We start from the raw sequence: 55,632 nt of genomic DNA on the forward strand, positions 1-55,632 counted from the left end.
GATGCGGTCGTCCTGGCAGATATGGCGCTTGCCGGTCCTGAACAGCAGCGCGCCGTCGGGCGTTTCCACGGCCGCATCGTCCAGCGTGATCAGCACCTTGGCGTGGGTGCCGCGGTTCGCCAGTCGGATCGCGCCGGCCGAGCGTTCGCGATGCGCCTGCACCGCCGCGTCTTCCAGCCTCTCGGCTCGTTCCTTGAGCTGCTTGGTCTTCACCGTGAGCAGATCGCTGCCGGAATTGATGCCGAAGTTGTTGAGCTTGGCGGCCTGCTTGCGCAACTGCTGCGCCACCTTCATGTCGCGTTCGAACTTGCGCGCCGTCGAAGCGTCGATTTCATCGAGCGCCTGCCTGGCGCGCGAATAGGGCAGGGCGAAGACCGGCGATTCCTCCGGGCGCAGGAACAAGGTGCGGTTGGTGGTGGCGTCGAGGAAGGCGCGGTCATGGCTGGCGACGATCACCGGCACCTCGCGCGGCAGCGCGTTGAGCCAGCTCTCCAACTGGCCGATCTTGGCGAGGTCCAGATGATTGGTCGGCTCGTCGAGTAGGAGCACATCAGGATCGGTGACCCAGACGCGGGCGATCAGCGCCAGCCGCTGCCAGCCGCCGCTCAAGGCCCGCATCGGCCGGTCGCGCATGTCCTCGGGCACGTCGAGCGAGTCGAGGACCACGTCGACGCGCCAGAGCTCGCTGTCGCGCTGCTCGAGCGGCAAGGCATCGGCGACCACCTGATGGAAGCCGCGGTCGAGCAGCGCATCGGGGACCGACTGCTCGACATGGCCGACGCGCAGGCCGCGCGACCGGGTGATGTCGCCGGTGGTGGCGTCCAGCTCACCGGCCAGGCATTTGAGCAGTGTGGACTTGCCGCGGCCGTTGGCCGCGACGATGCCCAGTCGATCGCCGGCGCCGATGGTAAGGTCGAGGTTGGAGAAGAGCGGCGCACTCAAGGTGACGCCGAGGGATTTGAGGCTGATCAGGGCCATGTTCGAATTCTCTGGTCTTGCCGGGAACCGGCTCAATGCACTTTGACGGTGCGCCGGTCGGCCATCAGGCCAAGCTCAGCCGCACCACGAAGGGCAGACCAAAAAACGAAACGGGAAGAATCCGGATAGTCCTGATCAGCCCTGCAAGCAAGCTCGCAGGGCACAGACAGGGCCGCGCTGACGGTGGTGATCGATAGACACGCAGCCCTCCTTTCCAGACGTTCGAGTACGCGAAGCGATTACACCAAAGGCGAGGGCGAGGGCAAGTGGACTGCATTTCCCTTCTCCCCTTGTGGGAGAAGGTGGCCTCGCGAAGCGAGGTCGGATGAGGGGTGTTCCAGATGACACCAACGTCTCACTCCGCTGGAACACCCCTCATCCGTCTCGGCGCTGCGCGCCGATCCACCTTCTCCCACAAGGGGGAGAAGGGAAGCTCTCTACCGCCCCGGCCGTCCTGTCTTCCCCGGCCGGCGCTTTTGACGGCGCTCGTCGGCCGGGTCTTCGTAGGAGCCGATGCCTGAGCGTTGGCGGACAATGGGTTTGTCGTCGCGTTCCTTCGCGCCCCCCTCTGCCCTGCCGGGCATCTCCCCCACTTGGGGGGAGATTGGCTGGGGCTTGGCCGGCACTTTTCCTTCGACGGGCTTTTCCGTCCGACGCACCGTCATCTCGTCGAGCGAGTTCTTGCGGAACAGCGGCTTGGTGGCCTCGCCGGGGATGCCGAAATCCGAGCCATGCGCTTCCTGCGCCGACTGCTTCTTGAACAGCGAGCGCGACACCGCGCCGGCCGGTGTCGGCATGTCGGTGCCGGGGCCCATGTCGTCGATCGACGGCTTGGCGAACAGCGGCTTCTTCACCGGCACGGCGCCATCGGCGCCCATCTCGTCGAGGTGCGGCTTCCGGAAGAGGTTGGGCCGGGCAGCCTTGGCAGCCTCTTCGGCGGCACGCGCCTCGTCGAGCCTGCGGAAACGTTCCTGTTCCTCCGCGGTACGATGTTTCGCCACGCCCTTGTTGTGCTTGCCCTTTTCGCGGCCCGAGGCCGGGCTCTGGCTTTCGACCTCGCGTGCCAGCGGGTCGTCGGAGATGGCAAGCTCCATCTCGCGCAGCCGCTTGATCTCGTCGCGGATGCGGGCCGCCTTCTCGAAATCGAGATTGGCGGCGGCATCGCGCATCTGCTTGTCGAGCGCCTCGAGATGGGTTTTCAGGTTGTTGCCGATCATGGCGCCGGCATCGTTGGTGAATTGCGAGATATCGGCGCGCACGTGATCCTTCTCGTAGACCGAGTCGAGGATGTCGGCGATGCGCGACTTGACCGATTCCGGCGTGATGCCGTTGGCGGCGTTCCACTCCATCTGCTTCTCGCGGCGGCGATTGGTCTCGGCCATCGCCCGCTCCATCGAGCCGGTGACCTGGTCGGCATAGAGGATGACCTTGCCGTCGACGTTGCGGGCGGCGCGGCCGATGGTCTGGATCAGCGAGGTTTCCGAACGGAGGAACCCTTCCTTGTCGGCGTCGAGGATGGCGACGAAGCCGCATTCGGGGATGTCTAGGCCCTCGCGCAGAAGGTTGATGCCGACCAGCACGTCGAAGGCGCCGAGGCGCAGGTCGCGCAGGATCTCGATGCGCTCAAGCGTGTCGATGTCGGAGTGCATGTAGCGGACGCGGATGCCGTTTTCATGCAGATATTCGGTGAGGTCCTCGGCCATGCGCTTGGTCAACACCGTGACCAACGTGCGATAGCCGAGCCTGGTCGTCTCGCGGATCTCGCCGACGACATCGTCGACCTGGCTCTTGGCCGGGCGCACCTCGACCGGCGGGTCGATCAGGCCGGTCGGGCGGATGACCTGCTCGGCGAAGACGCCGCCGGACTGCTCCAGTTCCCAGCCTCCGGGCGTCGCCGAGACCGCCACCGAGAGCGGCCGCATGGCGTCCCATTCCTCGAAACGCAGCGGCCGGTTGTCCATGCAGGAGGGAAGACGGAAACCATATTCGGCCAGCGTCGCCTTGCGCCGGAAGTCGCCGCGATACATGCCGCCGATCTGCGGCACGGTGACGTGGCTTTCGTCGATGAAGATCAGCGCGTTGTCCGGCACATATTCGAACAGCGTCGGCGGCGGCTCGCCCGGCTGGCGGCCGGTGAGGTAGCGCGAATAGTTCTCGATGCCGGCGCAAGAGCCGGTCGCCTCCAGCATCTCCAGATCGAAGCGAGTGCGCTGCTCGAGACGCTGCGCTTCCAGAAGACGGCCAGCCTTTTCAAGCTCTTGCAGGCGGTGCTTGAGTTCTTCCTTGATCGACTTGATGGCCTGATTCAAGGTCGGGCGCGGCGTCACATAGTGCGAATTGGCGTAGATCTTGACGCTCTTCAACTCGCCGGTCTTCTGGCCCGTCAGCGGGTCGAACTCGGTGATCGCCTCGATCTCGTCGCCGAACATCGAGATACGCCAGGCGCGGTCCTCAAGGTGGGCGGGAAAGATCTCGATCGTGTCGCCGCGCACGCGGAACGAGCCGCGCACGAAGTTGACGTCCTGGCGCTTGTACTGCTGGGCGACGAGATCGGCGAGCAGGGCGCGCTGGTCGAGGCGGTCGCCGACCTGCATCTGGAAGGTCATCGCCGTGTAGGTCTCGACCGAGCCGATACCGTAGATGCAGGACACCGAGGCGACGATGATGACGTCGTCGCGCTCCAGCAGCGAACGCGTCGCCGAGTGGCGCATGCGGTCGATCTGCTCGTTGATCGAGGATTCCTTCTCGATATAGGTGTCGGTGCGCGGGACGTAGGCTTCCGGTTGGTAGTAGTCGTAATAGGAGACGAAATACTCGACCGCGTTTTCCGGGAAGAATTTCTTGAACTCGGCATAGAGCTGCGCGGCCAGCGTCTTGTTCGGCGCCAGGATCAGGGCAGGGCGCTGTGTCTCTTCGATCACCTTGGCCATGGTGAAGGTCTTGCCGGAGCCGGTGACGCCGAGCAGCACCTGGGTGCGGTCGCTCTGGTTGACGCCTTCGACGAGGTCCTTGATCGCGGTCGGCTGGTCGCCGGCCGGCTCGAAATCCGACACCATCTTGATGGCGATGCCGCCTTCCGACTTTTCCGGCCGCGCCGGGCGGTGCGGCGTCCAGAGCTGGCCGTCCTTGTGTAGCGGATTGCCGGATTCGATCAGCGCCGACAGCGCCGCGACCGTGGCGGTGACGCCGCTCGAGGAAACCGACTCGGCGTCCTCGAGGCTGATGTCGAGGCCGGCCACCGGGTTGAGGCCGGCTGCAGCGCGCTCCTTCGCCGACGCCGCGCCGCCCATCGAGGTGCCGCGCGCCGTGCGCCCGGGCGCGGAGGAGCGTTCGGGTATCTTCTTCGGCGTCTTTGCCTTCGGCTGGTTTTCGGCCTCGCGCTCGATCTGGCCGGCCCAATCGGAGATCGAGCCGGTCAGCGGCGCGCCGGAGAACTCGCTCTGTGGCGCCTCTGCAAAGCCGCCAGGCTTCAGCGGCTCGGCGGCGTCGAGGAATTCGGTCAGCGGGCTGCGCCGTTTCGGCGCGCCCTCTTGCGCCGGCGAGGGCGTTTTCTTGTCGGTGCGTTTGGCCATGGCCCGAATATGGGAGGACTCGGCCGAAATGGAAAGAGCGGAGTGACGAGGCAAGCGCCCGACGCCGATGCTGCTGACAGAGGGCTGTCAGGAGCGGTGTCGGGCCGCAAAGCGATCGTCAATTGAACCACAGCGCGAAGGTCAAGAATCCGGCGCCGCCGAACTCGCGCTGGATCTGGTCGAAGTCCTCGCTGGTCAGGATCTTGCCGGTTTCGAGATAGGGCGCGATCGCCGGGCCGGTGATCGACAGCACCAGGTCGAAGGGCTTCGGCTCGTCGAAGAAACGCTTCATGTTGATGCCCTTGCCGGCGATGCGGAAATGCGGCAGCAGCACGCGGCCTTCGAGCAGGTCCTCGGCCATATCGAGCGTGGCAAGCCAGGCCGTGACCTGTTCCTCGCCGACCGCGAGGCCGGTGAGCTGGTTCTGGCCCTCCTGCTGCGGGCCGGGCAGCCATTCGCGGTCGTTGTCGGTCTCGGCGCGGATCGCTTTCCAATCCTCGCGCGACAGCCGGATCATCTCCAGCAGATGGCGGCGCGCGGCTTGCCGGCGCTCCGGCTCCACCACCGGCCAGTTGACGAGATGCACCAGCGAGATGAAGTCGGCGAAGCGCCATTCCGAGGCGAAGATGCTGCCGCTCATGCCGCCGTCCGGCGGCACCAGCGTATCCTGCAAAGGCAGTTTGGCGCGTGGGAACAGCATGTGGAAGGAGCCGTCGAACATGGTCCTGAAATCATGCGCCAGCCAGAAGTCGGCCTGGGCCATCAGGAACTCGGCATAGCCCTGCAGCCAATAGCCGTCAGCGCGGTCGAAGCGGAAAGTCAGCTGCGGCGCGGCATCGCTCGTGTCGACGCTGCCGCGTGAGAGTGAGGCCATGATCGCGGCGATGCTTTCGTCCGGCGCGATGTTGCCGTCCTCGTTGAGATCAATGCCGGCATGGGTGAGGTCGACCACCATGCCGATATCGGCATCGCCCGGCACGGAGCCGAGCGTGGCGGCGGATTTCTGCAGCCGGTCGCGGAAGGCGACCAGGATAGCGCGGAATTCTTCATAGGTGAGTGGCTCGGGATTGGGATTGCCCGGCACGGGAAGCCGCATCAATGGCAGCATGAAGGATTGCGGGCTCTCGAAACCGTGGCGGTGGAGACCGCCGGCGAGGATTTCCAGGGCAGTGAAGAATTCGCCGGCGCCGGCCGCATAGGCCGATCCCGGATCGCCTGGTGCTGCCGCCTCGAGCGCGGACAAGGCGGTGTTCCGCTCCGAAACAGATTTGGCCTCGAACAGGGCTTTTGCGGCTGCCGGCATTTCCGCGGCGACCGACGAAATCGGCAGGCAAAGAAACAAGGCGGCAACCATCAGGCCGGCTATGCGCGTCATCGTCATCCTCCACTCACAGTGCGGCGACCATACACCTGTTTAGTCGACGGCGCCCGCCTGGCCGCGGTGGAGTTGCGGCTGGCGATCAACCGGCAGCCGCCGTGCGACCGGCTTCAACCGATCCGAGGAACGGTCTACACACAGGGCAAACGATTGGGCGTCGCGTGTCGAACTATCCGCTTTCCTACAAACTGTCGTGGCTGCCGCGTTTCCTGAAGCCGTCGTTCGGCGGCGACAGGAGTGGCTTTGCGGCGACGGCGGCGACGCTCATGGAGCCGCCGCCGGCGCGGACGGTGCGACTTGCCTTCATCGGCGACATTTCGGCGGTCGCCAATCGCACGGCGCCCGAGTGCGATCCGGCGATCGCGGCGCTGCTCGCTTCCGCCGATCTGGTGGTCGGCAATTGCGAAAGCCCGATCGTCGAACGGCCGAGCGCGGTCGTGGGCACGCGGCTCGGCTCGCATCATGCGATGACCGAACGCTTCCTGGCGGACGCGCTGGCGGCCGTCGGGGTTGCCCGCGACAAGCTGGTGCTGTCGCTTGCCAACAATCATGTGCTCGACCAAGGCGTTGCCGGCTTCGAGGAGACGGCCGCGGCGCTGAAGCGGCTCGGCATTCGCACCATCGGCACCGCGGCCGGCGGGCCGGTCCAGCGGCACGCTACCGGGCCGCTGACGATCGGCTTCGCCGCCTTCACGCTTTGGCGCAACGCTGGTGAAGCCGAATTCCGGGCACGGGTTTCCATGGGGAGCGATCCGGCTGAATGGTCGCGCGGCGCAGGCATCGATCTCTTGTGCGCCGTGCCGCATTGGGATTGGGAGTTCCGGCACTTTCCGCGACCGGCGACGCGGGCGCTCGCGAGACGGCTGGCGAGCCAGGGCGTCGGGCTGATCGCAGGCCACCATGCCCATGTCGTGCAGCCGGTCGAGCAGATCGGCGACACGCTCGTCGCTTATGGCTTGGGCGATTTCCTCGGCACAGCCTTTGCCAGGCAGCCATGGCCCGGGCGCATCGGCTCGATCCTCGTCGTCGACGTCAGCGCCGACCCCGCCACTCGCGGCACGATTGCCGGCTACCGGCTGCATTTCTTCACACGCCTCGCCAGAGGCGGCCACGAGCGTCTGGTGCCGGTGCAGTCACTGGGTGGAGCGATCGGACAGCGGGTTGCGACTCGCCTGGACGCGATTTTTCCGGACCAAGAGGGCTGACTGCCGATCATCGCGAGCGCTGGCGACTTCTGTGCAAAAGCCGCTATCATATGCGGCATCTGCCGGTGTCCGGGGGTGGCCATGGAAGCAGCGGATTTCATGCCGAGCGAAGCCGATATCGCCGGCATCAGGCACAATATCGAGGCCTACGAGGCGAGGCGGGCTTCGGCGCAGAAACAGGTCCGCTGGCGCGTGCCGCTGTTTGTCGGCCTGGTTATCGTCTTTGTCGGCCTCGTCGCCTGGCTGTTCAACAGCGCCGCCGACCCCAACGAGCAGTGGTTATCGACGCCGCATGTCTTTCTCTACCTTGGCGGCTTCATCGTCGCGGTGCTGCTCTATTTCCAGGCGCTCAGGCCGGCGACCCGGCTGCAGCAGTCCTTCCGCGACGCGCTCCTGCCGATCATCTTCGGCTTTGTGCGCGATGTGCGCTACCAGCACGGCGTGCGGCCGAACTCCTTCGACAGGATGCCGCGCGAAACCGTCGGCGCTTTCAGCCGGCAGAGTTTCGACGATATCATTTCCGGGCGCTACGAGGATTTTCCCTTCGAGCTTTACGAGGCGCGGCTCTGGGAAGGCTCCGGCAGGAGCGAGACCACCGCCTTCAAGGGCGTCATCGTCGCCTTCGAAACCATCGAGCCGTTCCCGGGCACGCTGGTTGCGGCGCGCAAGGCCGGCAAGGTGGTGCATTTCTTCCGCGGCATGTTCGCCGGCAAGATTCAGGAGCTGTCATCCGGTGTCGCCGAACTCGACGCCACCTATGAGTTCCGCACCGACAATGTCGAGGCAGCCCGGCCGCTGGTCACCGGGCGACTGGCGCAGGCGCTGATCTGGCTCGGCGAGACGTGGCCCTATGACCAGGCCCGGGTGGCGCTGACCGGCAGCGACGGCTTCCTGCTGATGCCGCGGTCGAAGAATTTCTTCGAGCTGCCGGATATCTCCGTGCCGATCGACTACAACACGCATGTCGCGCCGATGATCGCCGATCTCGGCGCGATGCTGGCGACGGCCGCGCTGGTGCGCAAGATCGGGGCGAAGGACGAAGCGGCCGAATAACGTCGCTTCGGCGTCAGCAGTCGAAGCCGAACTTGGTGCGAAGATAATCGGCCTCTTCCTTCGACATCTTCTTGAACATCACGCAGACGGTGAAGCTGCCGACCTGATGTCCGTCCCTGGTGTATCCCCAGTCGGAAATATCATCCCTGGTGAATTCTATGTTCTGGCCGAGCACGACATTGTGCACCTCGGCCGGCTGGTTCGACAGAATCCCGACAAATCCGGTTTCGGTGCGGCGGAAGGGTACGACCCAGAAATGTTCGGTGACGTTGCCATCCTTCACCTTGACCTTCAGTTTGAAGCGGGAGGCGCCAGGCGGGGGAGCATCGGCCAACTTCAGGAACTCGTCCAGGCTGGCAAGCGCCTGCTCCGTCGCCGCGGCCATTTCCGGATCGCCGGTGGCAAAGATGGTGACGCGGTCGTCATTTGGATTCGTGGCCTGCGCCCTGGCCGTCCCCGAGCACAAGACGAGAGCCAGGCACAGCATGGCGCGAACGGCCAATGTCATGGAAAGGCGTCCCCCAACGGCTCGAACGATGCTTGTCATCTTCCCGCATCGGGTCGGAATTATCAACCTAAGCGCGAGCGATGCGATGGTTGCTTGCCGTGACTCTGGCCGGAATTGTTTTCCTTGACCTTCTGCCGTGCCATCAAGGCGTTCGGCGAAACCGCGTGGAGAGGACAGGATATGCGAATGAGGCTTGCCGCCGCGACGCTCGCGATGATGATGCTTGGCGCGGCGTCGGCCCGCGCCGAAGATCTGAAGGCGTTCAAGCTGACGATCGACGGCGTGGCGGTCGACATCGATCCCGGCGAGGACGCGAACGTGACCTTGCCCGGCGGCAAGACGGCCAAGGTGAGGCTCGACCGCAACGACTTCGCCACCTTTTCAGGCGGCACTTTTTCCTTTGTCCACCCGAGCAGCATCTCCGTCACCAAGACCGATCTCGGCGACAGCATCACCCAGTACCTGGCGGCGTCGGCCCTCGGCACGATCGTCGTGGTGCAGGAATACGGCAAGATGAATCCGGTGTCGCTCAACCAGCTGATGCTGCAGGAGATGACGAAGGAATCGGTTCAGGCTGGAGGAAGGCTGACGCAGGAGCCGACGACCCGCAAGCTCGCCGACGGCACGCGACTTACCGGCATCAAAGCCACTGTGAAGACAAGAACCGACAGCGCTGATTTCGAGATCGTCGGCTTCGGCCTCGCCGATCAGGGGCTGCTGTTCATCACGCGCATCGGCGATCAGGACACCGCAACCGAGCAGCCGATGATCGACAAGTTCTGGGAGACCTTGAAGGTCAAGCTGTGAGGCGTGTTGAGATTCAGGTCATGCCGGCCTGCAAATGCCGGACCCTGAATCTAAACACGCCTTGGACTGTTTCACAGGCCGCTCGGCACCAGGCCTGCCAGCCAGTCTGCCGACCGCTTCGCCAGGTCCACCGTCGCGGTGGCGGCGCGGCCGAGATCGGTCTTGACCACAGCGTAACCGGCCTTGGTGCGATAGAGCACGGCGCTGCCGCCATCGACCGCGGCCTCGAAGGCGACCGGCCGCGCGGCTTCGGTCTCGCTGGCCGTCACCGTCGCGGCGACCGGGGCGCTCGGGCGATGGCTGAGCTCGGGCGGCAAGGGGGCGATGGTTTCGACGACGCGGTTCGCCGGCTTCAGCTCGGGCCCGGATGCTTTCGCGGCGAGCTCCGAGGTCGGCGCCGAGCCCTTGGTGCGGCAGATGCCGGACACCAGCGGATAATTGAAATTGCGCTGGTGCAGGATCTGGCTCTTCATCGCCGCTTCGCAGTCGGCGATCGTCGCCCATTTGGCCGGCGTCTCGCCGATATACTCGCAGAGCTTGGCGTCGCAGTCGCAGCCGACGATGGTCATGGCGACAAGGGCGGTCTTGATCACGGTCCTGTCCCTCCGAATTCGTTCCCGGGCCGATCAATCGCCGGGGAACAAGGCGGGATTTGGCCGCGATTGTGAATTGTGCATGACGGCGCGTTACGGAAGGTTGCCCAGGCTTCGACTGTGGCGGGAAAGCATCAGTTTCACGCGCTGGCGAAGGTGCAGGCCGCGCGGCAAAGCCGGTGGACGGCCCCAAAAAGACAGTCGGCGCTGGGATTTCTCCCAGCGCCTCCCTGTCAGATCAGGACCCGGTTACGGCAGCAACTTCCGTAAAGTCGTCGCGCCAGGCCGGCCTTGATTTTGACGGTCCTGCCAGTCGCCACCCGAAGGCAACGCCCGTTCCAGACCACGCCGCTCTCCACCCTTGCGGGCTTCGCCCAGCGTGCCATCGAAGGTTTCACCGCCTTCATGGCCAGCATCGGTCCGCCGTCGGCGTTCGCACGCTTTCCGCGGTCCCGCCGACATCCGTCCCTCCAACAGGCGAACCTGCTTTCGTTCCGGGCCGTGCGGGCCTCAGGAAATCCGCCTTGCGCTTCTGCCTTTCGGCTGGGGCGTTCGGTAGCCGCCTGAGATGGGTTCAACGTACGCCGGGTAAGGGGTTTGCGGAATAGACCCGGACCTGTGGATAGCGGGATTATCGGGGACCGATGCGACAAGGCCCGGAATTTTGCGGCCAAAACCCTTAGACAGCCCGCCCCATATTTCCACGGCCTTTGGACGATGGAGCCTTGCCCCGCCAACCGGCCCGCGTTTCAATGCCGGCAAAGGATGCGGGCGGCTGCATCAGCCAACGTCGCCCTGCGCTTTCAGGCCATGTGCCTCGGGGGAGGTCAGATTGAAGGTCGGGGTGGTTCTCAATCCGATTGCGGGAGGAGGCAAGCTCAAGCGGCATTGGCCCGAGATCGCCGCGTCGCTCAAGAAGCATTTCGGCGATTTCGACATGCGGGAGACCCAGACCAGCGGCGACGCCGAGCGGTTGGCGATCGATCTCGCCGCCAATGGCTGCGACCTGGTGATTGCCGCCGGCGGCGACGGTACGGCCAGCGAAGTGTCGGACGGGCTGCTGCAGGCAGAGCACGAGACCGGCCGGGCGAGCGAGCTCGGGCTTCTGCCCTGCGGCACCGGCATCGACTTCGCGCGAGGCCTGGGCCTGCCGGACGGAATAGAGGAAGCGCTGGCGCGCATCGCCGGCGCAAGCGCGCGGAAAGTCGATGCCGGGCGCATCTGCTATATCGATGACCACGGCGCGCTGGCCAGTCGCCACTTCATCAACATCGCCAGCCTCGGCCTCTCCGGCGCCACCGATCGCGCGGTCAATGCGGACAAGCGCAAGGGCAGGGTCTCAGCCAAGGCGCTGTTCTTCTGGCGCACGGTGCTCGAGTTCCTCCGCTACCGCTTCCAGGACGTCAGGATCACCATAGACGACGGCGAGCCGGTCGAGGCGCGCGTGGCGCTGGTGGCGGTCGCCAACGGAAAGTTCTTCGGAGGCGGCATGATGATCGCGCCGGACGCCGATCTGTCCGACGGCCAGTTCGACATCGTCATCCTGCGCGCAGCCGGCAAGCTCGGGCTGATCCGGGACATCCGGCTGCTCTACGGCGGGCGTCACCGCAATCATCCGGCGATCACCATCGTGCGCGGCCGCAAGGTGCTGGTCGAGCCGCTGGGCGATGCGGAGAAGAACGGGGCGCTGGTCGATATCGATGGAGAATCTCCAGGCCGGATCCCCGCAACCTTCGAAATCCTACCGGGCGCACTGACGTTGAGATGTTGAATCAACGGATTCAACGTCTGATTCCGCGGGCGGAGCTAACCATCTGAAACAGTTGGCTAAAGTTCTGCCTCCAGCCTGGCCGAAAAGCCTGGCGCGCGAAGCTCCGTGCCGACCGCATCCTCCAGAAGCTTGACGATCTGGGTCGACCAGGCGCCACCGCCATACTCCTGTCTGCCAACCTCGAAAATCTTATTGACGAGTGGTGCCAGTTGAAGTGGCACGCGGAAATCCCTGGCCATGGCAAGCGCGAAACCGAGATCCTTCAGCGCCAGATCCATGGTGAAGCCGATGTCGTAGGAGCCGTTCAGGATGAGCTGGCTTTCGGTCTCGTGGACAAAGCTGTTGCCGGAGGAGGCGACGATCGCATGGTATGCCTGGGCGAGGTCGAGCCCGCCCTGCTTGGCCAGCATCAGCGCCTCGCCGGCGGCGACGAGATGGATGAAGGCCAGCATGTTGGTGATGACCTTGATCACGGCCGCCGAACCGAGCGGACCCATCAGGAACGATCTTGCGCACATCGCCTCGATCGCCGGCCGGTGCCGTTCGTAGAGCGCTGCGTCGCCGCCGACCAGCGCGGTGATTTTTCCTATTGCTGCCAGATGCACGCCGCCGGTGACCGGACATTCCAGCGTCTCGATGCCTTTCGCCGCAGCAAGAGCTGCCAGCCGCACGATCTCGTCACGGCCGTTGGTCGACATCTCGATCCAGCTGCCGCCGGCGGGCAGGCCTTCGAGCAATCCGCCGGAACCGGCGAGCACGGTTTCGCTCACCTTCGGCGAGGGCAGGCAGGTGACGACATTGCCGGCGCGCGCGGCCGCCTGCGCAGGACTTGTTGCCGCCGTGGCACCGAGCGCGACAAGCCGCTCGACCGCCGCCGGGTCGCGATCGAAGACCGTGACGGCAAAGCCGTTGCGCAGCAGGCTGGCGGCAAGGTTGCCGCCGAGATGGCCAAGGCCGATGAAGGCGTAGGCGAGGCGCGCGTTCACGGCATCAGCGGCGTCTGCATCATCTGCAGGTGCAGGTCCTTGCCGCTATAGGGGTGCGCGTCGCAAACCTCCTCGTCGAGCTCGACGCCGAGGCCGGGCTCCTTCGACGGGATGACGTTGCCGTCCTGCCACTCGATCTTCTTCTTGAGCAGGGTGGCGTGAAAACCGTCCCACTGCTTCAGCGATTCCAGGATGAGGAAGTTGGGCAGCGTCACCGCAAGCTGGATGTTGGCGGCGCCGACGATCGGGCCGCAATAGCAATGCGGCGCAACCTGGATGTGGTAGGCCTCCGCCATGGCGGCGATCTTCTTGGTCTCCAGGATGCCGCCAGAGCGGCCGAGGTCCGGCTGCAGGATGGTCGCGGCGCGGTTCTCTATGACGCGGGCGAATTCAAACTTCGTCGTCAGCCGCTCGCCGGTGGCGACCGGAATGGAGGTTCCGCGGGCGACCTCAGCCATCACCTCGGGCATGTCCGGCGGCACCGGTTCCTCGAACCACAGCGGGTCGTAGGGCTCGATGGCACGGGCGAGGCGCAGCGCGCCCGAGGCGGTGAACTGGCCGTGCGTGCCGAACAGGATGTCGGCCCTGGTGCCGACGGCCTCGCGGATCGCCTTGACCATGCGCGCCGAGAGGTCGATGTCGATGAGGCGCGGCTGGTGGCCGTCATAGGCGGTGTAGGGGCCGGCCGGATCGAGCTTCACGGCATTGAAACCCTGCTCGACATATTCGAGCGCGCAGGCCGCGGCCATGTCGGGATCGTTGTAGACATTCTTGCCGCGTGCATCCTCGGAATGGACGCTGCCGGCATGCGGGTAGAGATAGGTGTAGGAGCGCAGCGTCTCATGCACCTGGCCGCCGAGCAGCTTGTAGACAGGCTTGTCGGCCTCCTTGCCGATGATGTCCCAGCAGGCCATTTCGAGCGCCGAGAAGCAGCCCATGCCGGAAACGTCGGGGCGCTGCGTGAAGCCGGAGGAATAGACGCGGCGGAAGAGGTTCTCGACGTCGTGCGGGTCGCGGCCGATCAGGTAGCGCCCGGCCATGTCCTCGATCATCCTGGCGGTGACATGCGCCGAGAAGGTGGCGTTGTAGGCCTCGCCGTAGCCGACCACGCCGCCGTCGGTGGTGAGCTTGACGAAGATGAAATACTTGCCGCCGATGCCGGGCGGCGGGTTGCCGACAACCCAGGTCTTGACGTCGGTGACTTTCATTTCTGATCCTCCAGAACCAGCTCGGCGCCTTTCCATCCGGTGAGGATCGAAGCGGCGTTGGTGTTGCCCGTGACGTTATCGGGAAAGATCGACGCGTCGATGACGCGCAGGCCTTCAATCCCATGGACCCGAAGCCGTGGGTCGACGACGGCGCGCGCGGTGTCCGGCCCCATGCGACAGGTCGAGACCGGGTGATAGACGGTGCCCGAGCGCTTCCTGAAATCTTGAATCAGATCGGCGTCCGAAGTGATGGAAGGGCCGGGCAAAACCTCTTCCTCGATGATCTCGGCCATGGCCGGCATCGCGGCGATTTTCCTGACGAACTTCACCGCCGCCAGCATCTCGTCGACATCTGCGTTGGTGGAATAGGCGTTGGCAGTGATCTTCGGATAGTCGCGCGGATTGCTCGAGCGGATCATGATCTCGCCGCGGCTCGACGGCCGGCAGTTGGAAAGGCCGATCGAAAAGCCCGGCCATGGATCGGGCGTCAGGATCGGGCGCTCGCCGCCCTTCGGAATGACGGTCGAGAAGGCCTGGAAATAGAGCTGCATGTTCGGCCGCGCCATGGATGGATCGGTACGGAAGAAGCCGCCGGCATTGTTCATCGACAGCGACAGCGGGCCGGAGCGCAAGAGGATGTATTGCATGCCGACAAGGAGCTTGCCCCACCAGGGGCGCAGGATCTGGTTCAGCGTCGGCAGGTTGCCCTTGAAGGTGTAGTTGATGCCGACATGGTCCTGCAGGTTCGCGCCGACATTGTCGTTGGCGTGCACGACCGGAATGCCGAGATCGCCGAGCAGGACTGAGGGCCCGACGCCGGAGAGCTGCAGCAATTGCGGCGAGTTTATCGAGCCGCCGGACAGGATCACCTCGCGGCCCGCGCGGACGATATTGCTTTCGCCGTTCTGCTCATATTCGACGCCGACGGCGCGCTTGCCCTCGAACAGGATTTTGGTCGCCAGAGCGTTCATCTCGACGCGGACGTTGCCGCGTTTCGTCGCCGGGCGCAGGAAGGCGCGGGCGGCCGACATGCGGCGGCCGTTGCGGGTGGTGATCTGGTAGATGCCGACGCCCTCCTGGGTGGCGCCGTTGAAGTCCGGATTGAACGGCAGGCCGGCCTGCTGGGCCGCCGCCAAGTAGCGCTTGGTCAGCGGATGAACGGCGTTCGAGCAATCGGTGATGTGCAGGGGGCCGCCGACGCCGCGCCATTGGTCGGCGCCGGCCTCGTTGTCCTCCAGCGCCTTGAAGGCGGGCAGCAGTTCGTCATAGCTCCACCCGGGATTGCCGGCGGCGGCCCAGGCATCGAAATCCTCGCGCGCGCCGCGGATGAAGACCATGGCGTTGATCGAGCTCGAGCCGCCGAGCAGCTTGCCGCGCGGCCAGTGGTCGGCATTGTTGCCGAGGCCAGGATCGGGCTCGGCCTTGTAGTTCCAGTTGACGGCCGGATCGAAGAAGGTCTTGCCGTAACCGAGCGGCATCTGAACGTAGAAGCGGCGGTCGGTTCCGCCGGCTTCCAGCACCAGCACCGAGAAGCGGCCCGAGGCCGAGAGCCGTTCGGCGAGAACCGAGCCGGCCGAGCCGGAGCCGACGACGATGAAGTCATAAGTCTGCATAGCGTGCGTGCGGGCTCCGAAATCCGGTGCCTAGCCTAGACATTGCCGGCTCACCGCGTCGCCGTGGCTTCCGGCATGGCTTGTGAAAAAAGCGACCGGTGCCGTGGCGCGCAATTTCGCTTTCAGCAAAGCTTGCGACATGGCAACCGCGTTGGTACGGCTTCAGGGAGAGCAGCGGTTGAAGGACCTTAACATGGTGCATTACGCGGACGGACGGCCGATCGGCGACCTGACATTGAGGACGCTCGCCATGCCGTCCGACGCCAATGCCGCCGGCGACATCTTCGGCGGCTGGGTGATGGCGCAGATGGACCTTGCCTGCGGCATTCGCGCGGCCGAGCGCGCCAAGGGCCGCGTGGTGACTGCGGCGGTCAGGGAGATGTCCTTCGCCAAGCCGATGAAGATCGGCGACACGCTCTGCATCTACACCCATGTCGAGCGCGTGGGGCGCACCTCGATGACGCTCAAGGTCGAGGCCTGGGCGCAGCGCTATCTTTCCGACCTGATGGAGAAGGTCACCCATGCCGATTTCGTCATGGTGGCGCTCGACGGCGAGGGCAAGCCGAAGCCGGTCCCGGCCGAAGGCTGACGCAAGTCGATTCTCCCGGGCTTCCGGTTTTGTAACAACGCCCGCGCGGGTCAGGCGCTTCGCGACATCCAGTGGTTGCCTTCACCCCTCACTTTGCAGGCGTTGGAGGAAAGACAATGCGTCAACACATGCTGAACGGCTGGCTGGTGGCAGCCCTCATCGCGCTCACCTGCCTGCTCGGCATAACTGCCTATGCCGAGGTCAAAAAAGATCTTCCGCGCGTTGCCTGTACGTGTGGCCAGATGCCCCTTGGCGACCGGGCAGCGGGGCTCGGTCCCTGCACCACCGTGTGCTGCGGCAACGCGAGCCGAAGCGCCTGATGGACTGCCGGGCGGAAGACGATCATCGGCCGAACGGCGGCGGCGCGCCAGTGGGCGCGACACGGCAGCCGGACATCGGCGGACGCCATCAAGATTGAATGCTGCATACAGGCATGACGCGGGCGGGCTGGCTTTCCGCGACAACCCGCAATCGCTTGAGCCGCAAGGATTTCAGGGCTTTTTACTGTCGAATTTCGCGCGCGCTGCCTGGACTCGGCTGGTGTTCTTGCGCGCCCATTCGCCGAGCGCGCCGACCGGTACCAGCAACTCGTGGCCGAGCTCGGTCAACTCGTAGTCGACGCGCGGCGGGATGGTCGGAAACACCTTGCGCGTGACGAAGCCATCGCGCTCGAGACCGCGCAAGGTCGTGGTCAGCATCTTCTGCGAAATGCCGCCAACGGCGGTGCGCAATTCGTTGAAACGCATCGCCCCGTTGCCCAGCTTGCCGACCACCAGAACCGTCCATTTGTCGCCGACCCTTTGCAGGATCTCCGACACGGCGCGGCAATCCTCGGTGTTGAGCGGGTGCCTCAGTAACAAAAATGTGCCTCCTTGCGCGCCAATTTGTCAGTATCACATATAGCGCCGGTATCCAAACGATACCGGAAATTCCCCCGCAAGGAGAGCCCAATGTCCAAGCCCAAAATCGCCATTGTCGTCGGTTCGACGCGCGCCGCCCGCTTCGCCGACGTGCCGACGCAGTGGATCGCCAAGATTGCCAAGACACATGCCGACATCGACGTCGAGATCGTCGATCTGCGCGATTTCCCGCTGCCCTTCTTCGACGAGGTTGCCTCCTCCGCCTGGGCGCCGTCGCAGAACGAAGTGGCGCAGCGCTGGCAGAAGAAGGTCGCCGAGTTCGACGGCTTCATCTTCACCGCCGCCGAATACAATCACGCTCCGACCGCCGTGCTGAAGAACGCCATCGATTACGCAGCCAATGAATGGAACAAGAAGCCGGCCGGTTTCGTCGGCTATGGCAGCGTCGGCGGTTCGCGCGCGGTTGAACACCTTCGCCTGGCCGCCGTCGAGCTGCAGATGGCGCCGGTCAAGTCGGCCGTCCATATCGCCTGGGGCGATTTCCTGGCCGTACGTCAGGGCGAGAAGAAGCTTGAGGACATCGAGCACCTGAACCAGGCCGCTGCCGCACTGGTCAACGACGTCGCCTGGTGGGCGAAAGTGCTGAAGACGGCTCGCGCCGCCGACGCAATCGATGCAGAAGCCAAGGCGGCTTGAGCGCGCCATAGCGTATCATCCTCCCAAAATCATCTCTCGGGGCGGCGCTTGCGCCGCCCTTTTTTGCGGAAGCTTCAGCCGGCGGCCTCGGCCGGTGCAAGATTGTGCTGATGCCCTAGCGGGTTCTCGAGGCGATATGCGACTGCCGGAACGAACGCCTTCCCAGGAAAGCGGTCCGTTCGTGCTTACCACTTCACCTTGAAGCCGACGGTGCCGCCAAAAGCGTGGCTGTCGCCGAAATCCTCCAGGCTGGTGCGCGCCAGCAGCTCGCCATGGACGGAATAGCGGTCATCGGCCCAGCTCAGCGAGCCGCCGAAGCCGAGCCCGCCCCACAGCGGCTGCGTCTTGCTGGTCAGCCTGGTGCCCGAGACATCGACGTCGGAGCCGTCGAGGAAATCGTAGTAGAGATTGGCGATGCCATAGACATGCGAGCGGCTCGCCTTGTCCTTCCATTCGCTCTCATAGTCGGCCGACAGGCCCAGGCGGCCGATCAGGCTGTCGCTGCTGTCGTTGGAGACCAGCGCCCCATAGGGGTCGGTGAAAGTGTCGAAATCGACCGAGGCATAGCTGAGCTGCGCCTGCGGCGTCAGCGACCAGTTGCCCTGGAGCGCGACCTTCTGCCCGGCCTCGATGCCGAGACCATAGCCGAAGCCGTTATTGCCGTCGGCGAGTTTCGTGCCGAGCGTGGCTGAAGAGAGATCGCTGTCGAACCAGCTGAGCTCGGCCTGGGTGTCGACATAGAAGCCGTTGTTGCCGTACCAGGTGAGCGTGCCGCCGAAGCCGTAGCCGGTCGTATCGATCGAGCCGACACCGAAGGCCGAAGAGACGTCCGACTTCACCGTGCCGTAATGGACGGTGACGCCGCCGATAAGCGTTCCCGAGGCCGTTTCCGAAAGCAGCACGTCAAGGCCGGCCTGCAGCCGCCAGAGGTCCGCGTCGTAATCGGTTCCGGTCGTGGTCGTGCCGGGCTCGAACGCGCTGTGCGAGGCTTCCACGCGACCCCAGATCGGGCTGCCGCCCTGGCTGGCGCCGCCTGTCGCCGACTGGTCGACGACAGTCCGGGAACGATTGCCGATGCGCTGCTGCAGCGTGCCGAGCTGGGTGAAGCTCTGCAGCACGCCCGCATAGGCCTCGTAGACCGGCACGGCCGGCGAATAGAGCGGTGTGGTCGGCCCGCCGGGATCCACAGGGTTGATCAGCGCGGAGCGCAGATACCAGTCGCCGTCGGCCGGCGTGCTGATGCCGTTCTGATACAGCCTATAGGCATAGGCGCCGGCCACCACGGCCTGGTCGCCCTCGAAGACATAGTCGCCCTGCAGGTCGAAGTTGCCGGCCGAGACACCGCCGACATCGATGATCTTGATGCCGTCGACGGTCTGCGCGCCGGCGCCGCCAAGGCCGATCACCTTGACGTTGGCGGTGCCCGATGTGTCGCCGGTGATGATGAGCTTGTCGGTGGAAGAGGCGTCGCCGTCGAGCATCGCCTCGATCTCGACCGTGCCGCCGGCGCCGACGAAATTGCCCTGGATGATAAGCTGGCCGATCGAGTTGCCGGGCGCGATCACGCCGCCGGCCTGCAGCGTCGTCGATCCCACCATGCCGTTGCCGCCGAGAGCGCCGCCGTTGAGGATGGTGACGGCGGAATTGGCGAGCGAGCCGTTGACCGAGAGCTTGCCGGCTTCGATCGTGGTTGCGCCGCTCAGCGTATTGATGCCGGTGAGGTTGAGATTGCCCGTGCCCTTCTTGGTCAGCGTGCCGGTGCCGTCGATGATCGCGGCAAAGTTGGCGTCGACTGGTTGGTCGAAGACGAGCGCTGCGTTGTCGAGGATGTTGCCGGTGCCGAAGCTCGCCGCCTGGCCGATCAGCGTGCCGGCGGAGATCGTCGTGCCGCCGCTGTAGGTATTCGTGCCGGCGAGCGTCGTGCTGCCGGTGCCTTGCTGCACCACCGCGCCGCTTCCCGAGATCGCGCCGGAAAGGGCCATGTCGTTGGAGCGATCGAAGATGAGCGTGCCGTTGTTGGCCACGTTGCCGGTGATCGAACCGGTGGTGCCGCCATTGCCGAGCTGCAGAGTGCTGGCCGAGATCGTTGTGCTCACGGGCAGGCCGTTCCCGTAGTCGTTGTCGCCGGTCAGGATCAGTGTGCCCGCGCCGAGCTTGGTGAGCGCGCCGCCGCCGGTGATCGCCTGGCTCACCGTGAAAGCGTTGGCTGCATCGGCGATGTCGAAGCCGCCGCCCAGCGGGCCCCAATTGATAGCGCGGGCCGTCCCGGTATAGCTTTGTCCGGTCACCTGCAGCACGCCGCCATTGAAGGTCAGGCCGCCAGCGGCGTCGCCGAGGTTGGTATCGGCCGCCACTGACAGCACGCCGCGCTCGATCGTGGTTCCGCCGCTGTAGCTGCTGGCGCCGCTAAGCACGGTGGTGCCGGTGCCGATCTGGCTCACCGCGCCGCTGCCCGAGATGACGCCGACATAAGTGTAGGTGTCGGAGCGGTCGAAGGCCAAGGTGCCGTTGTTGATGACGTTGCCGAGGATCGAGCCGGTCGTGCCGCCATTGCCGAGCTGCAGAGTGCCTTGTGAAATCGTCCAGTTGGTCACGGCGGTACCCGTGCCAGCCAGAGTCCAGGTGCTCGTCCCGGTCTTCTCGAAAACGTCGAAGTTTTGATACTGCCCGGTCGGGCCGATGGCAGAGACGTCGAACGTACTGTCGGTGCTTCCGCCGAAGCGAAGGGTGTCCGTGGTCGCGGTTGCGTTGCCGACGACATTGCCCTCGATCATCGAGCCGGCTTGCAGCTCCAGCGTGATGGTGCCTGTCGTTGCGCCCGCAAGCAGCTGGATCGCATTGGCTTGGCCGGTGCCGGCGCGGATCGTGCCGCTGTTGATGATGTTGAGGCCGATTGTGGCGCGGTTGGCCTGGATGCCGGCCCCCCCGGTTCCTCCTTCAATCGCGCCGGTGTTGGTGATGGAGTCGAAACTCACATTTTCCGCCAGCACACCCGCCGCCTGGAGGGATCCGCTGGTGCCCGAGCCGCCACGGATGGTGCCATGGTTGATCAACGTGCTTGGCGTGCCCGGTCCAACGGCCGCGACGCCCGCGCCGCCTGTCGCGCCGGCCCCGCCCTCGATCAGGTTGTCATTGGTCAGAATGGAAGCACGGTTGAGCTCGATGCCTCTCCCCCCGGTTCCTGTACCAGTTCCTTGGCCGCCCCTGATCGTTCCGTTGTTGTCGAATGTCGTTACCAGTACTCGGCCGCCCAGGCCGCCATTGCCGCCGGCTGCGGCACCCGCGCCGCCCGTGATCGAGCCGTTGTTAACAACCGAGGACGCACTGGTAAGATTTCTCACATATAGTCCGAGACCGCCCGTGGTTGTGCCTGCGGTGCCTTTCCCACCCCTCAGCGCGCCGGAGATGGTGAGGGGTTGACCGCTGGTATTATCGATTGAAAGCGCAGCGAAACCGGTCCCTGCAGGTCCGGTGAGCGTGAAGCCTTGCGTGTCAATCGTCAGGGGCTTGGCCGGTATTGGCGTGGCATTTCCGACGGTCGTGAAGCTTTGGGTCATCACAATCGTCGAACTGGCGTCCGGGGAGGCATTCGCCGCAGCGATAGCGTTGTTCAGCTCTGTCTCATTGCTGACCATATAGGTTGCGGCCGAGGCCGCGCTGGGAAGCAGGCATGCGATCGCCGCGCCGCTCACACCGGCAAGAAACATCCTGCCCCGAATGCGCCGAAGCGCGCCGCCGCTCGTCTTCATTGGTCAGTCCGCCCGTAAATCTGCCGCCCATGCCGGATCGCCCCGCGCGGCGTGCCGACCAAATCGCCAAGAGGTTAACTTGGCGTTTGATTCCTGTCGCGAAGTTGAAGTGTCGATTATTGATTTGTTTCGTGCCGTTACTTAAAGGCAACATTAGTTATCCAGAATATAAGAAGTATAAATATGAGCTTTGACTTGAATACGGCAACCGCGCCAACGCCGGATATGCACAGCAGCGCGCGACGACTCGCTCTTACAGCCAGCCGCCGGAAAATCCGGCCCGCCGCAGTCCCGTGGTGATGGCAGGCACGCGGCGCATCAGTCGCCACAGGAAATCCGACCGGTAATTCTCGATCATCAGGGCGATCGGCCCCTGGTTGATGCCGACATGGTCCGGCGACACCCAGCCACAGGCCCGGCCGTCGGCGGCCGCAATCGTCGGGTTGAAGCTGGCGGTGAAGCCGTAGGGATTGCCGTCGTGCAGGTCGATCTCGTGGAAGTAACGAAGCGCCGGCAGCACGATCTCCGGTGCAAAGGGCAATGAGGTGATCGCCGCCCATGGCGACAGCGTGCCGTCGTCCGGACCAAAGGGCGCGCCGCGCGCCAGATAGCCGAAGAAACGGCGCCCACCGATCGCCAGTTGAAGTTTTTTCAGGCCCGGGCCGTCGCTCGCGGTGAAGCCCCAGCAATTCTCATCATAGCCGACGAAGCCCTTCGGATTGAGAATGGCGTAGTCGCGCTGCAGATAGGTCGCCTGGCGGCTGTTCTCGAAATAGTCGCTGCCGTGCTTGCGCATGAAAGCATCGCGGATGCCGCGGAAGTCGATCCAGATATGCGAGAACTGGTGGACGAAGAGCGGGCCGGCATAGACCAGTTCGCGTCCATAGATCTTCTTCCACTTGTAGGTGGACAGCCAGGCCGCATAGCTCTCGGGCGGGAGCGGGAAAGTCGGCGAGCCGAGACCAAGCATGTAGAGGATCAGCGCCTCGTCGTAGCCTTCCCAGCGGTAGCGCAGGAAGCCTTTTTCGGGCCGCCAGCCATGGGTGACGGTGGCGCCGCCATTCTGCGCCCAGCGCCAGTCGGCGCGGCGGTAGAGCGCATCGGCAAGCCGGCGGATTTCCAGTTCGGATTCGTCGTCGGCGTCGAAATAAGCGCCGGCGGCCAGGACGCCCGCCAGCAGAAAAGCGGTGTCGACCGTGGACAATTCGCAGTTCCAGACGCGGCGCCCGGTCTTCATGTCGAGGAAATGATAGTAGAAGCCCTTGTAGCCGGTGGCGTCGGGCTCCGGCCCGTGCGGCGCGTCGCGGAAGAAGCGAAGCGTGGCGAGCGTCCGCTCGACCGCGGCGGCGCGGGTCATGAAACCACGCTCCACTCCGACAGGATAGGACGACAAAGCGAGGCCGACGGCGGCTATGCTGGCGGGCGATCCGGCGGTGTTGCGGTCGGCGATCAGGCCGTTGGCCGGGTTGGCTTCCTTGAGGAAATAGTCGAAGGACAGACGCTGGATGTCCGAGAGAAGCTCGTCGTTCAGCGGGTGGTCGCTCGATGCATCCATGGCTGCCGATATAGACGCTTTCGCCGTGTTTCCCAGCTTTTGGCCGGTCAATCATAGGTGAGGAAGGCGAAGCCTCATAGCGCGCCAACCGACAAGCTCCCTCCAATCGGCGAATGCTGCCGACTACCGCCGCGCCATCGGGCGGTGGCCGTCCGGCAGGCGGGTGGCGATCAGCTTGTCGATGCGGCGGCCGTCGAGGTCGACCACCTCGAAGCGCCAGCCCTGGGCGTCGACGCATTCGCCGGTGGCGGGAAGGTGATGCAGATGCGACAGCACATAGCCGGCCACCGTCTCGTAGTCGCGGTTCTCCGGCAGATCGATGCCAAGTGTTTCGGCCATCTCGTCGGCCTGCATGTAGCCGGCGAGCAGCCAGGAGCCGTCCTCCCGCTTGACGGCGTTCTCCTCCTCGCCGGCCTCGAGATCCGAGCGGAAGACGCCGGTGATCGCCTCCAATATGTCGGCCGGCGTGACGATGCCTTCGAAATGGCCGTACTCGTCATGGACGAGCGCCATCGGCACGTCCGATTCCTTCAGCTTCTGCAGCACGTCCAGCGCGTCGGCCTGGTCGTGCACGATGGGTGCCGCGCGCACGTGCTGGCGCGGCTCCAGCACCTTGCCGCCAAGGATCGTCGCCAGCACGTCGCGCGTCTGGACGACGCCGACCATGGCGTCGACATTGCCGTCGCCGGCGGGCAGCCGCGAATGCTGGGTTTCCATCAGCAGCCGCCTGATGGTCGCCTCGTCTGATTGCAGGTTGATCCAGTCGACCTCGGTGCGCGGCGTCATCACGGCGCGCACCGCGCGGTCGCCGAGCCGCATGACGCCGGCGATCATCCGCCGCTCGTCGGATTCGATCGTACCGTGATGCTCGGCCTCGGCGACCAGCATCTTGATCTCCTCGTCGGTGACCTTCTCTGCCGCCTCGCCGGCCTGGCCAAGCAGCCACAGAATGGCGCGACCGGAAATGTCGAGCAGGAAGACCAGGGGCGCCGAAACGGTGGCAAGGATGGTCATCGCCGGCGCGGCGCGGACCGCGACCCGCTCCGGGTCCTTCAGCGCGATCTGCTTCGGCACGAGCTCGCCGACAATCAGCGACGCATAGGTGATGATGGCGACGACGATGCCAACCCCAACGGGGTCGGCAATATTCTCGCGGACGCCGGTCGAGGCAAGATACTGCGCCAACCGCTCGCCGAGCGTGGCGCCGGAAAAGGCGCCGGACAGCACGCCGACCAAGGTGATGCCGATCTGCACCGACGACAGGAACTTGCCGGGGTTGGAACCGAGCGCCAGCGCACGGCCGGCGCCCCTGACGTTGCGGTCGATCATCGCCTTGAGGCGGGCCGGCCGCGACGAGACGATGGCGAGCTCCGACATTGCCAGAAGGCCGTTCACCAGGATGAGGACGGCCACGACGGCGATTTCAACATAAAGCATGGGCGGTCAATAGCATTGCTGCAGCGCATTCGAAAATAGTCCGCCGCTGTTTTTGGAGCATGACATTTTTTCAAGCATGACGGCGGTTTCAGGCGGCATCCCAGGGCGGTGCCGAGAAATGGTCGACGAGCGCGTCGATGACGACCCTCACCTTCGGCGTCAGCGCGCGCGTCACCGGCCAGATAGCGTGTACGACGATGTTTTCGACCAGACAGTCGGACAGGACCATTTCCAGCTCGCCGCGCCTCAAGCTTTCCGCCGCCAGCCAGGTCGGCAGAAAGGTTATGCCGCAGCCGGCAAGGGCCGCATCGAGCATCGGCTCGCCGTGGCCGAGGACAAGCCTGGCCTTGGGCACGAAGGTCGTCAGGTGGCCGTTGGCGTTGCGCATCGTCCAGGGATGAACGACGCCCTCCCGCCCATAGCCGATGACGCTGTGACGGACGAGGTCGTCGATGGACTGCGGCCTGCCGTGCTTTTCGAGATAGGCGGGCGCCGCGCAGATTGCGGAACGCTGGGCGTAGATGCGGCGCGCCGCCAGCGACAGGCTGTCGTCAAGATCGCCCATGCGGACGGCAAGGTCGATGCCTTCCTCGATGAGGTCGACGCGACGGTCGTTGAAGGATATCTCGATCGTCAGCTCCGGGAACCGGCTGGAGATGCCGAACAGCACCGGGGCGACGCATCTGCGGCCGAAGGCAAGCGGCACGTCGACGCGAAGCCTGCCCGACGGGATCTGCCGGCGCGAGGCAAGCAGCGCCTGTCCGGCCTCGATCTCGGCCAGGGCCCGCACGCAGGCTTCATAATAGCTCGCGCCTTCGCTGGTGGGGTTGAGGCTGCGGGTGGTGCGGTTGAGCAGGCGAATGCCGAGCCTCTGCTCCAGCCGCGCAACCGATTTGCCGATCGCCGATTTCGTCACATGCAGCCGTTCACCGGCGCCGGTGAAGCTGCCAGCTTCCACGGCATGAACGAATGCGACGATGCCTTGCAGGTCGACGGCGTCCATGACGTTCCTATTGTTGAGTTCTATTCTTCAATCTGTTGCTCAATATCCCGCATCGCGGCACTATTTTCCATAGTCGATTGGCATAAATGTCTCGCGCAGCCATCAATCACGGAGCGCGACGCATGAGCACCGGCAGCAACAGGTCCTGGCAGATGACCGGATTCGGCCTCTCCAGGCTGAACCAGGTCAAAGACGAGATCCCGGAACCGGGACCGCATGGACTTCTCGTGCGGACCAAGGCGGTTTCGTTGAACTACAAGGACAAGCTGATCGTGGATGGCATGCTGATCCCCGACCTTTCCTTCCCTTTCGTGCCGACGTCGGACGCCGTGGGCGAGATCGTGGCCGTCGGCCGCGCAGTCAGCCGGTTCCAGGTCGGGCAGCGCGTGCTCGGCCAGGTGATCGCCGACTGGCCGGACGGCGATGCGCCGCCGGTGCTGCACAAGCACACGCTGGGTTCCTCGCTTCCGGGCATGCTTTCCGGGCATGTCGTCTTCGGCGAGGACGCCGCGGTGCTTTCGCCGCCATCGCTCAGCGATGCCGAAGCGGCGACGCTGCCGATCGCGGCATTGACCGCCTGGTTCGCGATGACCGAGGCGACGAGGCCGGTGCCGGGCCAGACCATCCTGATCCAGGGCACGGGCGGCGTGTCGCTGTTTGCGTTGCAGTTCGCCGCGGCGTTCGGCCTACGCGCGATCGTCACCTCGAGCAGCGACGAGAAGCTCGCGCGCGCCAGGGAACTCGGTGCCTGGCAGGTGATCAACTATCGAACGCAGCCGGCCTGGGACGAGGCAGCCCGCGACCTGACGGACGGGCTCGGCGTGAACCATATTCTCGAGATGGTCGGCGGCGACAATTCGCGGCGCTCGTTGAACGCGCTGGCCGCCGACGGCCGGATGTCGATCATTGGCCTGCTCGGCGCGACGGAAATCAGCTTCCCGGTCGTGCCGTTCATGCGCAACCGCATCACCATGCAAGGCATTTCCATCGGCCACCGCCGCTCCTTCGAACGCATGAACCAGGCGATCGAGGCGCTCGGCATCAAGCCGGTCGTCGACAAGGTCTATGGCTTCGACGAGGTGCCGCAGGCGTTCGCACACCTGGAGAAAGGACCGTTCGGCAAGATCGTCATCGCCATGACCTGAGTCTTGCAGCCACGGTCAGGGTAGCGTCCTCAACACGACGATTACCGCCATGCCGTCGGTGAAATAGGGATCGCCGCCGCCATTCCTGCCGTCTTTCGTGGCGCCGATCCCCGGTATCTCGCTGGTCGAGACCAGCATGCCGGCAGCACTGAGGTCGCGGATCAGGAAGTCGCGCTCGGCGTCGATGTCCGGGCCGATGTGATGGGTGATGGCGCCGGTGTCGTGGCTGAGTCCGACGCCGCGATCGAAGCTGGCGGCGCCCAGCCAGAGCGGCCGGCCGTCGTCGCCGACTGTGTTCGTCTGCCAGAAGCGGACGTGATGGCGCCGGTCGGCGCTGTCGCCGACGGGCTTTTCGAAGGCAAGGTCCTGGGCGCGGCCTTCGAACAGCAGGCGGCTCATCGGCGCGTCGGGATAGGGACGGGAGAACAGTACACTTTCGCCGATGTCGATCGCGGTCCGCAGCGTGACGGCATCGGCCGTGTCCCAGCCGGCGACGGCAAAGGCGTGGACCACTTCCTTCCCGGTGCCGACAAGGCCGACGTTGATCGGGTCGCCCGGAATCCCCTGCGGCGTGTGCGTCACCATCTCGAAGCGCTGCGTGTGGAAGCCGCGCTCGCGCCAGGTCCAGAATTCCGGCGCGGCGAGATAGGCAAATGCCAGGTAGAAGGCGCAGAAAGCCGCCAACCAGATCGCCGCGCGCCGCCTCAGGCTTCGCTCACTCACGAGAGACCGCTCCCGAACCTGTTCGCGGGCACTCTATGCCGCGTTCGGCGGATTGGGCAGTAGGCTGTGCGGCCGGTCAACGGCAGGCGCGGTAGCCGTTCCTGCGGTTCTTGACGTCGAAGTGGAAGTGGTTGCGGTGGTCGTAATTGTAGCCCGGGCCGAGCACCGTGTTGAAATACTGGCAGCCGTCGGCGCGCACATTGTTGAGGAAGCCGCGGGTGCGGAAGGCGAACAGGCCCGGCTTGCGCACGTCGATGTCGTCGCCGTTGTTGAGCTCGATGCTCATGACGTCGAGCGCGTTGCCCTTGCCGTGTTCCGACAGGACGCCTTCGCCGGCGATGTTGCGGCAGGAGTAGCTCGACCCCTGGTGGATGGCCTTGACGCCGGAGAAATAGCGCCAGCGGGCGGCCGGCACGAGCTCGTTCCTGGTCCAGGCGGCAAAGGTGGCGGCCATGTTGCAGGTCAGGGTGGCGGCCGGCTTCATCTCGACGCTGCCGATGGCCGAGACCTTCACCGGGAAGTCGATGCCGCACTGGCCTTCGTGGATCGGCTGGACGTCCTGGTAAACGACGCCCATGCGTTTCAGTTCGTCGCGGCAGTCGATCTCGCTGGCCGGCATCTGCTCGGGCGATGACATTGGCTCATCCATGCGCGGATAGGCGGCCTGGGTCAAATACGGATCGGACGGGACGAGCCTCTGCATGCCGGAATATTGCGCCGCCTCGGGCACGGCGGCGGTCTGGCTGCCGACATCGACTGCCGGCTGCAGCGAGAAGACGTCGCCGGTCGTGCAGGCCGAGACCGCCGTGATCGCGAGCCCTGCTGTCAGTCTGACGGCTGCGGAGCGCGCACGAGTGTTCAGTCGCGCCAAAGCGAGGCTGGCGCCAAATATTCGGGCCATCGAAAGGCATCCTGTCCCCGGATGGCACAAGTCTAGTCGGCAAGAGTAAAGGAAAGATCAGCGCCGGTATTCACGCCTGAGGCCGAATTGCGGCATCTGTCCGGCCACTATTGGCAGAAGGTCCCGCCATGCCGCCTCGGTTCGAGGTCGAGATGGAAGTGCAGCGCATGGTCGGCGTCGCTGCCCGGACCAAGCACGGTCTTGAACGGCCCGCAGGCCGCCTTGCGGATCATATTCAGGAACTTTCCATCCTTCTCGGGCGGGGCCGGTCCGACTTCGATCTTCTTGCCGTCCGACAAGGTAAAGGAAGCGATGTCGAGCGCATTGCCGAAGGCGTGTTCCGACAGCTTGCCGCCGCCGTGGCGCGGGCGGCAGACAAAGGCGGATGCCTGGTTGATCGATTTGAGATCGGCGCCGAATTCTTCCCTCACGGCCGGCCGGACGACATCGGCGGCAAAACGCGCTGCAGCCTCGGCCATCCGGCAGTTGAGCTCGGTTCCGGAACCGATGCCGATCGATTTCCCAAGCGTTTTCAGGACGATGGGGTAGGGGATCGAGCAGCCGATCACGGCATCATGCTCGGCCGTGTGTTCCTCGAATTCGACGCCGAGCGTCTTCAGCCGGTCGCGGCAGGCAACTTCCTCAGCTGGCATCTTGTCGGCGGGCAGTTCAGCGGAACGCGGATCGGGGAGCACTTTCTCCTGGTTCGCCTGTGCGGGCTTTTCCGGCGGCTTTGGCGCGGTGGCGGGCGGTTCCGGCTCCAATTCGGGCGGCTTTTCCGGCGGCGTGGGGGCGACAGCGGGCGGCTTTCCCGCCGGTTCCGCCACGTCGGGTCTCAATGTCGGAATCGGCACCTGGGCCGGCGCCTCAGGTTCGCTTTCCATATCGGTTGACGGCTCCGCGGTCGAAGGCTCTGGACGCCCCTGCCTTTCCTGACGAGGCTTTTCTTGATCGAAGCGGGCGGATGCGCCAGCCTCCTTTTGACCGGCAGCCTTTTGCTCTTCCTTCGTCGCGGGGTCGGTCCTTTGCGCTTCCGCGGGCCGTGGCTCCGGTACCGGAACATCGGCGGGCAAGGCCGGCTGGTCCTGCGTTTGCTGTTGCGTCAGCTGCGGCGCGATATGCCGCTTGCCCCGCGATCTCACGCGCCGCTTGCTGCTCGGTCTCAGGGGCTGATCGGCCCGCTGCGTCAACGGCTGCTCCATGCGCGGTGTCAGCGGTTGCCTGTGGCGATGCCTGGCATCGGCCGGCGTGACCAGCAAGATGGCCGCCGCCAAGGGCAGCGCCAGTCTGCAAAATCCGGAAAAGCTCAGCGTTGCCATCGGCCGGAAACGGGCCCGGCACTGCAAGGTTGCCTTGGAGGCGGCGGCGTTGCGATCAAAATCCGTTACCGGCCCGTTACGCGCCGATCGCCTCGAGGCCTTCCTCCAGCCAGTCGGCGAGCTGCGGCAGTCCGAGCAGGTACTTTGCGGTGCGCTTGTTGGCGCGCTCGCGCGCAGCCGCCACCGCCTCGATCCATTCGGAAGCCTCGTAGTCGCCGCGGCCCACCCAGGCCAGCGCGACGAGCTCGGCCGCTTCATCGACGTTGAGGTCGTTGATCAGCTCGCGGAATTCCTCCTCGGTCAAGTCTTCCGAGGCTTCCTCGACAAGGCCGTCATGGTGGTGGCTGGCGTGCCTGTCGCCGTCGAATTCGACCTCGTGCTCGGCGCCGTCGTCGTAATCCTCGTTGACGGCGGCGCTCAGCGCCTTGGCCTTCAGAATGAACAGGCGCACCGTATCCGGGTCGATGGAAAGATCCCATTCCTTCTCGAGGCGCTGCTGCACTGGCCTTTCTCCTCGTGGTGCGCTCGACTGATGATAGCTGATTTGCGGCCCGCGTCACGTCCGTTCGCAAACAGCTGAACCGCTTGGACTTTTAAAATAGTTCGGCCGCCACCGGCTTTTCGGGATGAAACCGCATCAAGGCGGCGTTATTCTGCCATTGTCACGCTCAAGGAGGCACCGATGCGCAGACGATTGCTTGTACAGGTCTTGGCTGTTGCCGTTAGCCTGCCGCTGTTCGCGGCGCCCGCATTCACGGCCGGCGAAGGTGGTGGTAGCGGTCAAACCACTACCCAGTGCAAGAAGGGCGAGGTCTGGGATAAGAAGAAAAACAAATGCGTAAAGCCGCAATACGGCATGCTGGATGACGACAGCATCTACGAGGCCGGCCACGATCTGGCGATGGCCGGGCGCTATGACGAGGCGATCTCGGTGCTGACGCTCGCCGCCAACAAGCAGGATCCGCGCATCCTCAACTATCTGGGCTATTCGCACCGCCATTCCGGCCGCGTCACGGTCGGCCTCGGCTATTACGAGGAAGCGCTGCGCATCGACCCGAACTACACGCTTGTGCGCGAATATCTCGGCGAGGCGCACCTGCAGATCGGCGATCTTGCCGGCGCCCAGCAACAGCTGATGGAGATCGAGAAGCGGACCGGCAAAGGCTCGCGCGAGTATGGCATGCTGTCCGAGCAGATCGATCATTTCCTGAGAAGCTGATCCTCTCCCAAGCTTTCGAACCGGCTGCGCGCAATCGCAGCCGGTTTTTTGCTGCCCGGTCGCCGCATCTACAGCCGGACGGCCTCGCGAAAGCGGTGATGAATTAGCCAAGCTTCATTTTTGGACGTGAAAATCGCGCGAAGATCGCTATATTCGGGGAAATTGTGGTGAAACGGTTCCGTTAGCCCGAGGCTGCCGGACCGTTTTCTTTTTGTACCCAACGACAAGGCTATCCCCGAAAAGCGGGGGTGGCGGCAAGAAAGGTCAGGCAAATGATCAAGGTCCCGATGACAGGCGAGGGGTTCGCGTCATTGAAGGAAGAACTGCGCTGGCGCCAGCAGGAAGAGCGTCCGCGTATCATCGAGGCGATCTCCGAAGCGCGCTCGCATGGCGACCTTTCCGAAAATGCCGAGTACCACGCTGCGAAAGAGTCGCAGAGCCACAACGAGGGTCGTGTCAACGAACTCGAGGACCTGATCGCGCGGGCCGAGGTCATCGACGTCTCGAAGCTTTCCGGCGACAAGGTGAAGTTCGGCGCCACCGTCGTGCTGGTCGACGAGGACACCGAGGAAAAGAAGACCTATCAGATCGTCGGCGACCAGGAAGCGGACGTAAAGTCCGGCCGCATCTCGATCTCCTCGCCGATCGCGCGCGCCCTGATCGGCAAGGAAGTCGGCGACGCCATCGAGGTCAACGCTCCGGGCGGCGCCCGCGGCTACGAGATCGTCCAGGTGCAGTTTATCTAGCGGCTTCTGCACGTCTAGCGCGTTTCACCGTTTCACGGAAACGGCGAAACGCCCTATCTCCTTGTTTTTTCACAATTCCGGACGGAAAACCGTTACACTTTTCCCGGAACTGCTCTAAGCGCCAGCAGCCGCTCCGCCTCGGCCATCACCTCGGCAGGCGTCACCTTGCCGCCGGCCGGCGCCAGCAAGGTCGACGAGAACGGCCCGCGCGGGCCGGTCAGGCCCGGCTCCGTCGCTAGGAAGATGGCGACGGTCGGCAGGCCGAAGGCGCTGGCGAGATGGCTGAGGCCGGTGTCGGCGCCGATCACCAGCGTCGACCGGCCAAGGATCGCGGCGATCTCTGCGAGCGGCGATTTCTCAATCAGCACCGTTTTCGGCGCCGCTCCCGCGATTGCTTCGGCGACCCGCCTTTCCGCGTCGTTCGACCATGTGACGACCGGCGTGAACTGTCTGGACACCAGTCGGCGCGCGGTCTCGATCCAGTCCTCAACAGGCCATTTCTTGTCCTCGCGGCTGGTGCCGTGCAGCATGAAAGCGGTCTTGCCTTCGATGCCAAGCCCGCCGTCCGGCGGCACGATGCCGGAGCCGAGCACCGAAAGATCCGGCTGGTAGCTTAGCGCCAGGCCGAACAACCGCCTTGTGCGCTCGATGGCATGCAGGTCACGCCGCACAGCGTATTTGAGCTGGTAGAACAGCGTTGCCGAGGGCTCGCGCGCGCTTGCGCGGTCGAAGCCGGCAATCGGCGCGCCTGCCTGCCTGGCGACAATGGCCGACTTCAGCAGTCCCTGGGCGTCGATGACCAAGTCGTAGTGGCCGGCGCGCAGCGCCCGGCGCAGGCCAGCCATCTCGCGCCATGTGCCGCCGTCGAACGGCTTCTTGCGCCAGCGCCGGATCGCCACCTTGTGGATGGTCCGGATCGCTGGATGCAGCGCGACGATGCCGGCGAAGGCCTCCTCCACGCACCAGTCGAAGGTCACGTCGGGGCGGTTGCGCAGCGCATCCTCGACCGCCGGAAACGTATGGATGACATCACCCATCGACGATGTCTTGACGATCAGCACCTTCATGCGGCTGCCGGGACCTCGAGCAGCCGGTCGGCGGCCGCAGCGACGCGCGCGACGTCGAGCGTCTTCAGGCAGTTGAGATGGCCGAGCGGGCAGGCCTTCTTGTGGCAGGGCGAGCAGGAGAGGTGAAGCCAGATCAGCTCCGAGCGATCGGTCAGCGGCGGCGTGTTTTCGGGCGAGGTCGAGCCGTAGACGGCGACGATCGGCGTGCCGACGGCGGCCGCGACATGCATCAGACCGCTGTCGTTCGAGACGGCAAGCTTCGCCGCGGCGATCAGGTCGATGGCGTCCTCGAGCTTGGTCCAGCCGGCAAGGTCGACGGCGCCCGGCGCGAGCCCCGCGATCTCGCCGGTGACTTCGGCGTCGTTCTTCGAGCCGAGCAGGGCGACGCCCAGGCCCTTTGCCATCATTTGGCGGGCAAGCTCGGCATAGTGTTCGCTCGGCCAGCGTTTTGCCGGGCCGAACTCGGCGCCCGGCATCAGCGCGACGAACTGCTTCGCGTCGAGCCCGAACCGTGCCAGCAAATCGGCCTGGTTTGCCGTATCGACGGTAAGCTTCGGCGCGCGGAACGTGCCGCCGCGCGCCAGGCCGAAGTAGGCGCGCGCCGTGCGCCGCTTCACCGCGTCGGGCAGCGGAACGATGTCGGTCAGCAGGCCGTAGCGCATTTCCCGCAGATTGCCGACGCGGCGCGGAATGCGGGCAAAGAACGGGATCAGCGCCGATTTCCAGCTTCCCGGCAGCACATAGGCCATGTCGTAGCGGCCGCGCAGCAGGCGGCCGAAGCGCCTGCGGCTGCGGAATTCGAGCGCTCCGGGCATCAGCGGGAAATCGATCTGGCAGCGTATTTCGGGCATGCGCTTGACCAGGGGCGCCGCCCATCCGGGCGCCAGCACGTCGATCGCGGCGTTGGGATGCTTTTCCTTCAGCGCCGCGAACAGGCACTGCGCCATGACCATGTCGCCCACCCAGCGTGGGCCGATCACGAGGATCGTTGGGCTTTCAGCCATTGGACATAGTCTCTGACGCCGGTTTCGACAGTGCGGAATTGCCCATTGTAGCCGGCTGCACGCAAGCGGGACATATCGGCTTGCGTAAAACTCTGGTAGCTGCCCTTGAGATGGTCGGGGAAGGGGACGAACTCGATCTCACCCTTGCCGAGCGTGTCGATCACCGTTTCGGCGACGGCGCGGAACGGCTGGGCGCGGCCGGTGCCGCAGTTGAAGATGCCGCTCGAACCGCGCTTCCACAGCCACAGATTGACCTCGGCGACGTCGCCGACATGGATGAAGTCGCGGCTCTGCTCGCCGGGGCCGAACCCGCCATAGGCGCCGAACAGCTTCGGGTTCTGGCCTTGCTCGACCTGGTTGAACAGATGAAAGGCGACCGAGGCCATGGCGCCCTTATGCGCCTCGCGCGGCCCGTAGACGTTGAAGTAGCGCAGGCCGGCGACCTGCGAATGGTCGGTATCGAAGACGTTGCGGCGCACATAGTCGTCGAACAGCTTCTTCGAATAGGCGTAGACGTTGAGCGGCCGCTCGAATTCGGGCTCCTCGCGGAAGTCGCTGCCGCCGCCATAGACCGAGGCCGAGGAGGCATAGAGGAAAGGCACGCGCAGCGCCAGGCAGGCGTGCAGCAGGCGCTTCGAATAGGCATAGTTCACGTCCATCATGAACTTGCCGTCCCATTCGGTGGTGGTCGAGCAGGCGCCCTGGTGGAAGACGGCCTCGATGCGGCCGAGCCCGCCGCCTTCGAGACGGGCGAGGAAATCGTCCTTGTCGAGATAGTCGGCGATGTGGAGGTCGGCCAGGTTGGCGATCTTGTGGCCGTCGGTCAGATCGTCGACGACGACGATGTCGTCATGGCCCTCGGCATTGAGCGCGGCGACGATGTTGGAGCCGATCATGCCGGCGCCGCCCGTGACGATGATCATGAAGGCCTCTGTTTCCGTTGCCGATTCCGGCCCTTATAGGGGAGGTAGGCAGGAGTGTCGATAAAGCTCGCCGTCACGGACCCATCGGCTACGACGAATGTAGGGATGGATCGGCGGAACGACTTGCGAGATAAGCTCTGCCGCGCGCCGAACGGTACTTCTTCTGTCGAGGCAAGCCATGGTGCCTTTGAGCGCCGTGGCAAGCGCCGTCGGTCATGCGTCTTTTGCCCTTGGTAGCCATGACATCCGATCTAAAGCCCGGCCTTCGCCATCTTCAAACACTGCGGGTCGACGGGTCCCTGACGGTCCCGGCCATGACACCGGCCTTTGCAGGTTTCAGCGACATGCCACCGGTCTTCGCCACCGCATTCATGGTCGGCTTTATCGAATGGGCATGCATCGAGGCGCTGCGTCCGTTCCTTGGCAGCCACGAGAGAACCGTCGGCACCCATGTCGACGTCAGCCATGTCGCCGCCACGCCCGTCGACATGACAGTCACCGCCGATGTCGAGCTTGTCGCCGTGGAGGGGCGAAAGCTGCGCTTCAAGGTGTCGTGCAGCGACGAGAACGGACTGATCGGGGAAGGTTTCCACGAGCGCGCGATCATCGACCATGAAAAGTTCATGGCGCGCGTTCTGGCCAAATCAGGGCAAACCGGCTCCTCGCCACAGTGAGGCCGCAAAGCTTCCGCTTCAGTCGGCTCTCGCTACGCGGCGTATCGTGAGGGACCAGGATGCCGTCGACCGAACTGCTTATCGCCTTTTTCGTCACCACGGCGATCTTCGCCTATATTCCCGGACCGGCCATGCTCTATGCCGCGGCGCAGACCATGGCGCGCGGGCGTTGGTCGGGACTTACGGCGGCGCTCGGCATTCATCTCGGCGGCTATGTGCATGTCTTCGCTGCCGCGACCGGACTGTCCGTATTGTTCCACGCCGTGCCGCCGCTTTACATGGCCGTCAAACTCATTGGAGCGCTCTACCTGATCTGGCTCGGCGTCTCGATGTTCCGAAAGCGGGCGGACGGCGATACGGCTTTGCCCAGCATAGAGCGGAAGTCGGCCCGTCGGGCCTTTCTCGAGAGCATCACCGTGGAGGTGCTCAATCCCAAGACGGCGATCTTCTTCATGGCGTTCCTGCCGCAATTCATTGATGCCTCGGCGGCGTTCCCGGTCTGGCTGCAGTTCATCATCCTTGGAACCATCGTCAATCTGATGTTCTCCTCAGCCGACATAGCGTGCGTCTTCTTGGCCGGGGCGCTGATTGCGCGACTGCGCCGCTCGGGCCGCGCGCAACGCTTGATGCAGCGCGCGGGCGGGGCAGTGCTCGTTGGGCTCGGCGTCCATGTCGCCCTGCAGAAGGCCTGATTCTCCTGTCGACCATGGCGCGACCCGCTGGAGGCCTGCCGTTGCGCTGGCCCCAATTGCGGTATATCGGCATCGCGATGAACGAATGGCGTCGGATTTCCGGCGCCGCAACCCCGATCAAGAACCGCCTTTCAGGCGCGCCAGCGAGATGATCAAGCAGCATCTGCCTTCCCCGGAACCCTTGCATCGCACCATCGCCCGCTTCGGCGAGGTCACCGTGCTGGTGGTCGGCGACTTCATCCTCGACCGCTTCGTCAGCGGCGTCATCGAGCGGATCTCGCCGGAAGCGCCCATCCCGGTGCTGCACGGCCGGGGCGAGATGCTGGCCATGGGCGGGGCCGGCAATGTCGTATCCAACATCGTCTCGCTGGGCGGCGCCGCCATTCCCGTGTCCGTGATCGGCGCCGACAAGGCCGGCGACAACCTCATGCGCATGCTCGGCGATCTCGGCGTCGATACCGACGGCATGGCGCAGCGGCAAGGCCGCATGACCTCGTCCAAGAGCCGCTTCAGCGCGCTCAACCAGCAGGTGCTGCGGTTCGACGAGGAGGAGATCAAGCCGCTGGCTCGCAGCGAGCGGGCTGCGCTCGTCGAGCACTTCCAGGCAGCGCTCGCGCGCGCCGACATCGTCATCCTCTCCGACTACGGCAAGGGCATCCTGCTCGACGGCGTGGCGGCCGAACTGATCGCGATCTGCCGCGATGCCGGGAAGCCGGTGCTGGTCGACCCGAAGGCCCGCGACTATGCGCGCTATGCCGGGGCGACGGCGGTCACGCCGAACCGCAAGGAGCTCGGCGAGGCGGCTGGGCGCGCAGTGTTCGGCGACGACGAGATCGTGGCCGCGGCACGCGACCTGATCGCGGCGCATGAGTTCGAGTTCATCGTTGCCACGCGCAGCGAAAAGGGCATGAGCGTGGTCACCGCGGAGGATGCCCGTCATATTTCCACGCAAGCGCGCGAGGTGTTCGACGTCTCGGGCGCCGGCGACACGGTCATCGCCACCTTCGCGCTGTCGCTGGCAGCGGGCGCCGATCGCGTGCAGGCCGCTACAATCGCCAACGCCGCCGGCGGCGTCGTGGTGGGAAAACGCGGCACGGCGCGGCTAAGCGTCGAGGAACTCTCCGGCGCGCTGTTCCGCTCGCATGGACCGGTGGCCCACCAGGACGCCGTTCTCGACGCCAACGCGGCGGCCAGGATGGTTGCGGCGTGGAAGGAGGAGGGGCTGTCGGTGGGTTTCACCAATGGCTGCTTCGATATCCTGCATGCCGGCCATGTCAGCCTTCTGCATGCCGCGCGCAGCCAGTGCGACCGGCTGGTGCTCGGCCTCAACAGCGATGCCTCGGTGCGCCGGCTTAAAGGGCCGGGACGTCCGGTCAATGACCAGCATGACCGTGCCTGTGTGCTCGCCGCCCTTGCCTCGGTCGACGCCGTCGTCGTCTTCGAGGAGGACACGCCGCTCAAGCTGATCGAGGCGCTCAAGCCCGACATCCTGGTCAAGGGCGCCGACTACACGATCGAGACCGTGGTCGGCGCCGACGTGGTTCAGAAGGCGGGCGGGCGCGTGGTGCTGGTCGACCTCGTCGCCGGCAAGAGCACGACCAACACCATCGGCAAGCTGCGCGCCGGCGGCACGAATTGAGGATTTCATGTCCGAACTGAACGACTATCTGGTCCGCTCCGCGGCGGCGATCTCGGCGATGGTCGAGCGCGACCTCACCGGTCAGATGGAGCGCGCGGTGAGCACCGTCGTGACGGCGCTGTCGCAGGGCAAGGCGCTGCTGATCTGCGGCAATGGCGGCTCGGCGAGCGATGCCATCCACATCGCCGGCGAACTGGTCGGCCGCTTCCTCAAGGAGCGCAAGGCCTACAACGTGATTGCGCTGCCGGCCAATGCGGCGGTGCTGACCGCCTGGGGCAACGACTACGGCTTCGACACGGTCTTCTCGCGCCAGGTCGAGGCACATGGATCGGAAGGCGCTGTGTTGCTCGCCATCTCCACCAGCGGCAATTCGCCGAGCATTCTGGCCGCCGCCGAGCAGGCGCGGGCGATGGACATGACGGTGATCAGCCTCACCGGCGATACCGGCGGCAAGCTTGCGCCGCTCACCGACATCCTGCTCAACGTGCCGTCGACCTCGACGCCGATCATCCAGCAGGGGCATCTTTGCCTCTATCATCATTTGTGCGAGGCGGTCGAAGCGCGTCTCAGCGATGGCTGAGGGCGGCGCGGTCGATCCGCTTGTCGAGCCCGGCCTCTGGATCGAGCGGATCGGGTGCAGGGCCTTCTCAGCCGGCCTGCCGGCGCTGTTCCTCGATCGTGACGGCACGATCAATGTCGATACCGGATACCCTGACGATCCGGCCGCCATGGTGCTGCGCGACGGCATAGCGCCTGCCATAGAAGCCGCGAACCGGCACGGCATCCCGGTCGTCGTCGTCACCAACCAGTCCGGCATCGCGCGCGGCTATTTCGGCTGGGATGCCTTCGCCCGCGTCAACCAACGGGTGCTCGAGCTGCTTGCCGAACGGGGGGCAACCGTCGATCTGGTGCTGGCCTGTGCCTATCACGAGGCCGGTTCCGGACCGCTGGCAATCCCCGATCATCCGATGCGCAAGCCCAATCCGGGCATGCTGTTCGAGGCGGGACGTCGCCTCGACCTCGATCTCAAGCGGTCGCTGATCGTCGGCGACAAGCCTGCCGACATGGAAGCGGGTGAGCGGGGCGGCCTCACGCGCGGCTGGCTGGTCGACGGCGTAGCCATAGCGATGGGCGGGCTTTCAGTTTTGCCGCTGCGCGATGCGCAGGACCTGGGGGGCCTGCTGGCCGCGATACGATCGCTTTGATCGCATTGATTCAAGATTGTGCGCGAAACCGCTGTTTTTCCAGCGGCTCATCGAAAGCCGGCGCACTTGAGCTCTTTGTTTTGACGCAATTCCGGACGGAAAACCGTTTCACACTTTTCCTGGAATTGCTCTAAGCCGGAAAAGCCTAGGCCGGAAAAGCCACCAGCCCTTCATCCTTCACGCGGCGGATGGTCAGCGCGGTGCGCACCGTGTCGACATTGGGCGCCGAGGCCAGCTCCTCGATGACGAAGGTCTGGAAGGTGCCGAGGTCGCTCGCCACGCAGTGCAGCAGGAAATCGGACTCGCCCGAGACCATCCAGGCGTCGCGCACGATCGGCCAGCCGCGCGTGCGTTCGGCAAAAGTCTTCAGCTCGGCATCGGCCTGGTGATGCAGGCCGATCAGGCAGAAGGCGACGACATCCATGCCGAGCGCCGGCGCGTTGAGGAGCGCGCGGTAGCCGCGGATGATGCCGGCCTCTTCCAGCCGCCTGACGCGGCGCAGGCAAGGCGGCGCCGAGATGCCGACCCGGTTGGACAGCTCGACATTGGTCATGCGGCCGTCATTCTGGAGTTCGCGCAGGATCTTCCAGTCGATGGCGTCGAGATCGGCTTTGAGCGGCATGATCGGCTTTCGCGCAAGAATCTTTCGCGATTTTGTAATTTGGTTTCGTGTGGGAGGCCATCCCTTTGCGATGATTTTTCTGCTTCCGGGCAGCGATATGGCCGGCTATGCGTGCGACGAAGCTTTCCGGGGACTAAAGCCAACTTGCCTTGCTGGCTTGGCGGGCAGCACTTACATTACCGGCGACAAACCACGGCCTCGAGCCGCAGGGGACTTTTTCATGAACACCAGACACGCGCCCGTTCTCATCATCGGCTCCGGACCGGCCGGCTATACGGCGGCGATCTATGCCGCCCGCGCCATGCTGAAGCCGATGCTTGTCGCCGGCCTGCAGCAGGGCGGTCAGCTGATGATCACCACCGACGTCGAAAACTATCCGGGCTTTGCCGATCCGATCCAGGGTCCCTGGCTGATGGAGCAGATGCTCAAGCAGGCCGAGCATGTCGGCACCGACATCGTCAACGACATCATCACCGAGGTCGACCTCAATGTGCGGCCGTTCCGCGCCACCGGCGATTCCGGCACCGTCTACACCGCGGACGCCTTGATCATCGCCACCGGCGCGCAGGCCAAGTGGCTGGGCATTCCCTCGGAGCAGACCTTCATGGGCTTCGGCGTCTCGGCCTGCGCCACTTGCGACGGCTTCTTCTACCGGGGCAAGGATGTCGCGGTGGTCGGCGGCGGCAATTCGGCGGTAGAGGAGGCGCTTTACCTCGCCAACCTCGCCAAGAGCGTCACGGTCATCCACCGGCGCGGCGATTTCCGCGCCGAGCGCATCCTGCGGGAGCGGCTGTTCAAGAAGGACAATGTCCGCGTCATCTGGGACACGGTCGTCGACGAGATCACCGGGCAGCCGGGCAAGGCGCCGCTGCCGCCTTCGGTCGAGGGTCTGAAGCTGCGCAATGTGGCGACCGGGGACGTGTCTCGGCTGAAGGTCGATGGCGTCTTCGTGGCCATCGGCCACGCGCCGGCGGTCGAGCTCTTCGTTGGCAAGCTCAAGCAGAAGCCGAACGGCTATCTGTGGACGGCGCCCGATTCGACCCGCACCGACGTTCCCGGCGTGTTTGCCGCCGGCGACGTCACCGATGACGTCTACCGGCAGGCGGTGACGGCAGCCGGACTCGGTTGCATGGCCGCGCTCGAGGCGGAGAAATATCTGGCGGGGATCGAGGTCCATCGCGAAGCGGCGGAATAATCGATCGGCTGAAAAGCCGTTTAAAAGCCTGATTTTTCATTCAGACGCCAAAGGCAACACGAGGGGAATCATGGCGCTGGACTGGGACAAGCTACGCGTGTTTCACGCTGCGGCGGAGGCTGGGTCGTTCACCCATGCCGCCGAGACATTGCATCTGTCGCAATCGGCGATTTCGCGGCAGGTCAGCGCGCTGGAACACGATGTCGGCGTGGCGCTGTTTCATCGCCACGCGCGCGGCCTCGTGCTGACCGAGCAGGGCGAGATGCTGTTCCGCACGGCGCATGACGTGCTGATGAAGTTGGAGACGATCAAGTCGCGGCTGACCGAGACCAAGGATCGCCCCTCCGGCGTGCTGAGGGTGACGACCACGGTGGGCCTGGGCGCCGGTTGGCTGACCGAGCGCGTGCAGGAATTCATCGAGCTCTATCCCGAGATCAGCCTGCAGCTCATCCTCGCCAACGAGGAGCTCGACCTGACCATGCGCCAGGCCGACTGCGCCATTCGCCTCAGGCAACCGCAGCAGCCGGATCTCATCCAGCGCCGGCTGTTCACCGTGCACTTCCATCTCTACGCGTCGCCTTCCTATGTGGCGAAGTTCGGCAAGCCGGCCTCGATCGCCGAGCTCAGGAACCACCGGATCGTCACCTTCGGCGTGCCGGTGCCCTCGCATCTGTCGGAGCTGAACTGGCTGGAGACGGTCGGCGATTTCGAGGGCGGGCAACGGGTGCCGACGCTGCAGATCAACGACATCCTGTCGATCAAGCGCGCGGTCCAGGGCGGCGCCGGCATCGCCATGCTGCCCGACTACGTGATCAACAAGGACTCGAACCTGGTCCAGCTGCTGCCCGAGACCGAGGTGCCGTCCTTCGACACCTATTTCGCCTATCCGGACGCGATGAAGAACCAGGCGAAACTGCACGTCTTCCGTGACTTCATTATCGCCAAGGCCCGTAGCTGGTCTTTCTGACGCGCCGCCGGTCGCGGACTACTGTCCGCGCCAAGGCGTGATGCGCGGCAGCCAGCCGGGAACGGCGCGGCGGTAGGTTTCGTATTCAGCGCCATAGCGGCGGGCGAGCGTCGGCTCTTCGTAGGCTTTGACGAAGGAGATCATCGCCGCCGCGGCGATCAGGCCGTAGACCAGCACCGCCCAGCTCGAAAAGATGAGCACCTGGCCGAGGATGATCGACAGCACCGCCACATACATGGGGTTGCGCACATGGCGATAGATGCCGCCGACAACGAGCTTCTCGGTCGGCGCGACAGGGGCCGGCGTGCCCAGGCCCTCAAGCGCGAAGCGCGCGAAGGAATGAAGCAGGACCGCCGAGGCGCCGACGACGAGGATCCAGCCGGCCGGCACAAAACCCGGCACGGCGGATTGCGGCAGGCGATAGCGGTCGGTCAGCAACCAGGGGAGCAACCCGGCGACGACGCCGGGGGCGGCGACAAAGAACACAGCGCTGCCGGCAATTGCCGAAAAAATTCGCATCAGGCTCTCTTGCCGCAAAAATAAACGCGACCTGCACGAGTTCGCATCATTTTGAATTTAGCGTATTTCGGGAGCGGAATCTGACCCGGTTTGCACGTCAGCGATCGATTTCGGTCTGGAACGGCTCAGGATTCGTCGATTTTTTCTGGTCCTATCGGTCCTCCGAAAGGGTTAGACCACAGCCTGCGTCTTTTTGCATGCGTGTGTTGCAAATAGATGCTTGTTTCTTGGGCATGATGAGCACATATATAGTTCATCTCCAGGGCGCGTTCTCCTCCCATTAGCGCCCTCGAGTGTTCCCCTCTGGAGGTTAGCCCTAATCGGCACTTCCAATCAAACTCAGCCGGATCTTTATTGATCCGGCTTTTTTGTTGCGCCGAGGTCACGCCGAGACCGGAAATGCGTGCGCGAAAGCCACGTAACAGTGACATGTAACATCAGGTAACATGTCGCGGACGCACTCTATCGATTAAGCAGATCATAGGACGCGGTTGGTCCGTTCGGGAGATGGGGGCATCACTCGGACAGGCCGGGCTCAGGCAGCTACCGCGTCCGAACCATTTCCCGATGCGGCGGACCTGCCGTACCTCCCAGGAGACGGTCCGCAATACAGAAACGGCGTCCGGATCATCCGGACGCCGTTTTCGCGTCTTCTTAGTTCGTTTTCACCGTTTCAGGGCAACGGTGAAACGCCCTATCTCCTTGTTTTTACGCAATTCCGCACGGAAAACCGCTCACACTTTTCCTGGAATTGCTCTAAAGCGCGTCGCACCGAAATGTATTCAGGCGATGCGCATCAGATCCGTGTCTTGATACATGTCGTTCTCCCAAAAACGCTGCGCACTTTTGGGCGACATGCACTAGCAAGATCGGTCAGGCAGCCTTGCCGTTGGCGTTCATCGCCTCGTCGGCCAGGCGGCCGGTCAGCTCGGCCATATGGTCGAAGGCGGCCTTGTAGCTGGCGACGCCTGCCGTCGCAGAGCGCAGCTCGATGATCAGGTCGCCGATCTCGGCCTGGGGCATGGTCGCCTCGACCACGTCCCAGCCCGGCCAGCCGGGCCGTGCGTCATAGCCGAGGATCTGGCCGCGCCGCTGCGGGATCAAAGCGATGATCTTCGATGTCGCATCCGAAGGCGTGACGATCTCGACCTTCATGATCGGCTCCAGCAGCACTGGCGAGCAGGCCGCCATGCCCTCCTTCATCGCCAGCTTCGCCGCCATCTGGAAGGCCATGTCGGAAGAGTCGACCGCATGGTAGGAGCCGTCCGACAGGTTGACGGCGACATCGACGACAGGGAAGCCGAGCGGACCGTTCTTCAGATAGTCGCGAATGCCCGTCTCCACCGACTGGATGTAGGTCTTGGGCACGACGCCACCGGTGATGGTGTCGGTGAACTGGAAGCCCGAGCCGCGCGGCAGCGGCTTGATCTCGATCACCACGTCGCCGAACTGGCCGTGGCCGCCGGACTGTTTCTTGTGGCGGCCGCGCTGCTGCGCGGATTTGCGGATCGTTTCGCGATAGGGCACCGCCGGCGAATGGCCTTCGATCGGGATCTGGTTCTTGCCCTCCAGGCGCTCGCGCACCACGCGCAGGTGCATTTCGCCATGCCCCGACAGCACGGTCTCCGCGGAGTCCTGGTTGTGGTGCAGGCTGAGCGAGGGGTCTTCCTCGGCAAGCCTCTGGATCGCCGCCGACATCTTGACCTCGTCCTTGCGCTCCTTGGGGCGCAGCGCGAAGGCGAATACCGGCTGCGGCGCCTCCAGCGCAAGCAGCGGGCTGATGCCGCCCTTCGCCGAACTCAGCGTCTGGCCGGTCCTGACATTGTCGAGCTTCCCGAGCGCGACGGTGTCGCCGGCCTTGGCCGACGCCAGCTTCAACTGGTCCTTGCCAAGCATCTTGTAGATGCCGGAGACCTTCGCCGTGTCGCCATTGGAGAGAAAGAGCTCGGCCGCATCGGCCAACTGCCCGGAAAGCACGCGCGACACCGACAGCTTGCCGCCATGCGCGGTGTGGATGGTCTTCATCACCTGCACGACAGTCTGGCTGCCATCCGGCGCGCCCAGGCGCTTGCGGGTCGCCTCGACGTCCGGCGCGTCATGGCGGATCGTCTTCAGCAGCCGCAGCACGCCATTGCCCTTCTCGGCGGTGCCGATCAGCACCGGCGTCACTGTGCCGGCGCGGAGGTCGGCGGCAAGGTCGTCGAAGATAGCGTCCTTCGGCGGCTCGATCTCCTCGAGCAGCTGTTCCATCAGCTGGTCGTCATGGTCGGCGAGCGTCTCCAGCATCGAGAAGCGGGCCTCGAGCTCGCGCGCCTTGTCGTCGTCCGGAATCTCGGCGACCTGGCTTTCGGCATATTCGCGGTAGACATAGGCGCGCTCCAGCGCGAGATCGATCGAGCCGATGACGACGCCATCCTTGCGCAGCGGGATCTGGCGCAGCAGCAGCGGCGCCGAGCTTGCCGGCTGCAGCATCTTGAGCGTCTCGCGCACGCCGGCGATCGCCTTGTCCACCTTGTTGAGGAACAGGATGCGCGGCACGCCGAGATCGTCGAGCCTGCGCATGATGAGCTGGAGCGCAGGTATCTTCTTTTCGTCCGCTTCGGCGACGACGACTGCGACATCGCAGGCTGCAAGGACCGGCTCGGCCTCGAAGGCAAATTCGATGGAGCCGGGGCAGTCGACGAAGGTGAACTGCTCGCCCATGAACTCCGTTGTGGCGAAGGTCGCCTCGACGCTCATGGCGTGGGCTCGGGCTTCTGGCGAATGATCGGAAACAGTGTTGCCCGATGAGACGGGATTCTGGCGGGGGATTGCGCCCGTGCGGGCCAGGATTGCTTCGAGAAGTGTCGTCTTACCGCTTGCGAAGGGACCGACTATGGCAATGCATTTCGGTCCCGTGCGTCGTCCTCCGGCGCGAGTACCCATGGCTGACCTCCACTCAGGCGTTTCCCGAGAGAGCGATCAGCAAAAGTGGAAACCGGTTTTGCGTCCGATCGCACTCAGAGCGGCGGCCGGCCTGTTCGGCCGTCGCGGGCGGGGTTGTTGCTCACCACCTGCCCAAGGCCATCGTCACACGGGTTCGCGGAGAGGGCAAGAAAAATAGGAAGTGCGCCGGCTTTGGTTTGTCGGGCGCCCGGTTTGTCAGGCGCCCGGCTTATCAGCCCCTGAGCGCCAGCGGCTTGCTGTCGGCCGCGCAAAGGGCGCTCGTCTTGTCGCGCGGCGCCGGCTTGCCGAAGAAATAGCCCTGGAAGCGGCTGCAGCCGGCAGTGCGGGCGAGAGTGAACTCCTCCGCCGTTTCGACGCCCTCGGCGACGATGGTGATGTCCTGGATGCGCGCGATCTGGGCGAGCGCGGAGACAAAGATCTGCGCCACCCGATCGTGGGCGAGGCTGCGGATATAGGAGCGGTCGATCTTGACGCTGTCGATGGGCAAGGTCTTCAGATAGTTGAAGCCGCAGTGGCCGGTGCCGAAGTCGTCGAGCGCGATGTGGAAGCCGAGCCCGCGCAAGGCCTCCAGGCGCCTGAGGATCTCAGGCGTCGCGGCGGTCGCAACCGTCTCGGTGATCTCGATGATGAACGAGGATGCCGACCGGCTGGTCTCGCGCAGAATGCGCTCGCACATCGTCACGATCTCGTCGCGTTTCAACTGCTCGCCCGAGACGTTGATCGAGATGCGCCGCCCTGGAAAGTGATCGATGTCGGCGCAGGCGCGCTTGAAAACCCACTCGCCGATCATGTCGATCAGGGTCGAACGCTCGGCGATCGGGATGAATTCGGCAGGCGAGATCAGGCCGCGGACTGGATGACGCCAGCGGATCAAGCCCTCGAGCGCGTCGATGGAGCCTTCGGCGCCGACGATCGGCTGATAGTGGAGCTCCAGCTCGCCAAGATAGACGGCGGCGCGCAGCTCGCGTTCCACGAGGCGGCGATAGCGCTTGTCCGACAGCATCTCCTCGTCGAATACGGTGACACGGCCCCGGCCCGCCGCCTTGCTTTCGTAGAGCGCGAGGTCGGCAAGCAACATCAACTCGGTCGGGTTCGAGGCGTGCAGCGGCGCAAGCGCAACCCCCAGCGAGATCGACAGCGGAATGATCTTGCCTTCATGCCGCTTTCCGGCCCGCATCGCGTCGAGCAGCCGGCGCACATCCTTGTTGAGCGCGGCCGCGTCGCCATGCGGGACAATGACGCCGAACTCGTCGCCGCCCAGCCGTCCGACAATGCTGTCGGCAAAGATGCGTCCCGCCTCCTTGACCAGATAGGCGAGGGCAAGGTCGCCGAACTGGTGGCCGAAGGTGTCGTTGAGCTGTTTGAAATGATCGAGGTCGATCAACACAAGGCTCGCTTGCCGCCGGTTGCGCACGCTGCCGAGCCTGTCGCTCAGCGCTTCGAGGAAATAACGCCGTGTCATGGCGCCGGTCATGGCGTCGATGCTGAGAAAGCGATGCTTCTCGGCTTCAGCGTCCGCCGCCGATTGCAGGCGCTGGACGATGCTGGAGCGCATATACATCAGCACCAGGAGCGCCAGGCTGGTCGATGTCGCGGCCAGTGCGAGGGCCGTGGCGCGGGAGCCATTGCCGGTCAGGCCAAAGGCGGCAATCGCGGTGGCCGCGATGCTCGCCACAAGCAGCGCCTGGATGCCGCGGTAAATCCTGCCGCTATGATCCTTGATTGTCGCCAAGATGCTCATGTCCGCGCCCCCACAGCACGGGCCATGGCTAGAGCCCAGCCGTTAAAAAGACATTGAGCACGGCCGCTGCCTCGCTCCATTCCCTGGCGCTCGGCTCGGTGCCTCATTCTATGGTTAAAAAGCAACGATTTATGACAGTATTTTCGACGGCTGACAAAATGACTTGAGGCAGCGCAAGGCATGTTTCGATGTCGTCGCCGTCGGCGGTCCGGGAGGCCGGTTGCACTGGCCCCGATGCCAGTTGAAACTACATCGTGAGATGCCGCGCTTCGCGGAGGTTCGTCAACGATTGAGGATTGCTACCATGAAGATCATTGCGTGCGGCAGCGTGCCGACGGTCATCGCGCCGGAGACGTATTTCACCGGCAAGGTGCTGCAAACGCCGATCATCGAGAAGGAGGCGCCGGCGCGGCTGAGGGCGACGCTGGTCAGCTTCGAACCGGGCGCCCGCACCCATTGGCACACGCACCCGCTCGGCCAGACGCTCTACGTCACCTCGGGCGCCGGGCTTGCGCAGACATGGGGCGGGCCGATCGAGGTGATCAGGGCGGGCGACGTCATCTCCTTCGCGCCTGGCGAGAAGCACTGGCACGGCGCCGGGCCGAAAACCGCCATGACGCATGTCGCCATGCAGGAGGCGCTGGACGGCGTCCACGCCGAGTGGCTGGAAGAGGTCTCGAACGAGCAATATGGCGAGTGATCTTGCCAACGAAAAACCCGGCGCGAAGCCGGGTTTTCTTACTCGGTCCACTGAACCTGCGTTCAGGTCAGCGACGCGGTGAAGCGCTGGATGCGAGTGCAGGCTTCCTCCAGCAGCGTTTCCGACGTGGCGTATGAGATGCGGAAGTTCGGGCCGAGGCCGAAGGCCGAGCCGAACACCACGGCGACGCCCTCGGCATCGAGAAGCTCCGAGCAGAACGCCTCGTCGCTGTCGATGACCTTGCCGGCCTTGGTCTTCTTGCCGATCAGCTCAGCGCAGGACGGATAGACATAGAAGGCGCCTTCCGGCGACGGGCAAGAGATGCCGCGCGCCTGGTTGAGCATCGAGACGACAAAATCGCGCCGGCCCTGGAAGATCGCCTTGTTCTTCGCGATGAAGTCCTGCGGGCCGTTGAGCGCCTCGACGGAAGCCCACTGCGCGATGGTGCAGGCGCCCGAAGTCTGCTGGCCCTGGATCATGTCCATCGCCTTGATCAGCGGCACCGGGCCGGCAGCGTAGCCGATGCGCCAGCCGGTCATGGCATAGGCTTTCGACACGCCGTTCATGGTCAGCGTGCGCTCGTAGAGGCTCGGCTCGACCTCGGCGATGGTCTTGAAGACGAAGTCGCCATAGGTCAGGTGCTCGTACATGTCGTCCGTCAATGTCCAGACGTGCGGGTGCTTGAGCAGCACGTCGGCCAGAGCGCGAAGCTCGGCTTCGTTGTAGGCGGCGCCGGACGGGTTGGACGGCGAGTTCATCAGCAGCCATTTCGTCTTCGGCGTGATCGCCTTTTCCAGCACCTCGGCGGTCAGCTTGAAGCCGTTGTCGATCGAGGTGTCGGCGAAGACGGACGTACCGCCGCAGATCGCCACCATTTCCGGGTAGCTCACCCAATAGGGGCGCGGGATGATGACCTCGTCGCCGGGGTTGAGCGTCGCCATGAAGGCGTTGAACAGGATCTGCTTGCCGCCGGTGCCGACGATGGTCTGCTCCGGCCGGTAGTCGAGATTGTTCTCGCGCTTGAACTTTTTCGCGATCGCCTCGCGCAGCGGCGCGATGCCGGAAACCGGCGGATACTTGGTCTCGCCGCGGCGGATCGCTTCGATCGCCGCATTCTTGATGTTGTCGGGCGTGTCGAAATCCGGTTCGCCGGCGCCGAGGCCGATGACGTCACGGCCGGCATTTTTCAGCTCGCGCGCTTTCTGCGTCACCGCGATGGTCGCGGAAGGCTTCACGCGGGAAAGGGCGTCGGCAAGAAAGGCCATGACAGAGCGTCTCCAAGAGAATGGGGCGGCCAGGAGCGGCCGCGGCGCCTCTCATGTCGCATGATCGGCCCAAGCGCAAGCACTGTCGGGTGATCCAGAGGTCAAGGTGGCGTGAGCGGCAACTATAAATTCATCAACGACCGGTAAACCCTTGGCTGGCAGGATCGCAGATTGAATTCCGCTTACTCTGCGGAGCGAGGGACCTTTGTCGCGCAGCATCGGGCTCGCCCACATCATCCGTCATGATGACGGCACCTCCTCCGGTGTCTGGGGCATTTATACGCTGCAGAGCGCCTTCCAGCCGATCTTCGCCTTCAACGAAGGCAAGCTTTCGGTCATCGCCTTCGAGGGGCTGATCCGGCCGTTCCGCGACGGCGAGCCGCAGTCGCCGATGAGCTTCTTCGGCACCTGCCCGGCGGGCGAGCGGCTGCATATCGAGGCGCTGACCAGGACGCTGCATCTGCTCAACGCCGGCGCATGCCTGCCGGAAGAGGCATCCGTTTTCGTCAATTTCGATCCGTCGGTGTTCACCGACCGCGCCATTGTCGACAAGGCGCTGCGCGACATGCGCCTCGTGCTGCACGAGGCCGGCATCGACCCGCGCCGCATCGTGTGCGAGGTCACGGAGCAGAAATCGGCTTCGCAGGAGACGCTCTACAGCTTCGTCGAGGCGCTGCGCGCCAACGGATTCCGCATCGCCGTCGACGACTACGGCTCCGATGAATCCGACATCAACCGCATCAAGGAATTGCGGCCGGACATCGTCAAGTTCGACGCCCATTGGATCACGCAACTCATGGAGTCCGGAGCCGGCTTCGCGCTGCTGACCGCGATGGTGAAGAGCTTCGAAAGCCGGGGCATCCGCACGGTTTTCGAAGGCATCGAGGAAGGCTGGCAGCTCGATCTCGCCGAGAAATCCGGAGCCTCGATGGTGCAAGGCTATGTGCTCGCCCGGCCGGAATTGGCGCCGACGAGTTTTCGCGTTTTCGGCGGGAGCATGCTGGCGCCCGCGGCTGAAGAGAGCAAAGCCACGGCAGCCACAAATCCCGCTCCCGTGCGGCCGTCGCGGCCGGCGAAGCCGTTCGGGCGCAAGGTGACGCCATGACCGCGCGGCCGGACAGGCGGCGTGATGTCGCCGAGGCGATCTTCGCCGACGAGATCGGCCTTCAGTTCGGCGTCTATGGCGAGTTCCGGCTGTGGAGCGCCTATCAGCCGATCTTCGCGCCGCAGGGCAGGACGCTCAAGGCTGTCGCCGTCGAAGCCTTGATCGAGCCGCGCCGCGTCGCAACGCCGGTTGCGCCCCAGGTCTTCTTCGACAGCGTCGCGGCGCCGGACCGGCTGTTCGTCGAGACGATGTGCAGGAGGCTGCATCTCGGCAACTACCGCAACATCGGCGTCGACGGGCTTACGCTATTCTTCAACTACGACCCGATGATCAACGATCACCTCGGGCGGGCACTGGCCGAGATTCGCCTCATGACCAGGCATCTCGGCGATTTCGGCCTCTCGCCCGCCATGCTGGTCTGCGAGATCACCGAGCAGGCAGCCGATGAGCATGTGCTCGCCTGCCTCGTGCGCGAGATGAGGCGTGACGGCATCCAGATCGCCATCGACGATTTCGGCACCGGACATTCGACCGAAGCGCGCATCGGCCTGCTTTCGCCCGACATCGTCAAGATCGACGGCGGCTGGTTCGCCGAGTTCTGCCGCCATGCCGCCGCCGAACGGTTCTTCCGGCCGCTGGTCTCGATGCTGCACGACCGCGGCGCCAAGGTGCTGGTCGAGGGCATCGAGCAGGCCACGCATCTGCGCGTCGCGCTCGACGGCGGCGTCGACCTTCTACAAGGGTTCCACCTTGCCCGCCCCGCGCTCGCCGGAACGATCTTCAACGAAGAGCCGCTTTCGATCGATGCGCTGCTCGGCATGGACAACAAGGTGGTGCCTTTGCATCAGCGCCGCTGATGGTTGCGCCAAAACAAATCACTGGATGAGCCTTGCTCGGGTGCGCTAGAGCCCGTCGATCGTCGCGCGAGGTGAGGGCCATGATACTTTACGACATGATCGACAGCGGCAATTGCTACAAGCCGCGGCTGTTGATGGCAAAGCTCGGCATTCCCTTCAGCCGCGTCGAGGTCAGCTCGCATACCGGCGAGACGCGCAAGGCCGACTACGTCGCCAAGAACCCGAACGCGATGGTGCCGCTGCTCGAGCTCGACGACGGCCGGCGCATCGCGGAATCCAACGCCATCCTGCTCTATCTCGCCGAAGGCACGCGCTTCCTGCCGGCCGACAAATACGAGCGGGCGCTGGCCTATCAGTGGCTGTTCTTCGAGCAATACAGCCACGAGCCCTATATCGCGGTGCGCAAGGCGCTGCTCACCTTTCCGGAGAGGGCCAAGGACGCGACGCCGGAGCGACTGGCGCAGACGCTGGAACGCGGCAACAAGGCGCTCGGCGTCATGAACAGGCACCTGGAGCAGAACGCCTTCTTCGCCGGCAGCGCCTACAGCGTCGCGGACATCGCGCTCTATGCCTACACGCACACCGCCGAGAAGGGCGGCTTCCAGCTCGACGCCTATCCGGCCGTGGTGGAATGGCTGAAGCGGGTGGAGGCGGATAAGGGGCACGTGCCGATCGGGTGGCAGCCCTGAGCAGGTCTCACGGGTGCAACAACTAAAGAGGTCGAAGCTTTCCGGCCCGAATTTCAGCTAACGCCTGCTCGGCAAGCTTATCCAGCCGGCCGGCCTTGGCGTCGGCTTCGATCTGCTTATCCCATAAGTCGGCTTGAAGCGCCTCGAACCAGGCGGCAAACGCCTTGAATTCCGCTGGATCAAGATCGGTAACGAGTGCTTGGATTTGCTCGAGCTTGGTCATGTGGCGACTCTAACATGCATGGGAGAGCACTGCCAAAGATAGGCAACAAAAAAGGCGGGCAATGCCCGCCTTCCTGTGCCGGTAGCCTGATCGGGAGCGTCGGGGCCGGGCCGGCAGCAATCCGCTGCTTCGACTTGTCGGGTCCTTCCGCTCCGGCGCGCTTATCGCGCGACCGTCAGTACATCCGTGACTTGCCGCGCGCTCCAGGCTCTCGCCCGGTGCGCGCCTTGCTTGATCGCATTTTCGCGAGCCCAAGCGACAACGCTCGGCTGCAAAATGCTTAAGCCAAATCAGGCTGCCTTGCTCAGAGATCCAGCAGCGGACTTGCCGGTGCGGCGGTCCTGCTCGATCTCGAAGTTGATCTTCTGGCCTTCGATGAGGCTGGTCATGCCAGCGCGCTCGACGGCGGAGATGTGGACGAAAACGTCCGCGCCGCCATTGTCAGGCTGGATGAAGCCGTAGCCCTTGGTGGCGTTGAACCACTTGACCGTACCAGTTGCCATGTAAAATGCCCTTCACATTTGCTTCGTTTGACCGGACCAAAGCCCGGCCGGTGGTATCGAAATTTTGGAGACGTCAGCAAACGCGAAGATCGCGAGGCCCGATCGATCGGCCAAATTCAATGCGCCGGATATAGTATGGTTCGCGGACGAAAACAAGATGGAGTTGCCGGCATGTGCCGCGATAGCGTCCGACGGACGCCTCCGTCCGCGTGGAAGTTTTGCGGCCATGCGCGCGTTCTTGGAGGCAAGACACGCTCGCTGTTCCAGGAGAGGATCATGAAGAGAATTCTGCTTGCCGCCTGCCTGATGCTGGTGGCCGCCGAGGCGCAGGCTGTCTCGCGCTACGACCCCACGCGCATGAGCTGCGATCGCGTGCAGGCGACAATCGCCAGGCAGGGCGCCGTCATACTGCGCTACCAGTCGAGCCGCGTGCCGGGACTGCCGCTCTATGACCGCTATGTGCGCGACGAGCGCTTCTGCAACATGGGCGAGGTGAGGTCGAGGGCCTACGTGCCCAGCGCCGACACCAGGTCCTGCCCCGTCTATGTCTGCAAGCGGCCGGACTTCGACCGGCATTTCCGGCGCCGCCTCTTCCCGCACAACTAGAATAGCCGGCGTTCGGCGAGCTTGTCAGAAACCGAATGAAGCCTGCGCGGCCGGCGGCGGGCCGACGCGCACGCCCTCCATGGCCAGCATCTTCTCCTTGGTCGCCGAGCCGCCAGGCGCGGAGAAGCCCCCGATCTTGCCGCCCGCGGCAAGGATGCGGTGGCACGGGATGACCAGCGGCACCGGATTGGCGCCGAGGGCGGCACCGGTTTCGCGCGCGAGCCCGGAATGGCCGGCCCGCTTGGCCAACTCCCCGTAGGTGGTGGTCTCGCCGAAGCCGAGCTTGCGCGCGGCGTCGTAGATGGCGAGGCGGAAATCGTCGACGCCGTCGAGATCGACCGGCACGCCGGAGAAATCGATATCCTCTCCGGCCGCATAGGCCTTGATCGACGCGATCAATTCGACCACCCATTGCGGCTGCCCGGTGGCGCTCGAGACACCGCCATGACGGAACAGCCGGCGCTCGACCGCTTCGCGGCTGCGTTCAGGCAGGCAGAGCCGGATCAGGCCCTTTTCGCTCCAGGCAACGCCCATGAAGCCGATCACTGTTTCTAACACTGCGTGGCCGGCCGTGATCGGTGATGCGTTTTCCATGATGGGCTCCTTTCCGCAAATCGCGAAAAACAGGTACATCTCCAGTACAGATAGGGAACAATATTGCAGTTTGCATCGAGTCCCGCCACCCGAAACCTGCATACCGGCCCCGATTGCCCGGTTGGAATCGCTGGTGTAAGGACTTTTTAACAACCGACAATCGGACCTGCAGGGCTTGGCAGCGAAAATCATCCTTACCGCGATCGGCGCGCTCGTTGCCGCTGCCGGCCTCAGCGGCTGTACTTCGACCTCGCAGATGAAGGCCACGCCCGCGCTTGCAGCGGCTTCGACGCCGGCCGTCGAGGACGACACGCCGACCGTCGCGCTGCCCGAAACAGTGGCCGTGCTGCCGGAGCCTTCCGGCCTCGCGCAGGTGCAGACGGCGGCTTTGACCGGCGATGCCGCAGCGTTGGTGACGCCTGGAGCGACGACGGCTGGCGCGCCATTGCCGCCGCCCGCGCAGCCGGGTGCCGCATTTCCGCCACCGGCACAGCCCGCCGCGTTCGCCGGATCGACGCCTGTCGCCGGCCAGTTTCCGCCGCCGCCGGTGCTGATGGCCGGCGCGTCGCCGACCGGCCCCGCTTCGCTCAAGCAGGCCGCCGTTTACAAGACTGCCGGCGTTGCCATGCCGGTCACCGGCCAGTCGGCGAAAGTGGCTCCCATGCCGGGCGTTGAGCAGGTCGCCTATGTGGTGCCGCAGAACCCGGCGCTGCTTGCGCAGCCGGCCCAGCCCGAACAGCACGCCACGGGCCCGCGCGCCGAGATCGAGCGGCTGATCGAGAAATATTCGGCGATCTACGAAGTGCCGGTCGATCTGGTGCGCCATGTCGTCAACCGCGAGAGCACCTTCAACCCGAAAGCCTATAACCACGGCCATTGGGGACTGATGCAGATCAAGCACGCGACGGCGCGCGGCATGGGCTATGACGGGCCGGCGAGCGGGCTGTTCGACGCCGAGACCAATCTCAAATACGCGGTCAAATATCTGCGCGGCGCCTGGCTGGTCTCGGGCGGCAACGCCAAGCGCGCCGACACGCTCTACCAGACCGGCTATTATTACGACGCCAAGCGCAAGGGTCTGCTCGAGCAGACGGGCCTCGGCGTCGACCGCCGCCGCCTCCAGCCAGGCGCCTGAGCATCGGGCCCGGCGCTGCCTGGAAGCGTAGCAGTTTCGGGGCCGCGACATGCATGAGAAAAGTGGTCCTCGACCGCCAGGCCCCAACGACATCCGCCTTCGCAAGCTTCTCGACGCCACCCTGACCGCGCCGAATTGGCCGGAAGGGTTCGTCATGCGTTTATTCGAGCACAGGGATGCGCAGGCCCTGCATGCGCTGCTGGACGAGGCGTTCGACGATGGCGCCGAAGGCGCGTTCGACGAATGGTGGGAGCGTATCTCGGGCGATGCCGAGTTCGATCCGGATCTGTGCTTCCTCGTCATCGACGGCAAGGGGCTGCTGACAGGCGCCGCGCTTTGCTGGACGTCGGGCTTCATCAAGGATCTCGCCGTTCATCCGGACTCCCGGCGGCGCGGCATCGGCGAGGCGCTGATGCGGCACGTTTTCCTGAGCTTCCGCGACAGGGGCGCCGCCCATGTCGACCTCAAGACCAACACGGTCAGGAATACTGCCGCCTTCAGGCTATATGAGCGGCTCGGCATGGTTCCGGTCGCCTGGGAAGGATAGCGCTTCGCAGTGTTCGCTGCGGCGGCACGACCGAATGCGCGTCCGCATTGTGAACCGCTTCACACAGGCTGACGTTAGGACATGCTAATGCGTCGTGGTGCCGGGCGGCCGATCGGCGGATCGACGCTGGCAAGGCGTCGGAGGAGGCTGTGCCGGCATGCGTCAGCCACTCCAAGGCGGGCTCCGGGGCGGTGGGTTTCGGAGCCCGCCCGCTTTGGTTTGAACGCCGCCCATTCCTCCAGCCAGATCTCAATCTTCCGCGTCCGTTCAGGGACCGGGACGCCGCTGATTTATGCGGAATGGCTCATATTGGAACCCAAAGCGGCGCTCCGCATTCAAGTGCTGGGTGGGCATCTGATCGACGCGCGCAGTCTCCGTCGCCGGCTCCAAAGGGAGGTCCACCGCCGTGAAGCTTTTTCATGCACTCTTGGCGCTGGCAGTCGGCGCGATGTTCGCGGTGGTTCCCGCCCGCGCGGTCGACCTGTCGATCGTGTCGGGCGACACCGGCAACGGCATCAAGGTGCTGCGCGAGATGCTCGACCAGTATGAGAAGAAGAGCGGCAACAAGGTCAACATCGTCGTCATGCCGCCGTCGACGAC

54 protein-coding genes (2 of these 54 only partly in view) are annotated in these 55,632 nt (G+C 64.7%); 25 read left to right on the forward strand and 29 right to left on the reverse strand.

Annotated features, from left to right (window positions below; all coding sequences use genetic code 11):
- From EJ067_RS26175 to EJ067_RS26185, 3 genes are all read right to left on the reverse strand, one after another.
- Positions 1-978, reverse strand: partial view of an ABC-F family ATP-binding cassette domain-containing protein gene (locus EJ067_RS26175; protein ID WP_126088066.1) — the 5' portion only. The gene continues 549 nt to the left of window position 1, outside the view; 978 of the gene's 1,527 nt are visible here — the first part of the coding sequence; it begins with the start codon at positions 976-978; its stop codon lies off the left edge, out of view.
- A 437-nt stretch (positions 979-1,415) separates the two neighbouring features.
- Entirely contained in the window at positions 1,416-4,550 is a 3,135-nt protein-coding gene (uvrB, locus tag EJ067_RS26180; protein WP_126088067.1) for an excinuclease ABC subunit UvrB, read from the reverse strand.
- Positions 4,551-4,668: 118 nt separating this feature from the next.
- Positions 4,669-5,925, reverse strand: coding sequence for a hypothetical protein (locus EJ067_RS26185; protein ID WP_126088068.1), 1,257 nt, complete (start codon positions 5,923-5,925; stop codon positions 4,669-4,671).
- Between the two features lie 164 nt (positions 5,926-6,089).
- Between EJ067_RS26185 and EJ067_RS26190 the strand changes: the two genes are divergently transcribed.
- Positions 6,090-7,133 (forward strand): CapA family protein, encoded by a 1,044-nt coding sequence (locus tag EJ067_RS26190; protein ID WP_126088069.1) that lies wholly within the window; start codon positions 6,090-6,092, stop codon positions 7,131-7,133.
- A gap of 81 nt (positions 7,134-7,214) precedes the next feature.
- Positions 7,215-8,186 (forward strand): DUF3137 domain-containing protein, encoded by a 972-nt coding sequence (locus EJ067_RS26195; protein WP_126088070.1) that lies wholly within the window; start codon positions 7,215-7,217, stop codon positions 8,184-8,186.
- Between the two features lie 13 nt (positions 8,187-8,199).
- Here EJ067_RS26195 and EJ067_RS26200 read toward each other — a convergent pair whose 3' ends face one another.
- Positions 8,200-8,694 (reverse strand): DUF2314 domain-containing protein, encoded by a 495-nt coding sequence (locus EJ067_RS26200; RefSeq protein ID WP_126088071.1) that lies wholly within the window; start codon positions 8,692-8,694, stop codon positions 8,200-8,202.
- Positions 8,695-8,880: 186 nt separating this feature from the next.
- Between EJ067_RS26200 and EJ067_RS26205 the strand changes: the two genes are divergently transcribed.
- Positions 8,881-9,501: a hypothetical protein gene (locus tag EJ067_RS26205; RefSeq protein WP_245468045.1), complete on the forward strand. Its 621-nt coding sequence runs from the start codon at positions 8,881-8,883 to the stop codon at positions 9,499-9,501.
- Between the two features lie 71 nt (positions 9,502-9,572).
- Here the strand turns inward: EJ067_RS26205 and EJ067_RS26210 are convergent, their stop codons facing one another.
- Positions 9,573-10,094 (reverse strand): hypothetical protein, encoded by a 522-nt coding sequence (locus EJ067_RS26210; RefSeq protein WP_126088073.1) that lies wholly within the window; start codon positions 10,092-10,094, stop codon positions 9,573-9,575.
- A gap of 832 nt (positions 10,095-10,926) precedes the next feature.
- Here EJ067_RS26210 and EJ067_RS26215 point away from each other — a divergent pair.
- Positions 10,927-11,865, forward strand: coding sequence for a diacylglycerol kinase family protein (locus tag EJ067_RS26215; protein ID WP_126088074.1), 939 nt, complete (start codon positions 10,927-10,929; stop codon positions 11,863-11,865).
- A gap of 56 nt (positions 11,866-11,921) precedes the next feature.
- Here the strand turns inward: EJ067_RS26215 and EJ067_RS26220 are convergent, their stop codons facing one another.
- From EJ067_RS26220 to EJ067_RS26230, 3 genes are read right to left on the reverse strand one after another with little or no spacing between them, the layout of a single operon-like run.
- On the reverse strand, positions 11,922-12,851 hold the full coding sequence (locus tag EJ067_RS26220) for an NAD(P)-dependent oxidoreductase (protein ID WP_126088075.1): 930 nt from the start codon (positions 12,849-12,851) through the stop codon (positions 11,922-11,924).
- On the reverse strand, positions 12,848-14,059 hold the full coding sequence (locus EJ067_RS26225) for a mandelate racemase/muconate lactonizing enzyme family protein (protein ID WP_126088076.1): 1,212 nt from the start codon (positions 14,057-14,059) through the stop codon (positions 12,848-12,850). The genes EJ067_RS26220 and EJ067_RS26225 overlap by 4 nt, the downstream gene beginning before the upstream one ends.
- On the reverse strand, positions 14,056-15,672 hold the full coding sequence (locus EJ067_RS26230) for a GMC family oxidoreductase N-terminal domain-containing protein (RefSeq protein ID WP_126088077.1): 1,617 nt from the start codon (positions 15,670-15,672) through the stop codon (positions 14,056-14,058). Before EJ067_RS26230 ends, EJ067_RS26225 begins: the two co-directional genes overlap by 4 nt.
- A 193-nt stretch (positions 15,673-15,865) precedes the next feature.
- Between EJ067_RS26230 and EJ067_RS26235 the strand changes: the two genes are divergently transcribed.
- Positions 15,866-16,261 carry an acyl-CoA thioesterase gene (locus EJ067_RS26235; RefSeq protein ID WP_126089747.1) on the forward strand — a complete coding sequence of 132 codons (396 nt, stop codon included), beginning with the start codon at positions 15,866-15,868 and terminating at the stop codon, positions 16,259-16,261.
- A 116-nt stretch (positions 16,262-16,377) separates the two neighbouring features.
- Positions 16,378-16,581, forward strand: a complete 204-nt coding sequence (locus EJ067_RS26240) for a hypothetical protein (RefSeq protein WP_126088078.1) — start codon at positions 16,378-16,380, stop codon at positions 16,579-16,581.
- A gap of 171 nt (positions 16,582-16,752) precedes the next feature.
- Here the strand turns inward: EJ067_RS26240 and EJ067_RS26245 are convergent, their stop codons facing one another.
- Positions 16,753-17,121 (reverse strand): helix-turn-helix domain-containing protein, encoded by a 369-nt coding sequence (locus tag EJ067_RS26245; RefSeq protein WP_126088079.1) that lies wholly within the window; start codon positions 17,119-17,121, stop codon positions 16,753-16,755.
- A gap of 90 nt (positions 17,122-17,211) precedes the next feature.
- Here EJ067_RS26245 and EJ067_RS26250 point away from each other — a divergent pair, with 90 nt between their 5' ends.
- Positions 17,212-17,817: an NADPH-dependent FMN reductase gene (locus tag EJ067_RS26250; RefSeq protein ID WP_126088080.1), complete on the forward strand. Its 606-nt coding sequence runs from the start codon at positions 17,212-17,214 to the stop codon at positions 17,815-17,817.
- Between the two features lie 185 nt (positions 17,818-18,002).
- Here the strand turns inward: EJ067_RS26250 and EJ067_RS26255 are convergent, their stop codons facing one another.
- The 5 genes from EJ067_RS26255 to EJ067_RS26270 form a co-directional block, all read right to left on the reverse strand.
- Positions 18,003-21,158: an autotransporter outer membrane beta-barrel domain-containing protein gene (locus EJ067_RS26255; protein ID WP_189510107.1), complete on the reverse strand. Its 3,156-nt coding sequence runs from the start codon at positions 21,156-21,158 to the stop codon at positions 18,003-18,005.
- A 280-nt stretch (positions 21,159-21,438) separates the two neighbouring features.
- Positions 21,439-21,720, reverse strand: coding sequence for a hypothetical protein (locus EJ067_RS34970; protein ID WP_210211670.1), 282 nt, complete (start codon positions 21,718-21,720; stop codon positions 21,439-21,441).
- Between the two features lie 99 nt (positions 21,721-21,819).
- Positions 21,820-23,121 (reverse strand): glucoamylase family protein, encoded by a 1,302-nt coding sequence (locus tag EJ067_RS26260; protein WP_126088082.1) that lies wholly within the window; start codon positions 23,119-23,121, stop codon positions 21,820-21,822.
- Between the two features lie 123 nt (positions 23,122-23,244).
- Positions 23,245-24,558 (reverse strand): hemolysin family protein, encoded by a 1,314-nt coding sequence (locus tag EJ067_RS26265; protein ID WP_126088083.1) that lies wholly within the window; start codon positions 24,556-24,558, stop codon positions 23,245-23,247.
- Between the two features lie 88 nt (positions 24,559-24,646).
- Positions 24,647-25,561, reverse strand: a complete 915-nt coding sequence (locus tag EJ067_RS26270) for a LysR family transcriptional regulator (RefSeq protein WP_126088084.1) — start codon at positions 25,559-25,561, stop codon at positions 24,647-24,649.
- Positions 25,562-25,683: 122 nt separating this feature from the next.
- On the opposite strand from EJ067_RS26270, the gene EJ067_RS26275 reads away from it, so the two are divergent.
- Positions 25,684-26,706: an NAD(P)-dependent alcohol dehydrogenase gene (locus EJ067_RS26275; protein WP_126088085.1), complete on the forward strand. Its 1,023-nt coding sequence runs from the start codon at positions 25,684-25,686 to the stop codon at positions 26,704-26,706.
- A 15-nt stretch (positions 26,707-26,721) separates the two neighbouring features.
- Here the strand turns inward: EJ067_RS26275 and EJ067_RS26280 are convergent, their stop codons facing one another.
- The 4 genes from EJ067_RS26280 to EJ067_RS26295 all read right to left on the reverse strand — a co-directional run bounded on the left by EJ067_RS26280 (position 26,722) and on the right by EJ067_RS26295 (position 30,151).
- On the reverse strand, positions 26,722-27,429 hold the full coding sequence (locus tag EJ067_RS26280) for an LssY C-terminal domain-containing protein (protein ID WP_126088086.1): 708 nt from the start codon (positions 27,427-27,429) through the stop codon (positions 26,722-26,724).
- A 76-nt stretch (positions 27,430-27,505) separates the two neighbouring features.
- The gene (locus EJ067_RS26285) at positions 27,506-28,330 is read right to left on the reverse strand and encodes an extensin family protein (protein WP_126088087.1); all 825 of its coding nucleotides are present in this window, start codon (positions 28,328-28,330) and stop codon (positions 27,506-27,508) included.
- Between the two features lie 107 nt (positions 28,331-28,437).
- Positions 28,438-29,532 (reverse strand): extensin family protein, encoded by a 1,095-nt coding sequence (locus EJ067_RS26290; protein ID WP_126089748.1) that lies wholly within the window; start codon positions 29,530-29,532, stop codon positions 28,438-28,440.
- 193 nt (positions 29,533-29,725) lie between these two features.
- Positions 29,726-30,151: a DUF3775 domain-containing protein gene (locus EJ067_RS26295; RefSeq protein WP_126088088.1), complete on the reverse strand. Its 426-nt coding sequence runs from the start codon at positions 30,149-30,151 to the stop codon at positions 29,726-29,728.
- 180 nt (positions 30,152-30,331) lie between these two features.
- Here EJ067_RS26295 and EJ067_RS26300 point away from each other — a divergent pair, with 180 nt between their 5' ends.
- Together EJ067_RS26300 and greA are read left to right on the forward strand one after the other, a co-directional pair.
- On the forward strand, positions 30,332-30,868 hold the full coding sequence (locus EJ067_RS26300) for a tetratricopeptide repeat protein (protein ID WP_126088089.1): 537 nt from the start codon (positions 30,332-30,334) through the stop codon (positions 30,866-30,868).
- Positions 30,869-31,140: 272 nt separating this feature from the next.
- Positions 31,141-31,614: a transcription elongation factor GreA gene (gene greA / locus EJ067_RS26305; RefSeq protein WP_126088090.1), complete on the forward strand. Its 474-nt coding sequence runs from the start codon at positions 31,141-31,143 to the stop codon at positions 31,612-31,614.
- 92 nt (positions 31,615-31,706) lie between these two features.
- Here the strand turns inward: greA and waaC are convergent, their stop codons facing one another.
- From waaC to rfaD, 3 genes are read right to left on the reverse strand one after another with little or no spacing between them, the layout of a single operon-like run.
- Entirely contained in the window at positions 31,707-32,681 is a 975-nt protein-coding gene (gene waaC / locus EJ067_RS26310; protein WP_126088091.1) for a lipopolysaccharide heptosyltransferase I, read from the reverse strand.
- A complete protein-coding gene (waaF, locus tag EJ067_RS26315) occupies positions 32,678-33,685 on the reverse strand; it encodes a lipopolysaccharide heptosyltransferase II (RefSeq protein WP_126088092.1) in 1,008 nt (335 codons plus the stop codon). The genes waaC and waaF overlap by 4 nt, the downstream gene beginning before the upstream one ends.
- The gene (gene rfaD / locus EJ067_RS26320; protein ID WP_126088093.1) at positions 33,658-34,608 is read right to left on the reverse strand and encodes an ADP-glyceromanno-heptose 6-epimerase; all 951 of its coding nucleotides are present in this window, start codon (positions 34,606-34,608) and stop codon (positions 33,658-33,660) included. The genes waaF and rfaD overlap by 28 nt, the downstream gene beginning before the upstream one ends.
- A 344-nt stretch (positions 34,609-34,952) precedes the next feature.
- On the opposite strand from rfaD, the gene EJ067_RS26325 reads away from it, so the two are divergent.
- From EJ067_RS26325 to EJ067_RS26345, 5 genes are all read left to right on the forward strand, one after another.
- Positions 34,953-35,282 (forward strand): thioesterase family protein, encoded by a 330-nt coding sequence (locus EJ067_RS26325; protein WP_210211671.1) that lies wholly within the window; start codon positions 34,953-34,955, stop codon positions 35,280-35,282.
- 59 nt (positions 35,283-35,341) lie between these two features.
- Positions 35,342-35,974 (forward strand): LysE family translocator, encoded by a 633-nt coding sequence (locus EJ067_RS26330; protein WP_126088095.1) that lies wholly within the window; start codon positions 35,342-35,344, stop codon positions 35,972-35,974.
- A gap of 148 nt (positions 35,975-36,122) precedes the next feature.
- Complete coding sequence (gene rfaE1, locus EJ067_RS26335; RefSeq protein WP_126089749.1) at positions 36,123-37,613, forward strand: D-glycero-beta-D-manno-heptose-7-phosphate kinase; 1,491 nt, start codon at positions 36,123-36,125, stop codon at positions 37,611-37,613.
- 7 nt (positions 37,614-37,620) lie between these two features.
- Positions 37,621-38,193: an SIS domain-containing protein gene (locus tag EJ067_RS26340; protein ID WP_126088096.1), complete on the forward strand. Its 573-nt coding sequence runs from the start codon at positions 37,621-37,623 to the stop codon at positions 38,191-38,193.
- On the forward strand, positions 38,186-38,818 hold the full coding sequence (locus EJ067_RS26345; protein WP_126088097.1) for an HAD family hydrolase: 633 nt from the start codon (positions 38,186-38,188) through the stop codon (positions 38,816-38,818). The genes EJ067_RS26340 and EJ067_RS26345 overlap by 8 nt, the downstream gene beginning before the upstream one ends.
- A gap of 145 nt (positions 38,819-38,963) precedes the next feature.
- Here the strand turns inward: EJ067_RS26345 and EJ067_RS26350 are convergent, their stop codons facing one another.
- Positions 38,964-39,440 (reverse strand): Lrp/AsnC family transcriptional regulator, encoded by a 477-nt coding sequence (locus EJ067_RS26350; RefSeq protein WP_126088098.1) that lies wholly within the window; start codon positions 39,438-39,440, stop codon positions 38,964-38,966.
- A 220-nt stretch (positions 39,441-39,660) separates the two neighbouring features.
- On the opposite strand from EJ067_RS26350, the gene trxB reads away from it, so the two are divergent.
- Together trxB and EJ067_RS26360 are read left to right on the forward strand one after the other, a co-directional pair.
- Positions 39,661-40,635: a thioredoxin-disulfide reductase gene (gene trxB, locus EJ067_RS26355; protein WP_126088099.1), complete on the forward strand. Its 975-nt coding sequence runs from the start codon at positions 39,661-39,663 to the stop codon at positions 40,633-40,635.
- Positions 40,636-40,705: 70 nt separating this feature from the next.
- Positions 40,706-41,602 (forward strand): LysR family transcriptional regulator, encoded by an 897-nt coding sequence (locus EJ067_RS26360; RefSeq protein WP_059186875.1) that lies wholly within the window; start codon positions 40,706-40,708, stop codon positions 41,600-41,602.
- 18 nt (positions 41,603-41,620) lie between these two features.
- On the opposite strand, the gene EJ067_RS26365 is transcribed toward EJ067_RS26360, so the two are convergent.
- The 3 genes from EJ067_RS26365 to EJ067_RS26375 all read right to left on the reverse strand — a co-directional run bounded on the left by EJ067_RS26365 (position 41,621) and on the right by EJ067_RS26375 (position 46,808).
- Complete coding sequence (locus EJ067_RS26365; RefSeq protein WP_126088100.1) at positions 41,621-42,121, reverse strand: isoprenylcysteine carboxylmethyltransferase family protein; 501 nt, start codon at positions 42,119-42,121, stop codon at positions 41,621-41,623.
- A gap of 873 nt (positions 42,122-42,994) precedes the next feature.
- On the reverse strand, positions 42,995-45,046 hold the full coding sequence (locus EJ067_RS26370) for an elongation factor G (RefSeq protein WP_126088101.1): 2,052 nt from the start codon (positions 45,044-45,046) through the stop codon (positions 42,995-42,997).
- Positions 45,047-45,278: 232 nt separating this feature from the next.
- Positions 45,279-46,808 (reverse strand): EAL domain-containing protein, encoded by a 1,530-nt coding sequence (locus EJ067_RS26375; RefSeq protein ID WP_126088102.1) that lies wholly within the window; start codon positions 46,806-46,808, stop codon positions 45,279-45,281.
- A 304-nt stretch (positions 46,809-47,112) separates the two neighbouring features.
- Here EJ067_RS26375 and EJ067_RS26380 point away from each other — a divergent pair, with 304 nt between their 5' ends.
- A complete protein-coding gene (locus tag EJ067_RS26380; protein ID WP_126088103.1) occupies positions 47,113-47,508 on the forward strand; it encodes a cupin domain-containing protein in 396 nt (131 codons plus the stop codon).
- 62 nt (positions 47,509-47,570) lie between these two features.
- Here the strand turns inward: EJ067_RS26380 and EJ067_RS26385 are convergent, their stop codons facing one another.
- Entirely contained in the window at positions 47,571-48,773 is a 1,203-nt protein-coding gene (locus tag EJ067_RS26385; RefSeq protein ID WP_126088104.1) for a pyridoxal phosphate-dependent aminotransferase, read from the reverse strand.
- 205 nt (positions 48,774-48,978) lie between these two features.
- Between EJ067_RS26385 and EJ067_RS26390 the strand changes: the two genes are divergently transcribed.
- From EJ067_RS26390 to EJ067_RS26400, 3 genes are all read left to right on the forward strand, one after another.
- Complete coding sequence (locus EJ067_RS26390) at positions 48,979-49,878, forward strand: EAL domain-containing protein (protein WP_126088105.1); 900 nt, start codon at positions 48,979-48,981, stop codon at positions 49,876-49,878.
- Positions 49,875-50,735 carry an EAL domain-containing protein gene (locus EJ067_RS26395; RefSeq protein WP_126088106.1) on the forward strand — a complete coding sequence of 287 codons (861 nt, stop codon included), beginning with the start codon at positions 49,875-49,877 and terminating at the stop codon, positions 50,733-50,735. The genes EJ067_RS26390 and EJ067_RS26395 overlap by 4 nt, the downstream gene beginning before the upstream one ends.
- A gap of 80 nt (positions 50,736-50,815) precedes the next feature.
- On the forward strand, positions 50,816-51,424 hold the full coding sequence (locus tag EJ067_RS26400) for a glutathione S-transferase family protein (RefSeq protein WP_126088107.1): 609 nt from the start codon (positions 50,816-50,818) through the stop codon (positions 51,422-51,424).
- A 22-nt stretch (positions 51,425-51,446) separates the two neighbouring features.
- Here the strand turns inward: EJ067_RS26400 and EJ067_RS26405 are convergent, their stop codons facing one another.
- Together EJ067_RS26405 and EJ067_RS26410 are read right to left on the reverse strand one after the other, a co-directional pair.
- Positions 51,447-51,647, reverse strand: a complete 201-nt coding sequence (locus EJ067_RS26405) for a hypothetical protein (protein WP_126088108.1) — start codon at positions 51,645-51,647, stop codon at positions 51,447-51,449.
- 290 nt (positions 51,648-51,937) lie between these two features.
- Positions 51,938-52,150 carry a cold-shock protein gene (locus EJ067_RS26410; protein ID WP_126088109.1) on the reverse strand — a complete coding sequence of 71 codons (213 nt, stop codon included), beginning with the start codon at positions 52,148-52,150 and terminating at the stop codon, positions 51,938-51,940.
- 276 nt (positions 52,151-52,426) lie between these two features.
- On the opposite strand from EJ067_RS26410, the gene EJ067_RS26415 reads away from it, so the two are divergent.
- Positions 52,427-52,756, forward strand: coding sequence for a hypothetical protein (locus EJ067_RS26415; protein ID WP_126088110.1), 330 nt, complete (start codon positions 52,427-52,429; stop codon positions 52,754-52,756).
- 24 nt (positions 52,757-52,780) lie between these two features.
- On the opposite strand, the gene EJ067_RS26420 is transcribed toward EJ067_RS26415, so the two are convergent.
- Positions 52,781-53,350, reverse strand: coding sequence for a methylated-DNA--[protein]-cysteine S-methyltransferase (locus tag EJ067_RS26420; protein ID WP_126088111.1), 570 nt, complete (start codon positions 53,348-53,350; stop codon positions 52,781-52,783).
- 175 nt (positions 53,351-53,525) lie between these two features.
- Here EJ067_RS26420 and EJ067_RS26425 point away from each other — a divergent pair, with 175 nt between their 5' ends.
- The 3 genes from EJ067_RS26425 to EJ067_RS26435 all read left to right on the forward strand — a co-directional run.
- A complete protein-coding gene (locus EJ067_RS26425) occupies positions 53,526-54,485 on the forward strand; it encodes a lytic transglycosylase domain-containing protein (protein ID WP_126088112.1) in 960 nt (319 codons plus the stop codon).
- 49 nt (positions 54,486-54,534) lie between these two features.
- Positions 54,535-55,032, forward strand: a complete 498-nt coding sequence (locus EJ067_RS26430; protein WP_126088113.1) for an N-acetyltransferase — start codon at positions 54,535-54,537, stop codon at positions 55,030-55,032.
- A gap of 406 nt (positions 55,033-55,438) precedes the next feature.
- A protein-coding gene (locus tag EJ067_RS26435) for an ABC transporter substrate-binding protein (protein WP_245468046.1) crosses the window boundary here: on the forward strand, positions 55,439-55,632 show its beginning. The gene runs 1,069 nt beyond the window's last position; the window shows 194 of its 1,263 coding nt (coding positions 1-194); the start codon lies at positions 55,439-55,441; its stop codon lies beyond the right edge, outside the window.

The organism is Mesorhizobium sp. M1D.F.Ca.ET.043.01.1.1, from assembly GCF_003952385.1.
Lineage (GTDB): Bacteria > Pseudomonadota > Alphaproteobacteria > Rhizobiales > Rhizobiaceae > Mesorhizobium.

What these genes read in the sequence shown, in the direction of transcription:
- EJ067_RS26420 (WP_126088111.1), bottom strand. Translation starts at nt 53,350, where the DNA reads ATGGAAAACGCATCACCGATCACGGCCGGCCACGCAGTGTTAGAAACA.
- EJ067_RS26275 (WP_126088085.1), top strand. Translation starts at nt 25,684, where the DNA reads ATGAGCACCGGCAGCAACAGGTCCTGGCAGATGACCGGATTCGGCCTC.
- rfaE1 (WP_126089749.1), top strand. Translation starts at nt 36,123, where the DNA reads ATGATCAAGCAGCATCTGCCTTCCCCGGAACCCTTGCATCGCACCATC.
- EJ067_RS26375 (WP_126088102.1), bottom strand. Translation starts at nt 46,808, where the DNA reads ATGAGCATCTTGGCGACAATCAAGGATCATAGCGGCAGGATTTACCGC.
- EJ067_RS26405 (WP_126088108.1), bottom strand. Translation starts at nt 51,647, where the DNA reads ATGACCAAGCTCGAGCAAATCCAAGCACTCGTTACCGATCTTGATCCA.
- EJ067_RS26240 (WP_126088078.1), top strand. Translation starts at nt 16,378, where the DNA reads ATGCGTCAACACATGCTGAACGGCTGGCTGGTGGCAGCCCTCATCGCG.
- EJ067_RS26415 (WP_126088110.1), top strand. Translation starts at nt 52,427, where the DNA reads ATGAAGAGAATTCTGCTTGCCGCCTGCCTGATGCTGGTGGCCGCCGAG.
- uvrB (WP_126088067.1), bottom strand. Translation starts at nt 4,550, where the DNA reads ATGGCCAAACGCACCGACAAGAAAACGCCCTCGCCGGCGCAAGAGGGC.
- EJ067_RS26345 (WP_126088097.1), top strand. Translation starts at nt 38,186, where the DNA reads ATGGCTGAGGGCGGCGCGGTCGATCCGCTTGTCGAGCCCGGCCTCTGG.
- EJ067_RS26265 (WP_126088083.1), bottom strand. Translation starts at nt 24,558, where the DNA reads ATGCTTTATGTTGAAATCGCCGTCGTGGCCGTCCTCATCCTGGTGAAC.
- EJ067_RS26410 (WP_126088109.1), bottom strand. Translation starts at nt 52,150, where the DNA reads ATGGCAACTGGTACGGTCAAGTGGTTCAACGCCACCAAGGGCTACGGC.
- waaF (WP_126088092.1), bottom strand. Translation starts at nt 33,685, where the DNA reads ATGGCTGAAAGCCCAACGATCCTCGTGATCGGCCCACGCTGGGTGGGC.
- EJ067_RS26325 (WP_210211671.1), top strand. Translation starts at nt 34,953, where the DNA reads ATGCCACCGGTCTTCGCCACCGCATTCATGGTCGGCTTTATCGAATGG.
- EJ067_RS26270 (WP_126088084.1), bottom strand. Translation starts at nt 25,561, where the DNA reads ATGGACGCCGTCGACCTGCAAGGCATCGTCGCATTCGTTCATGCCGTG.
- EJ067_RS34970 (WP_210211670.1), bottom strand. Translation starts at nt 21,720, where the DNA reads ATGTTGCCTTTAAGTAACGGCACGAAACAAATCAATAATCGACACTTC.
- rfaD (WP_126088093.1), bottom strand. Translation starts at nt 34,608, where the DNA reads ATGATCATCGTCACGGGCGGCGCCGGCATGATCGGCTCCAACATCGTC.
- waaC (WP_126088091.1), bottom strand. Translation starts at nt 32,681, where the DNA reads ATGAAGGTGCTGATCGTCAAGACATCGTCGATGGGTGATGTCATCCAT.
- EJ067_RS26430 (WP_126088113.1), top strand. Translation starts at nt 54,535, where the DNA reads ATGCATGAGAAAAGTGGTCCTCGACCGCCAGGCCCCAACGACATCCGC.
- EJ067_RS26250 (WP_126088080.1), top strand. Translation starts at nt 17,212, where the DNA reads ATGTCCAAGCCCAAAATCGCCATTGTCGTCGGTTCGACGCGCGCCGCC.
- EJ067_RS26235 (WP_126089747.1), top strand. Translation starts at nt 15,866, where the DNA reads ATGGTGCATTACGCGGACGGACGGCCGATCGGCGACCTGACATTGAGG.
- EJ067_RS26300 (WP_126088089.1), top strand. Translation starts at nt 30,332, where the DNA reads ATGCGCAGACGATTGCTTGTACAGGTCTTGGCTGTTGCCGTTAGCCTG.
- EJ067_RS26260 (WP_126088082.1), bottom strand. Translation starts at nt 23,121, where the DNA reads ATGGATGCATCGAGCGACCACCCGCTGAACGACGAGCTTCTCTCGGAC.
- EJ067_RS26365 (WP_126088100.1), bottom strand. Translation starts at nt 42,121, where the DNA reads ATGCGAATTTTTTCGGCAATTGCCGGCAGCGCTGTGTTCTTTGTCGCC.
- EJ067_RS26330 (WP_126088095.1), top strand. Translation starts at nt 35,342, where the DNA reads ATGCCGTCGACCGAACTGCTTATCGCCTTTTTCGTCACCACGGCGATC.
- EJ067_RS26350 (WP_126088098.1), bottom strand. Translation starts at nt 39,440, where the DNA reads ATGCCGCTCAAAGCCGATCTCGACGCCATCGACTGGAAGATCCTGCGC.
- EJ067_RS26195 (WP_126088070.1), top strand. Translation starts at nt 7,215, where the DNA reads ATGGAAGCAGCGGATTTCATGCCGAGCGAAGCCGATATCGCCGGCATC.
- EJ067_RS26290 (WP_126089748.1), bottom strand. Translation starts at nt 29,532, where the DNA reads ATGGAGCAGCCGTTGACGCAGCGGGCCGATCAGCCCCTGAGACCGAGC.
- EJ067_RS26360 (WP_059186875.1), top strand. Translation starts at nt 40,706, where the DNA reads ATGGCGCTGGACTGGGACAAGCTACGCGTGTTTCACGCTGCGGCGGAG.
- EJ067_RS26205 (WP_245468045.1), top strand. Translation starts at nt 8,881, where the DNA reads ATGAGGCTTGCCGCCGCGACGCTCGCGATGATGATGCTTGGCGCGGCG.
- EJ067_RS26370 (WP_126088101.1), bottom strand. Translation starts at nt 45,046, where the DNA reads ATGGGTACTCGCGCCGGAGGACGACGCACGGGACCGAAATGCATTGCC.
- EJ067_RS26285 (WP_126088087.1), bottom strand. Translation starts at nt 28,330, where the DNA reads ATGGCCCGAATATTTGGCGCCAGCCTCGCTTTGGCGCGACTGAACACT.
- EJ067_RS26225 (WP_126088076.1), bottom strand. Translation starts at nt 14,059, where the DNA reads ATGAAAGTCACCGACGTCAAGACCTGGGTTGTCGGCAACCCGCCGCCC.
- EJ067_RS26395 (WP_126088106.1), top strand. Translation starts at nt 49,875, where the DNA reads ATGACCGCGCGGCCGGACAGGCGGCGTGATGTCGCCGAGGCGATCTTC.
- EJ067_RS26340 (WP_126088096.1), top strand. Translation starts at nt 37,621, where the DNA reads ATGTCCGAACTGAACGACTATCTGGTCCGCTCCGCGGCGGCGATCTCG.
- EJ067_RS26380 (WP_126088103.1), top strand. Translation starts at nt 47,113, where the DNA reads ATGAAGATCATTGCGTGCGGCAGCGTGCCGACGGTCATCGCGCCGGAG.
- EJ067_RS26185 (WP_126088068.1), bottom strand. Translation starts at nt 5,925, where the DNA reads ATGACGCGCATAGCCGGCCTGATGGTTGCCGCCTTGTTTCTTTGCCTG.
- greA (WP_126088090.1), top strand. Translation starts at nt 31,141, where the DNA reads ATGATCAAGGTCCCGATGACAGGCGAGGGGTTCGCGTCATTGAAGGAA.
- EJ067_RS26385 (WP_126088104.1), bottom strand. Translation starts at nt 48,773, where the DNA reads ATGGCCTTTCTTGCCGACGCCCTTTCCCGCGTGAAGCCTTCCGCGACC.
- EJ067_RS26230 (WP_126088077.1), bottom strand. Translation starts at nt 15,672, where the DNA reads ATGCAGACTTATGACTTCATCGTCGTCGGCTCCGGCTCGGCCGGCTCG.
- EJ067_RS26200 (WP_126088071.1), bottom strand. Translation starts at nt 8,694, where the DNA reads ATGACATTGGCCGTTCGCGCCATGCTGTGCCTGGCTCTCGTCTTGTGC.
- trxB (WP_126088099.1), top strand. Translation starts at nt 39,661, where the DNA reads ATGAACACCAGACACGCGCCCGTTCTCATCATCGGCTCCGGACCGGCC.
- EJ067_RS26400 (WP_126088107.1), top strand. Translation starts at nt 50,816, where the DNA reads ATGATACTTTACGACATGATCGACAGCGGCAATTGCTACAAGCCGCGG.